General features: G+C 37.7%; 48 protein-coding genes, 1 tRNA gene and 4 pseudogenes. 42 read left to right on the top strand and 11 right to left on the bottom strand.

The features are described 5' to 3' along the window. The first annotated feature begins 124 nt into the window (after window positions 1-124). The 4 genes and pseudogenes from JCM21531_RS24380 to JCM21531_RS07190 all read left to right on the top strand — a co-directional run bounded on the left by JCM21531_RS24380 (window position 125) and on the right by JCM21531_RS07190 (window position 4,162). Window positions 125-389, top strand: a pseudogene (locus tag JCM21531_RS24380) (Veg family protein). A gap of 293 nt (window positions 390-682) precedes the next feature. Further along, window positions 683-2,251: a DUF3794 and LysM peptidoglycan-binding domain-containing protein gene (locus JCM21531_RS07200; RefSeq protein WP_038288671.1), complete on the top strand. Its 1,569-nt coding sequence runs from the start codon at window positions 683-685 to the stop codon at window positions 2,249-2,251. A 296-nt stretch (window positions 2,252-2,547) separates the two neighbouring features. After that, entirely contained in the window at window positions 2,548-3,399 is an 852-nt protein-coding gene (ispE, locus tag JCM21531_RS07195; protein WP_038288669.1) for a 4-(cytidine 5'-diphospho)-2-C-methyl-D-erythritol kinase, read from the top strand. Between the two features lie 71 nt (window positions 3,400-3,470). After that, window positions 3,471-4,162 (top strand): annotated as a pseudogene (locus JCM21531_RS07190) (GntR family transcriptional regulator). Window positions 4,163-4,170: 8 nt separating this feature from the next. Here the strand turns inward: JCM21531_RS07190 and JCM21531_RS07185 are convergent. Next, window positions 4,171-4,377 carry a heavy-metal-associated domain-containing protein gene (locus JCM21531_RS07185; protein ID WP_038288666.1) on the bottom strand — a complete coding sequence of 69 codons (207 nt, stop codon included), beginning with the start codon at window positions 4,375-4,377 and terminating at the stop codon, window positions 4,171-4,173. Between the two features lie 284 nt (window positions 4,378-4,661). On the opposite strand from JCM21531_RS07185, the gene JCM21531_RS21185 reads away from it, so the two are divergent. From JCM21531_RS21185 to JCM21531_RS07140, 13 genes and pseudogenes are all read left to right on the top strand, one after another. Then, the gene (locus JCM21531_RS21185; protein ID WP_243467365.1) at window positions 4,662-4,883 is read left to right on the top strand and encodes a hypothetical protein; all 222 of its coding nucleotides are present in this window, start codon (window positions 4,662-4,664) and stop codon (window positions 4,881-4,883) included. After that, window positions 4,880-5,152 (top strand): chemotaxis protein CheX, encoded by a 273-nt coding sequence (locus JCM21531_RS21180; RefSeq protein ID WP_243467364.1) that lies wholly within the window; start codon window positions 4,880-4,882, stop codon window positions 5,150-5,152. Before JCM21531_RS21185 ends, JCM21531_RS21180 begins: the two co-directional genes overlap by 4 nt. Before the next feature lie 134 nt (window positions 5,153-5,286). Beyond that, entirely contained in the window at window positions 5,287-6,909 is a 1,623-nt protein-coding gene (locus tag JCM21531_RS07175; RefSeq protein WP_038288663.1) for an AAA family ATPase, read from the top strand. A 98-nt stretch (window positions 6,910-7,007) separates the two neighbouring features. Continuing rightward, window positions 7,008-7,735 (top strand): annotated as a pseudogene (locus JCM21531_RS07170) (PspA/IM30 family protein). 60 nt (window positions 7,736-7,795) lie between these two features. Continuing rightward, window positions 7,796-8,581, top strand: a complete 786-nt coding sequence (locus tag JCM21531_RS07165; RefSeq protein WP_038288661.1) for a BAR domain-containing protein — start codon at window positions 7,796-7,798, stop codon at window positions 8,579-8,581. Window positions 8,582-8,832: 251 nt separating this feature from the next. Continuing rightward, window positions 8,833-9,126: a hypothetical protein gene (locus JCM21531_RS24835; RefSeq protein ID WP_243467363.1), complete on the top strand. Its 294-nt coding sequence runs from the start codon at window positions 8,833-8,835 to the stop codon at window positions 9,124-9,126. Then, window positions 9,120-10,334 carry a flagellar assembly protein A gene (locus tag JCM21531_RS07160; RefSeq protein WP_243467362.1) on the top strand — a complete coding sequence of 405 codons (1,215 nt, stop codon included), beginning with the start codon at window positions 9,120-9,122 and terminating at the stop codon, window positions 10,332-10,334. Before JCM21531_RS24835 ends, JCM21531_RS07160 begins: the two co-directional genes overlap by 7 nt. A gap of 94 nt (window positions 10,335-10,428) precedes the next feature. Then, the gene (locus JCM21531_RS07155; RefSeq protein WP_038288658.1) at window positions 10,429-11,574 is read left to right on the top strand and encodes a metallophosphoesterase family protein; all 1,146 of its coding nucleotides are present in this window, start codon (window positions 10,429-10,431) and stop codon (window positions 11,572-11,574) included. A gap of 15 nt (window positions 11,575-11,589) precedes the next feature. Further along, window positions 11,590-12,567, top strand: a complete 978-nt coding sequence (locus tag JCM21531_RS21170) for an ATP-binding protein (protein ID WP_243467361.1) — start codon at window positions 11,590-11,592, stop codon at window positions 12,565-12,567. Window positions 12,568-12,605: 38 nt separating this feature from the next. Then, window positions 12,606-13,550, top strand: coding sequence for a hypothetical protein (locus tag JCM21531_RS21165; protein WP_243467360.1), 945 nt, complete (start codon window positions 12,606-12,608; stop codon window positions 13,548-13,550). Then, window positions 13,550-14,233, top strand: a complete 684-nt coding sequence (locus JCM21531_RS21160) for an ATP-binding protein (RefSeq protein WP_243467359.1) — start codon at window positions 13,550-13,552, stop codon at window positions 14,231-14,233. Before JCM21531_RS21165 ends, JCM21531_RS21160 begins: the two co-directional genes overlap by 1 nt. 55 nt (window positions 14,234-14,288) lie before the next feature. Continuing rightward, window positions 14,289-14,561, top strand: coding sequence for a hypothetical protein (locus JCM21531_RS21155; protein ID WP_038288655.1), 273 nt, complete (start codon window positions 14,289-14,291; stop codon window positions 14,559-14,561). Between the two features lie 11 nt (window positions 14,562-14,572). Further along, on the top strand, window positions 14,573-15,316 hold the full coding sequence (locus JCM21531_RS07140; protein ID WP_243467358.1) for a C40 family peptidase: 744 nt from the start codon (window positions 14,573-14,575) through the stop codon (window positions 15,314-15,316). Here JCM21531_RS07140 and JCM21531_RS07135 read toward each other — a convergent pair. Next, window positions 15,287-16,438 (bottom strand): MGDG synthase family glycosyltransferase, encoded by a 1,152-nt coding sequence (locus JCM21531_RS07135; RefSeq protein ID WP_038288653.1) that lies wholly within the window; start codon window positions 16,436-16,438, stop codon window positions 15,287-15,289. The two genes, JCM21531_RS07140 and JCM21531_RS07135, sit on opposite strands and share 30 nt — an antisense overlap. A gap of 230 nt (window positions 16,439-16,668) precedes the next feature. On the opposite strand from JCM21531_RS07135, the gene sleB reads away from it, so the two are divergent. The 4 genes from sleB to JCM21531_RS21145 all read left to right on the top strand — a co-directional run bounded on the left by sleB (window position 16,669) and on the right by JCM21531_RS21145 (window position 19,953). Next, the gene (gene sleB / locus JCM21531_RS07130; protein WP_038288652.1) at window positions 16,669-17,370 is read left to right on the top strand and encodes a spore cortex-lytic enzyme; all 702 of its coding nucleotides are present in this window, start codon (window positions 16,669-16,671) and stop codon (window positions 17,368-17,370) included. Between the two features lie 32 nt (window positions 17,371-17,402). Continuing rightward, window positions 17,403-18,797 (top strand): germination protein YpeB, encoded by a 1,395-nt coding sequence (ypeB, locus tag JCM21531_RS07125; protein WP_038288650.1) that lies wholly within the window; start codon window positions 17,403-17,405, stop codon window positions 18,795-18,797. 227 nt (window positions 18,798-19,024) lie between these two features. Further along, window positions 19,025-19,516 carry a hypothetical protein gene (locus tag JCM21531_RS21150; RefSeq protein WP_243467357.1) on the top strand — a complete coding sequence of 164 codons (492 nt, stop codon included), beginning with the start codon at window positions 19,025-19,027 and terminating at the stop codon, window positions 19,514-19,516. Beyond that, window positions 19,459-19,953 (top strand): CPBP family glutamic-type intramembrane protease, encoded by a 495-nt coding sequence (locus JCM21531_RS21145; RefSeq protein ID WP_243467356.1) that lies wholly within the window; start codon window positions 19,459-19,461, stop codon window positions 19,951-19,953. Before JCM21531_RS21150 ends, JCM21531_RS21145 begins: the two co-directional genes overlap by 58 nt. 262 nt (window positions 19,954-20,215) lie before the next feature. Here the strand turns inward: JCM21531_RS21145 and JCM21531_RS07115 are convergent, their stop codons facing one another. Both JCM21531_RS07115 and JCM21531_RS07110 read right to left on the bottom strand, forming a co-directional pair. After that, entirely contained in the window at window positions 20,216-21,247 is a 1,032-nt protein-coding gene (locus JCM21531_RS07115; protein WP_038288648.1) for an ATP-binding protein, read from the bottom strand. Window positions 21,248-21,295: 48 nt separating this feature from the next. Then, window positions 21,296-22,273 (bottom strand): DnaD domain-containing protein, encoded by a 978-nt coding sequence (locus tag JCM21531_RS07110; protein ID WP_038288645.1) that lies wholly within the window; start codon window positions 22,271-22,273, stop codon window positions 21,296-21,298. 270 nt (window positions 22,274-22,543) lie between these two features. Here JCM21531_RS07110 and JCM21531_RS07105 point away from each other — a divergent pair. Then, a tRNA-Arg gene (locus tag JCM21531_RS07105) sits at window positions 22,544-22,620 on the top strand. A 227-nt stretch (window positions 22,621-22,847) separates the two neighbouring features. Here JCM21531_RS07105 and JCM21531_RS07100 read toward each other — a convergent pair. From JCM21531_RS07100 to JCM21531_RS17680, 4 genes are all read right to left on the bottom strand, one after another. After that, entirely contained in the window at window positions 22,848-23,924 is a 1,077-nt protein-coding gene (locus tag JCM21531_RS07100) for a DUF5050 domain-containing protein (protein WP_243467355.1), read from the bottom strand. 408 nt (window positions 23,925-24,332) lie between these two features. After that, entirely contained in the window at window positions 24,333-24,779 is a 447-nt protein-coding gene (locus tag JCM21531_RS17685; RefSeq protein WP_054847042.1) for a hypothetical protein, read from the bottom strand. Next, window positions 24,776-26,707: a vWA domain-containing protein gene (locus JCM21531_RS07095; RefSeq protein WP_054847041.1), complete on the bottom strand. Its 1,932-nt coding sequence runs from the start codon at window positions 26,705-26,707 to the stop codon at window positions 24,776-24,778. Before JCM21531_RS07095 ends, JCM21531_RS17685 begins: the two co-directional genes overlap by 4 nt. Window positions 26,708-26,846: 139 nt before the next feature. Further along, entirely contained in the window at window positions 26,847-27,611 is a 765-nt protein-coding gene (locus JCM21531_RS17680; protein ID WP_243467354.1) for a copper amine oxidase N-terminal domain-containing protein, read from the bottom strand. A gap of 394 nt (window positions 27,612-28,005) precedes the next feature. Between JCM21531_RS17680 and JCM21531_RS07085 the strand changes: the two genes are divergently transcribed. The 5 genes from JCM21531_RS07085 (at window position 28,006) to JCM21531_RS21135 (ending at window position 31,777) form a co-directional block, all read left to right on the top strand. Next, complete coding sequence (locus JCM21531_RS07085; RefSeq protein ID WP_038288639.1) at window positions 28,006-28,848, top strand: motility protein A; 843 nt, start codon at window positions 28,006-28,008, stop codon at window positions 28,846-28,848. Between the two features lie 14 nt (window positions 28,849-28,862). Beyond that, window positions 28,863-29,660, top strand: coding sequence for a flagellar motor protein MotB (locus JCM21531_RS07080; protein WP_038288637.1), 798 nt, complete (start codon window positions 28,863-28,865; stop codon window positions 29,658-29,660). A gap of 252 nt (window positions 29,661-29,912) precedes the next feature. After that, on the top strand, window positions 29,913-30,869 hold the full coding sequence (locus JCM21531_RS07075) for a DUF1385 domain-containing protein (protein ID WP_038288633.1): 957 nt from the start codon (window positions 29,913-29,915) through the stop codon (window positions 30,867-30,869). 12 nt (window positions 30,870-30,881) lie between these two features. Continuing rightward, window positions 30,882-31,337, top strand: coding sequence for a N5-glutamine methyltransferase family protein (locus tag JCM21531_RS21140; protein ID WP_243467353.1), 456 nt, complete (start codon window positions 30,882-30,884; stop codon window positions 31,335-31,337). Beyond that, entirely contained in the window at window positions 31,310-31,777 is a 468-nt protein-coding gene (locus tag JCM21531_RS21135) for a N5-glutamine methyltransferase family protein (RefSeq protein WP_243467352.1), read from the top strand. The genes JCM21531_RS21140 and JCM21531_RS21135 overlap by 28 nt, the downstream gene beginning before the upstream one ends. 8 nt (window positions 31,778-31,785) lie before the next feature. On the opposite strand, the gene ytvI is transcribed toward JCM21531_RS21135, so the two are convergent. After that, window positions 31,786-32,841 (bottom strand): sporulation integral membrane protein YtvI, encoded by a 1,056-nt coding sequence (gene ytvI, locus JCM21531_RS07065; protein WP_054847040.1) that lies wholly within the window; start codon window positions 32,839-32,841, stop codon window positions 31,786-31,788. Between the two features lie 573 nt (window positions 32,842-33,414). Here ytvI and rsxC point away from each other — a divergent pair. From rsxC to JCM21531_RS07035, 6 genes and pseudogenes are all read left to right on the top strand, one after another. Next, on the top strand, window positions 33,415-34,734 hold the full coding sequence (gene rsxC / locus JCM21531_RS07060) for an electron transport complex subunit RsxC (RefSeq protein ID WP_038288631.1): 1,320 nt from the start codon (window positions 33,415-33,417) through the stop codon (window positions 34,732-34,734). Between the two features lies 1 nt (window position 34,735). Next, entirely contained in the window at window positions 34,736-35,692 is a 957-nt protein-coding gene (locus JCM21531_RS07055) for an RnfABCDGE type electron transport complex subunit D (RefSeq protein WP_038288629.1), read from the top strand. Continuing rightward, window positions 35,673-36,233, top strand: a pseudogene (locus tag JCM21531_RS07050) (RnfABCDGE type electron transport complex subunit G); the annotation flags it as partial. The gene JCM21531_RS07055 and the pseudogene JCM21531_RS07050, both read left to right, overlap by 20 nt. 45 nt (window positions 36,234-36,278) lie before the next feature. Continuing rightward, on the top strand, window positions 36,279-36,941 hold the full coding sequence (gene rsxE, locus JCM21531_RS07045; RefSeq protein ID WP_038288677.1) for an electron transport complex subunit RsxE: 663 nt from the start codon (window positions 36,279-36,281) through the stop codon (window positions 36,939-36,941). Further along, window positions 36,941-37,528: an electron transport complex subunit RsxA gene (gene rsxA, locus JCM21531_RS07040; protein ID WP_038288626.1), complete on the top strand. Its 588-nt coding sequence runs from the start codon at window positions 36,941-36,943 to the stop codon at window positions 37,526-37,528. Before rsxE ends, rsxA begins: the two co-directional genes overlap by 1 nt. A 38-nt stretch (window positions 37,529-37,566) precedes the next feature. Then, window positions 37,567-38,370: an RnfABCDGE type electron transport complex subunit B gene (locus JCM21531_RS07035; RefSeq protein ID WP_038288623.1), complete on the top strand. Its 804-nt coding sequence runs from the start codon at window positions 37,567-37,569 to the stop codon at window positions 38,368-38,370. Between the two features lie 116 nt (window positions 38,371-38,486). On the opposite strand, the gene JCM21531_RS07030 is transcribed toward JCM21531_RS07035, so the two are convergent. After that, complete coding sequence (locus JCM21531_RS07030) at window positions 38,487-38,726, bottom strand: hypothetical protein (protein WP_038288621.1); 240 nt, start codon at window positions 38,724-38,726, stop codon at window positions 38,487-38,489. A 178-nt stretch (window positions 38,727-38,904) separates the two neighbouring features. Here JCM21531_RS07030 and JCM21531_RS07025 point away from each other — a divergent pair, with 178 nt between their 5' ends. The 9 genes from JCM21531_RS07025 to JCM21531_RS23620 all read left to right on the top strand — a co-directional run bounded on the left by JCM21531_RS07025 (window position 38,905) and on the right by JCM21531_RS23620 (window position 54,436). Next, entirely contained in the window at window positions 38,905-39,414 is a 510-nt protein-coding gene (locus tag JCM21531_RS07025; RefSeq protein WP_038288616.1) for a shikimate kinase, read from the top strand. A 276-nt stretch (window positions 39,415-39,690) separates the two neighbouring features. Continuing rightward, on the top strand, window positions 39,691-40,056 hold the full coding sequence (locus JCM21531_RS19140) for a hypothetical protein (protein WP_162149307.1): 366 nt from the start codon (window positions 39,691-39,693) through the stop codon (window positions 40,054-40,056). A 239-nt stretch (window positions 40,057-40,295) separates the two neighbouring features. After that, complete coding sequence (locus JCM21531_RS07015; protein ID WP_201768054.1) at window positions 40,296-41,036, top strand: class I SAM-dependent methyltransferase; 741 nt, start codon at window positions 40,296-40,298, stop codon at window positions 41,034-41,036. A 70-nt stretch (window positions 41,037-41,106) separates the two neighbouring features. Then, window positions 41,107-41,694 (top strand): hypothetical protein, encoded by a 588-nt coding sequence (locus tag JCM21531_RS17675; RefSeq protein ID WP_054847039.1) that lies wholly within the window; start codon window positions 41,107-41,109, stop codon window positions 41,692-41,694. A 368-nt stretch (window positions 41,695-42,062) separates the two neighbouring features. Then, on the top strand, window positions 42,063-45,506 hold the full coding sequence (locus JCM21531_RS07005; RefSeq protein WP_038288610.1) for a hypothetical protein: 3,444 nt from the start codon (window positions 42,063-42,065) through the stop codon (window positions 45,504-45,506). Continuing rightward, the gene (locus JCM21531_RS07000; RefSeq protein WP_038288608.1) at window positions 45,493-49,740 is read left to right on the top strand and encodes a PKD domain-containing protein; all 4,248 of its coding nucleotides are present in this window, start codon (window positions 45,493-45,495) and stop codon (window positions 49,738-49,740) included. Before JCM21531_RS07005 ends, JCM21531_RS07000 begins: the two co-directional genes overlap by 14 nt. Beyond that, window positions 49,724-54,253 carry an S-layer homology domain-containing protein gene (locus JCM21531_RS17670; RefSeq protein ID WP_054847038.1) on the top strand — a complete coding sequence of 1,510 codons (4,530 nt, stop codon included), beginning with the start codon at window positions 49,724-49,726 and terminating at the stop codon, window positions 54,251-54,253. Before JCM21531_RS07000 ends, JCM21531_RS17670 begins: the two co-directional genes overlap by 17 nt. After that, a complete protein-coding gene (locus tag JCM21531_RS24375) occupies window positions 54,207-54,347 on the top strand; it encodes an S-layer homology domain-containing protein (RefSeq protein ID WP_094184755.1) in 141 nt (46 codons plus the stop codon). The genes JCM21531_RS17670 and JCM21531_RS24375 overlap by 47 nt, the downstream gene beginning before the upstream one ends. Further along, window positions 54,305-54,436 (top strand): hypothetical protein, encoded by a 132-nt coding sequence (locus JCM21531_RS23620; protein WP_279379000.1) that lies wholly within the window; start codon window positions 54,305-54,307, stop codon window positions 54,434-54,436. The genes JCM21531_RS24375 and JCM21531_RS23620 overlap by 43 nt, the downstream gene beginning before the upstream one ends. A gap of 226 nt (window positions 54,437-54,662) precedes the next feature. Here the strand turns inward: JCM21531_RS23620 and JCM21531_RS06990 are convergent, their stop codons facing one another. Beyond that, on the bottom strand, window positions 54,663-54,887 hold the full coding sequence (locus JCM21531_RS06990; RefSeq protein WP_038288607.1) for a hypothetical protein: 225 nt from the start codon (window positions 54,885-54,887) through the stop codon (window positions 54,663-54,665). Window positions 54,888-55,567: the final 680 nt, after the last annotated feature.

Raw genomic sequence — 55,567 nt, 5'->3', positions numbered from 1 at the left:
GTAAGAAATCACCTTTAAAAAAAGCTTGACATGAATATTTTGTCCTTGTTATAATATATATTTTTCTTTGACAAGCTGAGCTTGATATGATATAATGAGGGCAAACAGAAGATGAGGTGATTCAATGATGGAGAAAAGCAGCCTGCTCCAAATAAAGAGAGATATAGAGACCTGTGTTGGCAGAAGATTCAGCTCAAAGCTAATAAGGGAGAAAAAAGGCATTTATTAGAGAAGGAATAGTTGAAAACACCTATCCTAGCATCTTCGTAGTTAAATTTGAAAATGATTATGAAGCAATAAGGAGAGTATCTTACAGTTATACTGACATTCTTACAAAAGCTGTGGAGATAGTTGTTTGTGAGGATAACAGAAAAATACAGGTCAGTTAAGTTTGACAATCAGTTTAAGGTGTTATAATGTATAGAGGATTAAATTTATATTACTTAAAAAGCATAAAAGAACCGGATTACAGAATCCGGTTCTTTTATGCTTTTTTTAAATGCAAGGTTTATTCAATTCGAAGCATAAAAAGATTTTATCATTTATTGTGTTCAAGGGAATATTTTAAAAGCCTTGTCAATATATATTTAGTAGGCAGGTATTTATTTTGGTGTAATCCTGATTACCCTCGGTGATTTAGTGATACAAATCGTTACGGAATAATATTTAAGGAGGATGGAGAATGTCCCTTGAACTTGTTAGAGAATCCACAAATGTGAATTACTCTGTTGGTGAAGATTTCGCACAGACAATTGTTGAACATGATATAATTGTACCTGACGTTAACCCGGACGTTGCAAGAATTCTTCTTCTTGATGCTGAGGTAAGGGAAGGAGATTCTGAAGCTTCACAAGATAGAATACATGTAGATGGCAATATCTTCTACAAGATACTATATGTTTCCGATGACCCGGAACAGTCTGTAAAAAGTATAAATACTTCCAGTGATTTTTCGTATACCGTTGATGTAGCAAATGCCCGGGCAGGAATGAAAACAAAAGTAAAATACGACATAGAGCATATTGATTATGAGATACTAAACGGAAGAAAAATCAACGTCAAAACCATTCTTAAAATTAATGCAAAGGCGATAAATGACGTTGAGCAGGAGTTTGTAAGTGATTTAAGGGGTATAGAAGATATACAGGTTTTAAAAGATAACGTAGATATATACTACTACCTTGGAGAAAATACTGTCAATTGTACTTCAGAAGAAATGCTTGAAGTACCTGCGGGAAAACCGGCTATAAAGGAAATACTGAGAAACGATGTAAAAATTGTGGGCAAAGATTACAGAATTTCAGATGACAAGATTATTGCCAAAGGCGATATAAACATACTTACTTTATACATAGGAGATAATGAGGAAAGAAGTATTCAGTTTATGGAACATGAAATATCCTTTACACAGTTTATAGACCTCCCCGGTATTAGTGAAAACTCTGAATGTGAAGTGGATTATAGGATAAGGAGTGCATCGTTTACTCCCCATGAAGACACCGACGGTGAATTGAGAATTCTGAAGGCAGAGGTAACCGTAGGCCTTGCGGCTGAAGCAACAGACAAGAGAAATGTTGAAATTGTATCCGATGCATACGGCTTAAAGTCGAATATCAATCATGAGAAGCAGGCATTTAAAATCAATAGAGTTGTGTCAAAAAATAGAAGCCAAATAACATTAAAAGAGATAGTGGAGTTTGACGGCAATAGTCCCGATATATCAGAGGTATTCAATATTTTGTGCAAACCAAGTTTGTTTGAATGTAATACCGGGGATGGATATGTCAATGTTGAAGGAGCTGTCAAAAACAGTATTCTGTATGTGGCTAATAATACAGAACAACCGGTGTTTGCCTATAATCATGAAATACCTTTCAGCCAGAGAATTGAAGTTGATGGTTCAAAACCGGGAATGGCCTGTGATGTTGATTTGGGAGTTGAACACTGCAGCTACAGCGTGATTTCGGCAAATGAAGTTGAAGTAAGGGTTGTAGTGGATATTAATGTCCGATTGGTGGAACAGACGGATATATCCCTTATAACAAATGTAAACGAAACTCCTATTGAAGACAGAGATAATGAGAAGTATCCCAGCATAACCATATACTTCTCACAGCCCGGTGATAATCTTTGGAAGATAGCAAAAAAATATCGTACAACTGTAGATGATATCTTGAGGGTAAATGAGCTTAACAGGGATGATGCCATTGGGGTAGGACAGCAAATAATTGTACCGAGAAAAATAGGCTAATCTATTAACTTTGCAATAGAAAATCTCAGAACATCGAATTCCTTCACTTTCGCCTCTTTCATTTCATTCCAAGAGGCTAAATAAAGGTCCGAAATCAAAGATTTCGGACTTTTTTGCGTGAATTTTATATAGTGTTGATTTTGGTTTTTGTAAATGTGTTGGAAGCAGGTTTAGAGATTTTATTGAAAAAGGAATGTATATTGTATATAATATAAAAATATACAAAACCCAATAAGTCTTTGGGTTTATAACTGGGTTTGGAAGTTTGTATATAAAAATTCGAAATCAGGTGGAAAATGAAATCGATTAGTTTAAATGCCCATGCAAAAATTAATTTATCCCTTGATGTAATAAGAAAGAGACAGGATGGTTATCACGATGTCAGAATGATTATGCAGTCTATAGATTTGCATGACGAGGTTGTAGTTGAAACAAGGGATACAGGAATTGAAGTGGAATGTGACAAACCGTGGGTACCGGGAGGAAAAGACAATATTGCCTATAAAGCGGCAAACCTCATGATGGAAAGGTACAAAATTGAAAGCGGTGTTGGCATTAAAATCTATAAGAGAATTCCTGTAGCGGCAGGTCTTGCGGGAGGAAGTGCCGACGCGGCGGCAGTGATTAAAGGAATGAATGAACTTTTTAGTCTAAATCTTAATGAAGCCGAACTTATGAACATCGGAAAGCAGGTAGGTGCGGATGTACCTTTCTGCATTAAGGGAGGGACCATGCTCTCCGAGGGAATTGGGGAGAAACTTACAAAAATCCCTTCTTTCCAAGGAGTGGATATTGTTTTGGTAAAGCCTAAAGTAGGTGTATCGACGGCGTGGGTATACAACAATTTAAAGCTGGATAAAATATCCTCAAGACCGGATACCGATCTTTTAATAAAGGCAATTTCAGAGAAAGATATTGGCTGTTTGGCGCAAAATATGGGAAATGTGCTGGAAACAGTTACAATAGAAAAATACGAAGTAATAAACGATATTAAAAATGAGCTGTTGAGGCTTGGAGCTTTGGGAAGCATGATGAGCGGAAGCGGTCCTTCCGTATTCGGTATATTTGAAAACGGCAAAAAGGCTTGTCTTGCTTATGAAAGCCTTAAAGACGGCGAGTGGGAATGTTTTATGACACAAACAATATAAAATTTTCAGTAAAATATTGTTGGGAAAAAATATCTAGTTATGTAATAACCACTAAGTGAGGAGAGAATTTGATGGCCGGAAAGCTTTCGAAGGTAAATTTGAATGATTATAAGCCCTTAAGAGAGGTAATTTTGATACACTTAGAGAAGCTATTATTGCAGGTGAGTTAAAGCCGGGAGAGAGACTTATGGAAGTCAAACTGGCAGAAAAGATGGGGGTTAGCCGTACCCCTGTAAGAGAAGCAATAAGAAAGCTTGAGCTCGAAGGGCTGGTGGAGATGCTTCCTCGAAAAGGAGCGCATGTGGCTGAGCTTTCAGCAAAAGATATTATGGATGTTTTGGAGGTCAGGGCAACCCTTGACGGTTTGGCAACGGCTCTTGCCGCTGAAAGGATAACCGACGAAGAGATAAAGGAATTGGAGCATATACAATCTCAGTTTTTAGCCTATGCCAATAAAGACAATTTGCAGGGATCGATAAAAAAAGACGTGGAGTTTCATGAATTGATATACCGGGCATCGCGGAACGAAAGGCTTATTCAGATTGCAAACAATTTGAGGGAACAGATCCAGCGTTTTAGGGTAATATACCTTAAGGATTACAGCAATCCTAAGGAGCTTATTAAGGAGCACCAATATATTCTGGAGGCCATTTCAACCCGTGACAAAATAGCGGCCCAGGAGTATGCACAAAAGCATATAAACCATCAGGAGACGGCAATAATAAAAGCAATAAAGAACATGAAGGGAGGTGGAGGAGTATAACCTCCACCTTAAATTATTTCGTAACCCATTTGGGCAATGTGCTTCTTTATTTCCTGAGGACTTATGTCCGAGGGATTGTATTCGACTTTTATCTGCTGGCTTTTCAGGTCGGAATAAACATTTGTTATACCCTTTAGTTCTCTTACGTTTTCCTCAATTTTGCTTGAGCAGGCACTGCATGAAATTGACGGAACATTAAAAGTTGCTGTTTCCATAAATACCTCCTTAAACGGATTGAAATTGTAGTGAATATAGCGATAAAGTTCTTTGTGTATACTTTATAGCATTTCAAAAAAAGAAGAAATTATTTATTAAAGTTTTTTGAACTTAAAGTGTTATAACAGTGGAATGAATCTCTAAATGTTTATCAAACAGTTTATATTATGGTATCATATAAGATAGATGAAAAATACATAGAAAATTTTAAAAAATAATAGCGAAAATATACCTTTCAGGGACTGTTGCAAAAGATGGCGAGCAAAGTAAAAGGAGGGCAGTAATGGCAAGTGATCATTTATATGTTCCGTTTATAGAAAGTGTGAAGAATACTTTCAGAAAGAACGCTGATATTGAAATATGTATAGAAAGGTCCTTTTACACGCAAAATGATGATATTAGATCCCTTGGTGTTGCCTCTATCATTAATTTTTTCGGCAAGGTGAAGGGAAGATTTTTGATTGATATGGAAAAGGAACTGATTTTCGCAGTGGCAAAAAAATGAATGGAGCGGATTTTGATTCTGAAAACGAATATATGGTATTGGAATCTGTTCAGACACTAAGCAAAATTATTGCCGGCAACGCCATAGATGAACTGAACAATTTGTACTTGGCAGAGATAAAGGCAGCACCGCCTATAGTCCTGGAAGGTAAGGATGCTCTTATCACTGTTCCGAAGGTGGAACCTGTATCTATGGACTGTACTACTTCTTGCGGAAGGCTTAAAATCAATATTGCAATAGAAGAGGATAATACAACCGGAGAATATTAATAGTCTGGTGTACTCCAAGATTCTAAATATATTCCAAATTTTTTATTATCGGATAGTGAACTTTTCAAAAAAATATCGTATAATTAACTGTATAAATTGCAAGGCACTATCTTGTAGGAGGATAAAAGCTAAAGATGTGGTTTGACAAATTTTTAAGCATTTATAAAGCAGGTATATCTCATGAATTTATTCTGTATTTCAACATTCGCGATATGGTAGACAACTATAGATATATTGACAGATATATTTATGAGGAGTTTATAAAGCAAAGAGGTTTTTCGATTGTGGCATTCTATGACATTTCAAGGGGTCTTAGTTTTTTAGAGCCGGGAATGGAAAGAGAATTCAACAAGATAACCTCAAATGAGGCCATAGGACTAAAAAGAGTGCTGCCGTCAAAAATATTTCCGTACATTGATGTTGCTCTAAAGAACACAAAAATGGTTCTTTTCATAGAGCATGCGGAGAAAATAATTCCTGCCGGAGATACGGGTTCCATGTCTCTGGAAGAGAGAATGGCGCTTATCTGGCTTTGCGAGTGGTCAAATGACCCGAAAATCTCCACAGTGGGAAGCACAATAATTATGACTGCAAACAACCTAGCCGAAGTGAGCAGCGAGATTTTGAATTCGTCTTACAGGGTGGAGCCGATTCTTGTGGAGTTGCCGGATGAAGAGGAACGCAGAAAATACATAGAATATCTTTTAAAAGATGAAAATATAAAAATGGATATTTCCGTTGACGAGTTTGCCAAGCTGTCGTCTGGTCTTAGCAAAAAGGCCATAAAGGATATAAAGCTGAAAGCTGAAGCTGAAGACGTGCCGGTAAGTTTTGAATTTATAAAGGACAAGAAGCATTCTGTGCTGAAAAAAGAGTATGGAGATGTCTTGGAGTTTATATATCCCGAAATTAGCTTTGAAGACATCGGAGGCATGGAACGGGCCAAGAGCTATCTTCTAAAAAATATTGTGGAGCCGATAAAGAAAGGTGACTTAAGACGCGTGCCGATGGGAATACTTTTATGTGGACCGTCGGGTACCGGTAAGACTTTACTTGTAAATGCGCTGGCAAAGTCAAGCGGATTTAACTGTGTAAAGATTGATATGTCCAGGATACTGGGGCAATATGTAGGAGAAAGTGAGAAAAACTTCAAAAAGTGCCTCTTAGGTGCCCAGTCCCAGCAACCGGTAATCGTATTTGTTGATGAGATAGATACGGCTTTCAGAAGGGGCGAAAGCGGAGATAATGGAGTAAGCAGAAATATTTTTAGTGAATTTTTGCAGTTTACCAGTAATACAAATAATAGGGGTAAGGTTATTTTTATTGCTGCAACAAACAGGCCTGACCTTTTGGATGCTGCTTTAAAAAGAGCCGGAAGGTTTGACAAGAAAATCCCCATACTTCTTCCGGAGGAGGACGAAAGGGCGGACATATTTAGAATAATGATAAAGAAATATGGCTTTGAAACAGATATAGAGGACTTTACACCTTTTGCCGCACAGACGGAAAATTATACCGGTGCAGAAATTGAGACGGTGGTAAGGAAGGCCTATGAAATTGCAAATGAGGATAATATAGAAGGTTGTATTCTTACGGCAGAAATACTCAATGAAGCGATTTCAAGATGCAGGCCCAGTACCCAGCAGGTAGAGTTTATGACAATGCTGGCAATTAAGGAATGCGACGACAAGGACCTCTTGCCGGAAAGATACAGGCATTATCTTGACGAAAGGTCAAAATTTGACGGGGATTTGTAAAGACATTGGTATAAAATTTTATTGATTTACAGTTTACAACAGAGTATATTTATTATAAATTAAAAGATGAACGATTTTATTTACAAGGAGGATTAGCCATGGGTTTTTTTAGCAGACTTGGGAGCTTAATTAGAGGCTTTTTTGGATTGTTTGTCGGAGGACTTGAGGAAAGCAATCCGAATTTGTTGTTCGAAGACATTAAAAATCAGATAAACAAGGCCCGTAAGGAAGCGGAACAGCAAATAATTGAAATTCAGACAAATGCTGAAATGATAAAAATTGAAATGAAAACTGCCGAAAAGAATCTTAATGCGATAAGAGCCAGAATTGAAGCAGCTCAAAGACAGGGAGACAAGGAGCTTTTGGTGGAGCTTCTCGTGCAGGAAGAGGAATATCAGACCGCATATGAAACATACAAGGAGACTCACGATAATGCTTTAAGAGAAGTCGAAAATATACGCGAAAACTATAAAGTGTTTGAAGCGGAAATGACTGCAAAACTCAATGAATTAAAGACCCTGAAGACTCAAGAAAAGATGGCAAGCTCAAGGAAAATATCAACTCGGTGAATGCAAAATACACTTCCAAAAACAACAGGGTTGGAAATATCAACGAAGATATGGAACGTGCAAGGGAAATTGTTAACAAGAAGATTGCAAGAGCCAATGCAGTTGAAAGCCTGAATGATACTAATACTGAACTGAGACTTAAGAAACTTGACATGAATTCTGCTCGTGAAAGGGCAAGAGCAAGGGCTGAGGCTATGCTAAGCGGAGAGCAGGGATTTGAAGTAAAGGAAAAAACAGAGAACAAAGCAAATTCATAAGATAATTGGGATTAAAATACACACTCCGTACAGGGGGTGTGTTTCACTAAGAGGGGATATATGAAACTAAAGCTTTTTTGGAATTCAATTATTCATTATAAAAACATAGGTATGCTTTTGGTTTTAATGGGAATGGGATTAGCAGCTGCGGAATATGCCCAATTCCCCTATACGTATGCTGCTATCCCGGCTGTCGTACTCTATTTTGGACTGGTTCTTAGAAGTTTTACAGATAAAAAATTTCAGGAAAATTTCTTTCATAAAGAGAAGGAAAAGGAAATAAAAAAGATGAACAGAATGTGTCTGCAAATGGCTGCAGATACTAAAAAGTACACTAATTCTGCGTATTATAAAAAGCTCGTTTCTTTGATAAAAGAGAAGGATGATATATTAAAAGAGTATAATAAGGACAAATCCAATCATATCAAGGAGAAGATCGCTGAGTATGCATTAAATCTTACTATCTCCTATTTGAATCTGCTCAAAGATTTTTGCATAAGAAGCAAAGCTGTAGATCGGACAAATATAAATTCTCTGATGGAAAGACTTTCTCAAAACACGAGAAAGCTTAATTTTACCGAAGATCCGAAAGTATATGAAGATATTAAAAGGATTGTAGAGATGGACGAGAAAATAATAAACAGGCTCAAAGAAGAAAAAAGTGACTTAGAACGTTTGGATGTAAAGCTTGACTATATAAAAAGTACCGTTAGCATGCTCAAGCATCAGATTAATTCAGGTTTTGAATCGCAAGAAACCATGGAAAGTATTGAAAGTATTTTAAATGAAGCTGCAGCATTTGAAAGTGTCTTATATGAGAGAAATAAAAACAGACTCAGAAACTAATCAAAATCTGACATATGTCATTATTCATTTATGTTTAAAATAGCGGATGCAATTGTCCGATAATAATCTATGACAGTTCTTTTTAAAATGACTCCATAAAATAGCATAAAAGTAATATATTAGCTATATGAAATCGTTTTTTATAGAAATGGGGATTTTAGTATGGCGCAGGATATTGTTGTGTATTTATCCGATTACATTAGCATAATAAAAAACCTGACGGCTTTTATATAGAGTCCTATAAAAAAGGTATGTCGGTTGATGAATTCAACAAAGTAATAGGCCAGCATCCGGAAATAAAGATTACCAGTTTTATGGCAATAAAAAACGCCATACTTTTTGCACCAAAACCCCCGGTCAAATTTGGTGAAGCTAAGGAAAGAATAAGTATAGAGCTTTCAAGCGATGAGTTAAAAGCATATATTAGGCTCTGTGTGGAAGAATGGGAGTTTTCCGGAGATGCAAAGGTAAAGCTTTTGGAGGAAGTAGAAAAAACCTGGAAAAAGCGGGAGTTGTATTTGGAATTAAACATGACGTATTGTTAGACGAGCTTTGCAATAACAGGCAAATCCTGATAGCCGAGGGCATACCCCCGGAGCATGGCGAAGATTCGGTAATAAAGATGTATGAAATAAAAAAAGCAACGCCTGAGATAAAAGAAGACGGCAAAGTAGACCATTATGAGCTTAATCTCATTAACAAGGTGAAAGTTGGAGATTGGCTGGGAGAAAGGATTGATCCTACTCCGGGAACTATGGGCAAGTCGGTAAAGGGCGAACCGATACCTGCAATACCCGGGAAAAATCATCCCTTGCATTATGACAAGAAATCGGTTCGAGAGGAACATAAAGACGGAGTGACATACCTTTATGCGTTAAAAAGTGGAGCAGTACATTATGAAGGAGATAAGATAAGCGTATCAAACCATTTGGAAATAGACGGAGATGTGGACTTTAAAACAGGGAATATTGATTTTGACGGTTTTGTAAGTATAAAAGGAACAGTTGCAGACGGATTTTCTGTTGTGTCAACCCAGGACATAGAAATACTCGGGGTTTATGGAATAGGCAGTATAAAAGAAGTGGTCAGCAGAAAGGGTAGTGTTTACATCAAAGGCGGAATAGCAGGCAAGAACAAAGCGGTAATAAAGGCTAAAAAGGATATTTATTCGAAGTATATTTCAGATGCTACCGTTACTTGCGAAGGAAGCTTACATGTAGGGCTTTATTGCATCAACAGCAACATTACAGCAAGAGAGATTATAATTGATTCGCCAAAAGGGCAGATATCGGGCGGAAATATACAGTGTGAAGCAAAAGTATTATCTCCTATTTTAGGCTCGCCCAGTGAGAAACGTACGCTTATATCGGTTAAAGGATTTAATAGAAATACTTTGAAGGAAAGACTTGAGGAGGTAATAAAAAGTATTGAAGCTTTAAAGAATGAATTGGTGAAGGTAAAGGTTGAGGCGGAGGCTTATTTTAACAGTGAAGAGCAAATGAAATCAGGGAGTCTGAAAGCAGAAGACATCAAACAGAGGTTTTATAAAATAAAGGAACAATTGAAGGAGCTTGAGGAAGAGAAAAAAACAATTGCTGATGTATTGAGAACGAAAGGTGAAGGAGAAATATCGATATTAAAGAAAGCTTATCCCGGAGTTGTCATTGAAATAAAAAATGTCATTAAGGAAATAGACAGACCGATAATTAATACTACCTTCTATATACAGGATGGTTATATAAAAGATGTGTAGCATTCAATTTAAATATATCATTTTGGCAGAAACTGTGATATGATATTCTATAAGAGACAAGGCAACATGAAGATTTTCGGGGTGGCTAGTAAATATGGATTCATTAAAGTTTCTGCATTTTTCGGATATTCATCTTGACGCGCCTTTCGGCTCATTAGGCTCTAAACATGCGGCAGAGCAAAGAAGGCGGGATCTTATTGATATATTTGACAGAATAATTTACCTTGCGAAAAAGGAAGCTGTAGACATTATACTGATAAGCGGAGACCTTTATGAGCATGAATATGTAAGAAAGTCTACAATCCATTATATAAATAAAAAATTTGGCGAGATTCCCGAAATAAAGGTATTTATTGTGCCGGGAAACCATGATCCCTATATTCCCAATTCCTATTACCGAAACTTTGAGTGGAGCAAAAATGTCTATATTTTGTCCGAGGACAGGCAAAAAGTTTTCCTCAAAGAGCATAATGCCTGCGTGTATGGCGTGGGTTTTGCAAATTTCCATGAAGAAAAAAGTCTCATAAACACAATAGAGCCGGCGGACCCAAAGCATATTAATATTTTGCTGGTTCACGGAACTGTGGATTTGAATTTCAAAAAGAGCCGGTATAATCCCATGGCAAGCAGCGAACTTGCGCTTTTAGGCATGGATTACATTGCTTTGGGACATTTTCATAATTCCCTTAGGGGTATTGGAAAGGGCGGAAATATATACAATCCGGGGAGTCCTGAGCCTCTTGGATTTGACGAGGAAGGAGAACATGGTGTCTTTATCGGCAAAATAGACTTTGTGTCGGAAAGAGAAAGAAAGCTTGATGTAAGGTTTGAGAAAACTTACAAAAGACAGTATAAATCCTTGGAAATAAAATCCGACTGTTTTGAAAGCGACAACCAAATTATAGATATGATTTTCCGGGAAGCTCGAGAAGATCAAAACCGGGAGAACCTCATGCATATAATCTTAAGAGGTTATACTGTGCCGGGATATCGTATTAATGCTGCGGATATAGCCGATGCTATTGGGAACAGCTTTTTTTATGTGGTTATAAGTGATGAAACCGTAAATCAATATAATTATGATGAGCTTGTGAATGAACCGGGGATAAAAGGCTTGTTTGTGAGGAAAATGTTTTCTCTTATAAATAAGGCCGAAAGCGAGAAAGAAAGGCATCTTCTTATGAAGTCCATGCAATACGGCATTGAGGCATTAGAACAGGGCAAAGTTGAAGTACTGTAAATTCAAGGAGCGGATATGAAAATCGAAAAGCTTGATATAAAGGGATTTGGAAAGCTTCACAATTTAATAATTGAGTTTTCAAAGGGCTTTAATTTGGTCTACGGTGGAAACGAGGCAGGAAAAACAACGGTCCAATGGTTTATCCGGGGCATGTTGTATTCTTTAAAGAGAGGGAAAATTACGAAAAGCGGAAATATTCCTCCTTTAAAAAGGTACAGTCCGTGGCAGGGAAATTTCTACGGGGGAAGCATTGTTTATACTCTTGACAGAGGAGCTTTATTTACTGTGGAAAGAGATTTTAATAATAATACAGTGAAGGTGTATGATTCTTTTTTCAATGACATAAGCGACAGCTTTAAAAAAAGCAAAGACAGCGGGCCTTTGTTTGCATTGGAGCATCTTGGCATAAATGAGGCATGCTTTGAAAGAACCGTGTTTATAAGCCAGATGGATACAAGAATTGATGCTGCGGGAAGCCGGGAACTTGTGGACAAGCTTACGAATATCAGAGAGACAGGTTCGGAGGAAATTTCCCTTAAAAGAGCAAGAGAGGCCTTGAAGGATTCTCTCATAAACTATGTGGGGACCGAAAGGAGCACGACGAGGCCTTTAGATATTGTAAACTTAAAGTTGAATGAGCTTTGGCAAAAGAAGAAGTACCTTATAGAGGAAAAAGAAAAAATATTTGATATAGAAGAAAAAGTTAGGAGGCTTTACGAAAAAAAGAGGCAATGTGAGAAAAAAAGAGAGGCCATTACTTGGGCAAGAAAGGTTATTGAACTTAGAAGAAATATTGAAAAAATGAAGAAGCAGAAAAGGGACATTGCCTTAATTATAAAAGAGGCAAACAGATATGAACAGGAAAGAGATATTTTAAATCAAGAGCTGGAACTTTACAATAGGATGAAAGAGCAGTATGAACCCTATTCTAAGTATGCGGGTGATGACCCGGCACTCATTAATATTTTATACAATAGCTCGAAGATGCGCTAAGGGAAAAGGAGCGGCTTTACAAAAAGCTAGAGGAATTGATGCAGGAAATTGAAGAGGCTAAAGGGGTACTGGAAGAATATAAAGCCTTTGACAGTTTTGATGAAGGTATAGAAAACAGGATGCAAAACCTTGCCGACAGTATAAAAAGCCTTGAGCAAAAGAAAGAAGATATAAAAAGTGAAGCATTGAATGAGAATTCGAAAGCTTCTTATAAGCTTGGGCTTATAACGGCGGGAATTGTTACCTCAATAATTTTGACACTTTTATCCGGGCTTTTTGCGGTAATTTTTCCCCAAAAGGCTGTTTTTACGGCACTGACCTTTGTTTTTGCTCTGTTAATGCTGATATTTATTTTTATGGGGAAAGTTATTAAGAACAATCTCCAAAGGCATGATGACAGTAGAAATATGCTTCTTTCAAGAATTCAGGAAATAGACAGCGAGCTTTCCTCAAAACAAGAAGAAATCCAACGTATTTTTTCCATGGTGGGTGCGGAAAATACGGGGGATTTTATTAAGAAGAAAGCCTTGTACGAAAATAAGATTCTTAATCTTGACAAATTAAACAGCAGCATGGAAGAGCTTGAGAGAGAAATGGAAGAGAATCGGGCATATATCAAGAAGATTAAGACTTTAATGCTTGACAGGTTTAGAACGTGCGCTATAATTGCTTTAGAAGAAAAGGAAATAAAACCGGAGCATATAGAGACTTTTAGGCTAGGGCTTGCAAAATATGCAGAAGCTCTTGAAAATATTAAAAGGCTGCAAGAAAAGAAGGAAGATATTCAAAGGTACTTGCAATCCCTTTATGAGAGGGCGTCTTCATTGTTTGGAGAAAGCTTTGCACAAAAGGAGGATTTGCCGGGTGCCCTTGGCAATATAGACAGAAAAGTGAATGACCTTTACGAAAAAATTGATGAATACTCTGTAAAAATTCAGGATACATATGCTTTGCCGATGCTTCGCCGGAATATCATGAGTTGATGGAGAAAATTTATGATGAAGAGTTTCAAAATGCAGAAAGCTACATAGAAGATTTACTTTCCGGGATAACTGATGAGATTGATAAAATAGTGCTTCAGATAAGTAGGGATCAGGCTTTGGCAGAAAGAGGGCCTATAATAGAAGATGAAATTCAAGAAATTGAAGCAAAACTTACAGAACTTGAAGGAGAAAAAGAACGTCTACAGGGTATAGGATTTAGCTTAAAGACTGCTTTGGATATCCTTGAAGAGGCGGCAATTGAAATAAAAAGGGAATTTGCACCTTCATTAAACCGTGAGCTGGGAAGCATAGCCGGCCTTATAACACAAGACAAATACAGTGAAGTAAGGGCCGATGACAGCCTTATATTAAAAACATTAGAACCGGATACAGGACGGATTGTGGAAGCACCCTCTTTAAGCGGCGGTACTGTTGAACAGCTATATCTTGCATTAAGACTTGCTCTTGCCAAGACTATTGAGGATAGCGGAGAAGTTCTGCCTCTTATTATGGATGAGGTATTTGCGCACTATGACGATCAAAGGGTTCTAAGTACTCTAAAGATGCTTTTCGAGCTGTCAAAAGAGCGCCAGATTATATTCTTTACATGTAAGGATAGAGAAATGGAGGCAGCCTTAGAAATTTTCGGCAAAGACTTAAATATTATTAAATTGGGCGCCTAGATAGAAGTTTTATAAAATATTACAGTTCTTTATATCGATAATTGGGGGGCTTTCGATGAAAAGAATGTTTGTGAATAATGCAGAGATGAAGAAAATAATATTATTTTTTGTGATTATGGGGATATATGGTATATTTGTTTGCGGTTGCGGACAGTTTGCGCAAGAAGCAAACACCGGACTACCTTATAGTGGCGACAAGGAAACGAATGAGGTTACGAATCCGGGAAGCAGTGATGAAAATAAAGAGGCTTTTGATATAGAGAAAAAATACGAGGGCAAGGCAGTTGTATTAGAGACAGTGTTGATATTTTCCGGGAGCCGGATATAAATTCGGAAAGGGTGACCCAAGCTATTTTTAACCAGCCTGTTGAAGTTATTGAGGAAAAGGCCACCTGGACTAAGGTAAAAGTTGTGGACGGATATGTCGGGTGGCTCAGGTCAAAATTTATTGACAGAGATTGCACAAGTATTATGGAGGAAAAGTATACTGACAGAGCTGTAATTACAGGAAAGACTAAGAAGGTTTATTCTTCGGCAGGTGGTGGAGTTACGCTGAAGGATGTGGTAATGGGAACGGAGCTTTTTATAAAAGGGAAAAAAGACCGCTATTACGAGGTTGCTTTGCCGGGGGGACTTACGGGATGGATTGATACAAAAGACACAATAAAAGTTCCGTCCGGAAGCCTGATACCGGCAACATCCGCACAGGATTTTCTGGCGACTGTGGGTAAGTTCATCGGTACACCGTATCTTTGGGGAGGAGTGAGCAGCTGGGAAGGTGTTGATTGCTCAGGGCTTGTGTATATTTGCAGCAGAATAAACGGAGTGGATTTGCCCAGAGATGCAGATATGCAATTTGAATTTATAAAAACTGGAGTTGGGAGCATGGAAGAATTAAAAGTTGGAGATTTGCTCTTTTTCAGTTCCAATAATGAGCTAAAAGATATATCCCATGTAGGGGTTTATGCCGGAGAGGGTAAGTTTGTACAAGCTGCAAAATCGAAAGGAATGGTTGTAGAATCCGACCTTAATACGGAATATTACATTAAAAGATTAAAGGGCATTAAACGAATATTTGAATAGACCTTTTTCATTGTCATTTATAAGTTTTTCAATGAGATTGACAATATTGTGGCCGGAGTCGGGTTTTGCAAGGGCTCCGGCTATTTCTTTCATTTGCTTGTATCTTAATTTATTGTCATAAATTTGGCACAGAATGCTGTCAATGCTTGCATTTTTATAAATCCGCACTGCGGCACCGCTGTTTATAAGAAACTGCTCATTTCTTTCCTCCTGTCCGGGAATTGGAGAGATTATAAGGGCAGGAAGCTTTTTGGCCAGAGCTTCGGATATAGTCATTCCTCCCGGCTTGGTAACGATAAAGTCTGATGCATCCATAATCTTGGGAATATTATTTGTATATCCAAATATTTTAACCGGCAAGGGGAAGGAAGCTGACAGATTGTTAAGTCTTTTTTCAAGGGTACTGTTTTTGCCGGCAACAGCAATAATTTGAATATCCCTTTTGCATTTTGCAAAGGATTTGAAGGCCCTCTCAATATCCCCTATTCCAAGGCTTCCACCCATAATAAGCACTGTCAAAGTGTTTTCCAAGGATAGTTCTTTTCTTGCTTGCACTTTGGGTGTGTTTTTCAAAAACTCCGGTGCTATGGGAATCCCGTAAGTAAATATTCGGTTTTCGGGAATTTTACATTCAATCATATCTCTTTTAATGTAGTCATGAGCGACAATATAGGCCTCTATATTTTCTTGAAACCAGAAAGGGTGATTTACAAAGTCGGTGACAATTGCTATTGACGGCACATCAAGGTTATAATATTTTTTCAGGTATGCAATCATTTGTAGCGGAAAAGGATGAGTGCACACAATTATTGAGGGTTTGAAACTTTGTATCAGCTTATGGATTTTAGGAGCCATAAGATTACTTAAAACCCTGCTTATCTTGTTTATGTCTTTCCTGTGTTCGGACATTCTATAAAGCCCCCCGTAAATTTGGGGTGCGTATTTGACAATATTAAGGTATCCGTCTACGACGGCCGTATGAATCAAAGGGTTTATGTATTTAAAAGTATCTACTATCAAGGTACGGGCTGTAGGGTACTTTAGCGTAATAAAATTGCGCAAAGCTTCAGCTGCCTTAATATGCCCCGACCCCAATGAAATTGACAAGAACAGAACATTCATTTGTTCACCTCATAAAATAAAATTATTTTGCAAAACACATATTGTGTTTTTTGTAATTCTTTTCATAGAGTTATTATCTGGGGATTTGAGCGATGTTATACATAATTTTAGTGAATTTACGAATATTTTTCGCACCAGAACAAAAAATATCTTTGAAGTATAGCAATGTCTTATATAGTGTTATACTCTTTTACAGTTTTGAGCCAGTGTTTTAGCTAAAGGAGGAGTGAATGCTTTTGAGGACGTTAAAGAGAATACTTATTCTTGTTGTAATATTTTCTATTGGCATACCGTTGTATTTAAATAGTGAGGTGTTTATTGCACCAATTACCGACAGACTTGCGCCGGACATGGAAAGCGAAGATGTCATGAAGTTGCAGCAAAGACTTAAGAACTGGGAGTATTATGACGGCAAAATAACCGGGGTGTATGACTTTAAAACATATTTAGCTGTAATGGACTTTCAAAAGACATATAATTTACCTGTAACCGGTATAGCGGAAGAAAAAACTCTATCTGCAATGGGACTTACTACTCTTTCCCGATGGAGTGAAGTCTATGCACAGTCAAGCCGGGTAAGTGATGAACAGCTTCTTGCAAGAGCGATCAATGGGGAAGCCAGGGGAGAACCCTATGAGGGTCAAGTAGCGGTAGGCGCAGTTATTTTGAACAGGACAAGGGACCCCAAATTCCCCAAAACCATCGCAGGGGTAATATACCAGCCGGGGGCATTTACAGCGGTTTCCGACGGCCAGATAAATGTACCTATTGACCCGAATTCAACTGTTGTAAAAGCTGCAAGAGATGCTTTAAGCGGGTGGGATCCTACCAACGGATGCTTGTACTACTGGAACCCGGCAACTGCAACCAGCAAATGGATATGGAGCAGAAAAATAGTTACAAAAATCGGAAAACATAATTTCGGAATTTAGTTTTTAGTATACAAACAGGAGGTGCATCCTTTTTGAGTATCAGAGAGAAACTACTGGATTTTAAAAGAAGATTAGCCGACAGGAAAATGTATAGTATTGTAATTGTGGCAATTGCTGCTGTGGCAATGTGGGGATTCTACCAATACAAGCATGCGGCAGATTTGAGACAGGAGCTTGATAACCAATACAACCGTGCTTTTTATGAAATGGTTGGTTATGTGAACAATGTTGAGGTACTACTGTTAAAATCTCTTATCAGCAACAGTCCGGAAAAGACGGCACAGACTATGCAGGAAGCATGGAGACAGTCAAACCTTGCCCAAAGCAACTTAGGACAGCTGCCCATTACTCCGAATGTATTGGCCAATACATCGAAATTTCTGACACAGGTGGGTGATTTGGCATATTCTATAAACAACCAGAATATGGCAGGAAAGGGTTTGACTGAGGAACAGTACAAACTTATAGAGCAGCTCCATGGTTTTTCCGTATCATTGGAACAAAGCTTGAATGACCTTCAAAATCAGCTTTCAGCCGGAAGAATAAAATGGGGAGAACTTGCAAATAAAGGAACTCCGTTGTTTCAGAAAACATCTCAGAATATGCCGATGGAGCAGTTTGAGAACATAGACAAGACTTTTCAGGATTATCCTACGTTAATTTATGACGGTCCTTTTTCAGACCACATGACTATGAGCGAGCCAAAGGGACTTACGGGAAATGAAATGAACCCAGAAGAGGCAAAGCAGAGAGTCATAGATTTCTTTGGAAAAGATAAAGTGAGTGCGGTGGAGGATACAGGGAGAAATGATGCGACAGCCATAAAAACTTATAGCTACAGGGTTAAGTTTAATAATGTTCCCGAGGATCAGACTGCAACCGTGGATGTGACCCAAAAGGGAGGACATGTATTATGGATGCTTTACAATAGACCTATTGGGGCGGAAGAAACCATAAACATTGATCAGGCCAAAGAATTGGGGAAGAAGTTTTTGGAAGAGCGTGGATATAAGAATATGGTCGATACCTACTACTTGAAAGAGGACAATACAGCGGTTATTAACTATGCCTACAAGCAAGGGGATGTTGTTGTATATCCTGATCTTATAAAAGTAAAAATTGCATTGGATGACGGTGAAGTAATAGGTTTTGAAAGCAAGGGTTATCTTTCCAATCACGTAGAAAGAAATATTCCGGCTCCGAAACTTACTGCGGAAGAGGCTCGCACCAAGATTTCATCGAGGATGCAGGTTTTAAGTTCCGGCCTTGCGATAATACCTACAGACTACAAAACGGAGATATACACTTATGAGTTTAAAGGGAAGCTTAATGATAAGGATTTTCTTGTCTACATCAACGCCGAAACCGGTAAAGAGGAAAATATCCTTATGATAATTGACACACCTAATGGAGTATTGACAATGTAAAGCTTCTGTATATAGTTATTCTTTTGATTTTGACAATCGGGTATGAAAAATTGCCCGATTGTTTATTATTTAGTCTCTTTTAATGAAATGAAAGAGGCTAAAATGAAGGGACTTGTCGTTCCGGGATTCAACAAGGATTGGTAATCTTTAATAATTATTTTAAATAGTCTATAATAGATACATGGTGATTTTTAAGCTTTGTACTAATTATGAAGGGGGAAATAGTCATGGAAGAGTTTTCAATGGAGCAAAACAATTTGGAAGTACAGGAAGAAGAAAGTCAGATTGAAAATGTTAAAATGCCGGGTATAATTCAAGTGGGAACCCTTTATTCCATAGCTGTAATACTTATGGTGTTTGTGTCTACAAGATTGCAAACAACCTTAGGTTTCAACCTTGGGGGAGCTCTTTCGGAGATTCTTCTTATAATGTTGCCCCCTTTGGTTTTCTTGATATTGTTCCGGTTTGACGTAAAAAGGGTACTGAGGATGAATAAAACCGGCTTTATGAATTTCTTTTTGGTATTTTGGATTATGTTCTTTTCCATACCTGTGGTAGGACTTTTTAATATTTTGAACATGCTTTTAGTGAAACTTTTGTTTGGTACTGTGGAGATTGCCCAGATTCCTGTTGGAAGTGATGCCTTAGCTTTCTTGCCAGCGTGTTGGTTATTGGCGTTTCTGCAGGAATATGTGAGGAACTTTTGTTTAGAGGGGTAATCCAGAGAGGATTGGAGAGACTTGGTGCAGTTAAATCCATACTGATAACGGCATTTCTCTTTGGACTTATTCATTTTGATTTTCAAAAGCTGTTCGGAACTTTTCTTTTAGGGGCGTTAATCGGTTTTCTGGTATACAGGAGTAATTCTATATTTGTAGGGATATTTGCTCATTTTACCAATAATTCTATTGCTGTAGTTGCACTTTTCTTGTCAATGAAGATGAGTGAGTATATGAAGAAAATGGGTATGACCAATATGTCTGAAATGAACACATCGGGTGTGGGGGATGCGCTAAGTGAACTTCAAAAGCTCTCCGGTATCCAGCTTGCCATAGTAATAGTCTTCTATTTAATGGTGTTTATTATTACGGCAGTAATTTTGGTGTTCTCCTTTATGCTTTTATTAAGAATACGTCAAAGGATGTCAAAGAAATAAAGGAGGATAAATCCGGGATTAGAGCAGTAGATTTTGCTTCATTTATACCGGGTATTCTGATGGTAATTTTGATTTATGTCTGCAACGGACTGCTTTTGGGAGGAACTATTGATGCTGAGGCTATGAGGAGCTTTTTAAAAGCCATAGGAATAGCTGATAAGTACTAAGAAGGACATAACCTTTTTTAGGATATGTCCTTTATTCTAATACTTAAGTGAAAAATTTTTTAGATTTATTATCTGTTGTCTTGTTATAACTTACCTTAGCCTTGTTGGACAGTCTTTTTGAATACCCTGATGTCATTTCCCGCAAACCTGAACAGATCGAATCCGCCTATAATTCTCGATACTATTCTCTCATCATAGTATTCATTAAGCAGATTGATACCAAGATTTGTAGCTATAATGGTCTTGCAAGGGACGGACAAATTTTTCTCATGCCTAATGTTTAAAATATTCAAAAGTTCTGCGTATCTTGTTGCCGTTGGGGATTCGGTTCCAAGATCATCTATAATAAGGAGCTCAACATTGAAGATATCGGAGTAGGCGGTATCTTCAAATTCATCGTCCTTCAGAGCTGTCAGCCTGTAATCATTGATAACTTTGAACAGGGACTGGGCTGTCTGATACAATACGGTTCTGCCTCTTTTTAAAAGCTCCGAGGCTATGCAGTTTACCATAAAGGTTTTGCCGACACCTGTGGGCCCGCTGAAAAAAAGGTTTTTGTCCTGTGGGTTGTCTATATTCTCGATAAATGCTTGAGCCCGCTGCCGTATTTTTAAAATATTCTTCCTTGGAGAAATTTTGATTCCGTACTTTTTTTCATTAATTTCATCGGGATAAAAGTTTTCGTTGAAAGTGGAAAAGTTCTCCACATCCAGAACCTTTATATTTGACTGCTTAAAAAGGTGATTGATATATTGCTGGCGGTAGCAGGAGCATTTTTCCGTACCGGCCGGAGTTTCTACAAAGCCGGTGTCATTGCATTGCTTGCATTGGAATTCAAGGTCAAGATAGTCCTCGGGATAGGAGAACTTCACCAACAATTCTTTTTTTTCCCTCTTAAGGCGGTCGATTTTGTCTAAAAGCTCGCCTATCGCTCTATCCGATGGTTCGGTACCTAAAAGTATGGCTTTATTGTATTTTACCCCTGTAAGCCGTATTTGATTATCTATTTCGGCAATTCGAGGTATCTTCTTATAGACCTCTTCTATTTTCAATAATTGCCTATAAGAGGCTGCTTGCTGTCTGGATTCATATTCATTTATTATTATGCGGTGAATATCCCTGCTCATGCTGCCTCCTTTTTCCGTTACTTATTGGAATTCCCATTACTATTAGGTTTAAGCGTTTTCGTAAAGGCTGTTCAAATACTCATCTTCGTATTTTCTTTGCTCAAAGTTGCCTTTTTGGGGCACAACGACAGATGCCACAGAGTTGCCGGTTTTAGTGTTTTTCTTTCTTCGTGCGGTCTCATAAACGGCAATATCCTCTTTGGTTTTGAGGTTGTTTTTGTGCCAGTCGGTAATTATGCTGTCCAGATAATTGAAATTCGGGTTGGTTTTGGATGTTGTCTTCTTTAAGGCAAGTTCAATGGTGTCAATGTCGTATCCATAGTCCATTACCCATTTTTCAACATATTCCTCTTCAAACTCGGTAAGGTTTCGGCCGAGTTTCAGCTTTTTGACAATGGCACTGCGGACATCCTTGAACTTTTTGTACTCGATAGAGTAATTGTCAAGGTCAAAGGAATTTCTGATATTTCTGTTTTTCCAGTTCTCAGCCACTTTTTCTATGTAAGGTTTAATAAGCCCTTTATGGTCAAAGCAATATTGAAACAATGCCAACATGACATCTTCATCAAATTTGTAACGGTCAAACCAGGCATCGATATCGGTATACCATGAAGGAGACATAATACCTTGGAAGAATGTGTTGTTAATTGTGTAAATTATTTCGTTGCGCTTCTTGTTCTTTTCGGAGTTGGACACAGCTTCTTCCGGTGTCGAGGTGGTTTTTAAGCGGTACATCTTCTTGATTTCTTTTTCTTTCAGGTCATGAAGCACAAGACCGTCTTCTTTCCAAGAAAGTACCCCGAAGTTTTCAAGCTGGGCGAGGCATTCCTTTACCTTTGAGACTTCAAGCCCCATATTTTTGGCAAACTCTTCTGTAGATGCATTTTTGTTGTGTTTGCTTAAAAAAAGGCAGTATAAATACACCTTTACACTGTCTGAACTGAGTAAAGGCATATACTCGGTAATAAAAATATCCGGAACCAGGGTATCCGAATACAAAATGGATTTGTAAGACTCAAAAAACATTAAATCATCCCTCATTGTAATGGGAAAATATTCTCATTCAAATATTTCTATTATATCATATAAAATTGACATGTTACAGGAATAATAAACCTTATATAATGTATTCAAGGAAAATAAACTTGTTTTAAACTTGTTTTTGAAGTGTTTTGGCAATCTGACAGGAGTTTTGGAATTTTATTTTTGCTGTTATTTTTTAAAAAAGAAAATAATGTTGTTGATTTTTTTTTGAATTTATATTATCATATAATGTGTTCGTTGGAATTTAGTTATGCGCCCATAGCTCAATTGGATAGAGCGTTTGACTACGGATCAAAAGGTTAGGGGTTCGACTCCTCTTGGGCGCGCCAAAGAGCACGATATCAAGCAGTTCTGAAAAGGGCTGCTTGATATTTTTTAACTGAAATAAAAGACGGAAGCTCCCAATAAAAGCTCGGGACATCGAGTCCCTTCGCTTTTGCCTCTTTCATTTCATTCCAAGAGGCCAAATAAAAAAGCAGAAGTTGAAAAATACTTTTCAACTTCTGTTTAATTTAATTTACAAGAAGGAGCTAAGTTATAAGCTTTTTAATTTTTTCTAAAAATCCTCAGATTCAAATATGGTGTCTATAACGGTTATTGAGTTGTTGCTTAAATCCAGTTTGCACAGTTCAAGTTTTTCCCCAAAGGAAGATCCATCTTTGGGTTTTTTTCTTGATGATAGTATATAGTAGAGACTATTGTCGTTTTCATTGTAGCAAAAACCTGTAAGGCTGTTTTCAATAGTAGAATTATTTTCTGTAACAACATAATATTCGGTAATAAGGTTTAGCTTGCTGTCTTTTTTGGAGATGCTAAATATAGCAGAATCTCTTGGTTCCTTCATGCGTCTTGCTTCAAAGTACATTGTATCTCCGATGGTATATTTTGAGCTTTTTACAGAAAAATTCTCATAATCTGTACGAAGGTATTGGTCAAGCTCTGTTTGGTTGAAAGGATAATAGAGGCTCATTACAGAGTTGTATTGCTCTTCGGATATATCGCCTTTTTGCTCGTAATTGTCAATGGCTATGGCACTGTATTTGCTGACAAGCTTGCCTGTTTGTTCACCCGAGTTATTTTTACCGCCATCGGCCTCAAATATAATGAGTTTATATATTATAAGGTCATTGGCTACCAACATTGAGCCTACTCTCTGGCAGTTTACGCTGGTAATTTCGGTTTTTTCAGAACCGTCAAAAGACTGCTTGATAATATTATGTGTATAGTTGGTATTTTGGATAGTTTTGTCTTCGGAAATTCTCTTAGTATAATATAAGTAATTATTATGTATATTGATGTTTAAGATTTCTCCAACTTCCAATTCGAGTTTGTTTGAGCCGTCTTTATTGATTCTGTAAAGACCTTCGGTGTTTGAATAGAAAATATATTCGTCAGTTACAGCAAGAGAACCGCATGTTAAAGCGTTTTTTACATATGTATCAAGGGTTATTGGTGCGTTTATTTTTTCTTTTATGAACTCAGGTTGCGAAAGTTGTGAAGTATCCGAAGATTGCGAAGGCGAATTCGAACCAAGCCTCGATACAAGAACCACAAACACCAGAATAAGAATTACGGCTGAAGAAATCAACATTATTTTCGAGTTACTTTTGCTGTTTTGCTCATTGTTCATCATTTAACCCCCTGTCAAATTACTTGTAAAGTTTTAGTGTAATTAATGTTTTAAAATTTGTACATAAAGCATAATATCATATAAAATAGCATGTACGAACATATTATAACATATAACTTCACAATATTACATAGCAATTATTTGACATCCTCATTTTTTGAGTCATATAAGAAGAAAAGGATATATAGGAAACGATATAGATATAAGGTTAGAAATACCATTTGGAATTATTGGGAGGAGAATACATAAAGCCTTTTAGGAATAATCACAAAGAGGATTCTTTAGTGTAAATAAAAGCTCGGGACATCGAGTCCCTTCGCTTTTGCCTCTTTCATTTCATTCCAAGAGGCCAAATAAAAGCTCTGGGAACTTAGCCCAGAGCTTTTTGTAAGGATTAATTTTTTTATTTGCTTAGTTGATATCCTTTTTGTATTCTACATTAAACTTTATATTGTCGAAAGGTACTGTAATTTCAAATTCATCTTCGTCCCCAGATTTTGTACCGTTCATATCTTTATCTTCATATAGTGTATATGTTATAACAGGTCCGGCAGTATCAACAGTACCCTTAATGGCTAGAGTAGTCTCGTCAAAAACCTCGGAATAGTTGACAATCAGTGTTAAGTATAGTTCATTGCTTTCTAAGCCGTAGCTCAAACCGCCGTCAATACTTGTGAGTGTCGCCAGTGCATTACCGCTGAAGGTGTAACTGATATTGTACTTGCCATCACTGGATGGCGCAAGTCCTGATAAGTTGGCAATTGATTCTTTTGTACCATCTGTTTTCTTGAAGAACAGTTCAACAGGTTTGAGGTAGTCTGGCACTGAAAGTTCAAATTTTGCCGAACTGATTTTCAAGTTTTTAACAGCAAGTTAGGTGGCATATTGTTTGAAAATTGCGCCAATTTATTAATGAAACTGGATGATAAATGATAATTTTTCATTTCTTCTTTGGATGGCCTGTAGTAATACACGGAGTCGGAAGTATCGATATTTAAATTCTCTGCCAAATCATAAAGAGGATCTATTATTTCTTCATTATCATTTGCTTCTTGACGGAATAATGACAAATCAATAAATATTTTATAAATTTTTCCGCCGTCAGTACTGCTATTATATTCATCAATCATGGAACAAAGTTCTTCGACATACATATTTCCTTTGTTTCCTGATTCATCGGAAACCTGATCTTCGTTGATGTCTTTGTAAAGATCAAGTTCAAAATTATCTGTACCACTAACGATGGTGTATGCATTTGGGTCAAGACTTGTAAATACAATTAAGAATTTCTCTGCATCAGGATCGCAAATGTCAGACTTAAATATTCCCAGTGCTTTTCTTATTGCGTCTCCAAGGTTACTTCTCTTTGTGGTTACATCAGCTTTTAAAGTTGAGATGTAACTTCTTAAGTCATCTATTTCAGTGGAAACATCGTAAAGCTTCCAGTTTGTTGTCTCCGGATCATCTTCATCAATACCGATTATATCAAGTTCATTGACGTCGGCATAATCGGAATAAGTTATTACTCCTGCTCTTGTATAAGAATCGAAAAGGTTTGGAAGATAGGATATTGCTTCTTTTACAGCATCGAATCCTTTTGTTTCTTTAATAAATCGTTTAAAAGGATCTGTCATATCCTCTGTAGGTCTATTAAAAATAACGTTTGAAGGAGGTATAATTAATTCTTTTCCAATAAAACTACCGGTGATTTCGCAGTTTTGTCCATTTAATCTAATAGAACCGTTTGGTGCTATGGCAAATCCTTTAAAGTCTGATGTACCGGTTTCAATTGAAATATTTCCGTTTCCTGAAATAAGGTAAAGATTTTCTATAGCTCTTCCGTTAAGCTGCCCACCTTGTAGAGTTATATTTCCTTCTGCATAAATGAATTTTGGAGTATCATTTAATTCGGAGAAAATACCTCCTTGTACGGAAATGATAAGATCTCCCTCAAAGTACATATTGGATTTAATTTTGAAAATTCCGCTTCCTAGAATCATATATTCAATGTTTTTATAGGATAATTCACTATAAGGAGCACCAGGATTCTTGTTAGTATACTGTATATAGATATCGTTACCGTTTTTAATGTCTTCTTCAGATTTGTAAGGCCAAGAATATAGATGCTTGTTTTCTTCCTTAAACTGTATTTGGGCACCGTATTTGTTGACATCAATTTCATCTTCTATGGCTGATGTCAATACATTAATCATATTAGTTATTTCGCCATCTTCTTCAAACAAGTAGTCATAGTACTTACGGTCATTTTTGCTTAATTCCTCTCTTGGTTTAGCTTCATCAACAAGTTTAATTTCGGAGGTTCCTATAGTTCCTTTCCAACTTCCTTCACGCTCATAATATTTATTTTTACCTTCCACATTTACAGATGCAGTATCAACCATAATTTTATCTCGAGTAAAAACATCACCGTTTATTGTGATATTTTGACCTTGATATGTTGCGATACTTCTTGAAAACAAGGCATGTTCAAATATCCCTAAAAATGGAATTGGTGTTTCGGTAGATTCATAAGATGAATCAAATAAAACAATAGCTTCTTTTTTAGACGGAACAGAACTTACTTCAATTGAGCCATCGTGGGAAAATTTAATTTCGGATGGTTCAAAGAGTCCCATAGGATTTTTTAATGGTGTAACACTATTGGTGTAATAAAAATCCATCAAATCATCCGCCCATACGTTGTTAACCTGTAAAAAAGCCAGATTAAGAAAAACGCCAATTGCTATTAAAATAGCAAAAGATTTTTTCAAGGCTCTCTTTTTCATTGTACATTACCTCCCTTATTTAGTTGGTGATTAAAAGTTAATAAGTCTAAAATTGTCCAGCTACAATAATACCGAGGGTTATATTGTCAAAACTTATACTGTGCAATTTCAATATATTTTCCATCTTGATTTTGGTACATTACAACCATATACTTAGGAACAAATGTTTTTGACATATAAAGTGATGCCCAGAAATCATAAGGTTCCGATTCGGATGGCTGAGCATAGGCTTTTGTTTTTTGGAATTACCGTAATTATCGAACACCTCAAGCAGCAAAGTAGCGTTTTTCAAGTTGGTTTTGCCCATAATTGCAATTCTATTGTTGTTAGTTCCTTCTACTTCTTTAATGACAACTTCATCGAAAGAAAATGTCAGGTCTTCATATGTAGTCTCTTCACCTAGGCTTTTTCTTTCCGGTTCTCCTGAGGAGGACGGTACATTTTCGGGCAATGTTATGTACACAGACTTTGTGCTGTCATCCCAAGCAACCTCTGCTCCACAGTTTTCACTGACAAATCTTAAAGGAACGAAAGTTCTGCCGTCGGTTATTTCAGCGGCTACGTCAAGTTCCTTTTCCTGTCCGTTTACAATGGCGATTTTATTACCAATGTAAAGCGTCATTTCAATGTCGTTGCCTTTAGCTGTGACCATACGAAGAGCAGGGTCCCAGCCGACATCCATGCCCAAAGCTTCAAATATCCTACGGAATGGAATAAGTGTTCTTCCTTCCTTAATATAAGGAGGCGGGTCATTGGAGTTGGTACCGAATTCCATTAGTTTACCATTAAAATATACTTTAACGTTGGTGGACGCGATGCTTTGAAGGGCGGTTGATAGAAACAGCATACATAGCAAAGTAGTGTAGACAACAAAGCGAAAAGCAAGAGATTTTAACTTTTTCATTATGATTCCTCCCCAAAATTTCTTATCTTTGTTAATCTCTCTTATTTATATGTTTTTTACTTATGGTTGTGAACGATAAGTAAAAACGAAGCTGGTTTTATCACTCCTCTTTTGCATGTGATTACATGAGTGAAACTACAGATGTTTATTAAAAGGAAAAATATACTTTTTTCCATTATCATTATATCGCAAATGGGTTAAAAAATAAAGGCATTTTTGCCATCAGTACAAGAAAAATATGTTTTTTAAGGACACGGATGCAATGATTAAAAAGGATTAAGTATGTAAACGGAATAAAAATCAAAAAAATTTAGGAAATTATAATTTTATTACTTAAATATTCCGATATATAGATAGCAGGTTCAAAAAAAATAAGGATAGAAGGCGAGAAGTTATGGATATAGCTACTCTTGTAGGAATAATTTTAGGTATTATATGTGTAATATGGGCTATTACGCTTGACGGAAACTTATTGTCCTTCTTGGATATTGCGTCGGTAATTATTGTTCTTGGAGGAGGACTGTGCTCCACTCTTATCTCTTGTAAAATCACCGAGTTTGCAAAAATTATGAAGGTGGTTGTAAAGGTACTGGCAGGAAAAGAATCAAGGCCTCAGGATACCATCAGGATGCTTGTCGAGCTTTCGCTTAAGGCAAGAAGAGAAGGTTTGCTTTCTTTAGAGTCGGAACAGGAAAATATCGATAATGACTTCTTAAAGCAATCTCTCCAGCTCGTTGTTGATGGTGTAGAACCGGAAGTTATAGTTGACACAATGGATCTTGAGTTGGAGAACATGAAAGCCCGACATGATAAAGGTGCAGGATTATTTAGAACTATGGCTTCCCAGTTTCCTGCATGGGGAATGATAGGTACCCTTATAGGTCTGATAAAGCTGTTGGAAGCATTGGATGATCCATCGACAATAGGAGCTGCCATGGCGGTGGCATTGGTTACAACCTTTTATGGAAGTGTTCTTGCAAATCTAGTATGTAATCCTATTGCAAGTAAGCTTGCTCAAAAGAGTAAAGAAGAAATACAGGAGAAAAAGATGATTATAGAAGGGGTTTTATCTATACAGGCAGGAGAAAACCCAAGGATATTGGAGCATAAACTGAAAACCTTCCTTTCGCCAAAGCAAAAGCTTGAATATGACAGGATGACAGGACAGGCTTCGGAAGAAAGCAAAAGAAATGAGAGAAGCGAGAGAAGTGAAAAAGGCAGAGAGGCTGCTGTGTAAGTGAGGTGTAATTTATGAAAAAATTAAGAAGGCAGTTGATGGAAGATGAACCGCCACAAGGTGCACCCGAATGGATGACGACTTACAGCGATATGGTTACGCTGCTGCTCACCTTTTTTGTACTCTTGTTCTCTATGTCAAGTATTGACAGTGAAAAATTTCGAGAGATTACCAATTCGCTGAGTGCAGCCTTTATGGGAAGCGGCAGCGGAGGTATATATGGTTATAATGACGGAACAGTAGTATACAAAATAAAGGAAAACAATGTAACCGGTGATATACTGGAGGAAGGTGAAGAAGCTTTTAATGAAGGAAAAAGTGCTGAAGTCGGGGCGTTTACAGGAGGAAATGCGGAAGCCGAAGCTCAAAAAATCGAAAATTTTATTGATGAGGTACAAAATATTGTTGAAGAGATGGACTTGGACGAATATGTAAAGGTGATTGAAGGAGATAAAAATTTGACAGTCAGAATAGATTCTGTCATACTTTTTGACCTTGGCAAAGCAGACATAAAGGAAACCGGAAGAGAAACGCTAAAAAAGATTGGAGAGCTAATAAAAGAGTTGGGTAAAGGTGCTACTGTACAGGGACATACGGATAATCTTCCGATTAACACTATGCTTTTTCCCACAAACTGGGAGTTGTCAACAAAGAGAGCAACCAATGTTGTGTTATTTCTCATTGATGAAAGCGGTGTAAATCCTGAAAAGTTAACTGCTACTGGTAATGGTGAATTTAGGCCTATAGCACCTAACGATACGGAAGAGAACAGGCAAAAAAATAGGAGAATTGATATCGTAATAGATAAATAGTGGATAATCAAAACTTTGATAATAAAGGCTTTATGGCAAAGTAGGACCATAAAGTCTTTTTTCGTTATAAAAATCATATATTGCGATGGAAATATCAAGCTCGAATGTTACAAAGGGGCAGGAAAAATGTTTGAGGGCTTCAAATGAGTGGGACTATTAATACTGGGTGAAATTGCTGTCCTAGAGTTTTTATTGAGTTTATATGTTGAATAATGTATAATGAATTTAATAAAATTATAAGTGAGGTCTAGAATGAAACAGGATATTTTTAAAAAACCCATGCATATGACCAGCATAGGGGGACAGGCACTGATTGAAGGACTAATGATGATAGGCCCTAAGAATGCTGCAATTGCGATAAGAAAACCGGACGGAGAAATCATCGTGGAAAAGAGACCTGTTCCAAAAAAAGGCAGACTAGCCAAGCTTCCGATAATTCGAGGATTTGTAGGTATTTTCAAGCAGATGGTTCTTGGAATCAAGGCATTGATGTATTCGGCAGAGTTTGTAGACTTGGAAGAGGATGGGGATAAAGAGCCGTCTAAAGTGGATAAGTTCCTTGACCGGGTTTTAGGTGACAAGCTTCAAGATGTATTGATTTATATATCTGTTGTTCTTTCGCTCATTTTCAGTGTATTTTTATTTATGGTGCTTCCAAACTTGGTGGCCTCGTTTTTGCCCATTGACAAATCCACAGGTGTGGGTTCGATAATATATAATGTTGTTGAGGGTGTTGTAAGAGTCGGACTTTTTATAACTTACATGGCTCTGACATCACTGATGAAGGACATTAAGAGGGTTTGGCAATATCACGGTGCCGAGCACAAGACTATACACTGCTACGAGAATGAAGAGGAGCTTACTGTCGAGAATGTAAAAAAATATTCAACAAGACATCCCCGCTGCGGGACATCCTTTTTGTTTACGGTTATGATAGTAAGTATACTGGTGTTTTCCCTGGTAGGACAGCATGGCTTGTGGATAAACATACTTTTAAGAATTGTTTTGATTCCTTTGGTAGCCGGTATTTCCTATGAGGTCATAAAAATAAGCGGAAGAAGCCAATCAAAAATAGCAAGAATTATCAACTCACCGGGTTTGATGTTTCAGGCATTTACTACAAGAGAGCCGGATGACAGTCAGATAGAGGTAGCTATTGAGGCTATGAAGAATGTAATGGTGGAAAATAAGGAAGAAGATAAATGGTGACAGGGTGATAGTGTGGTACTAAAAGATGCACTTTTGATGGGGACAAAACTTCTTAAGTCAGCGGATATTGATACCCCGGCATTGGAGGCCGGGGTACTTTTGTGCCATGTATTGAATGCGGACAGAAGTTTTCTGTATTCTCACGATGATTATAAAATGACCGATGAAGAGTATGAAAAATTTGTCTTATTTGTTGAAGAGAGAGTCAAGGGAAAACCTCTTCAATACATAACCGGATATCAAGAATTTATGTCTCTTGATTTTATCGTAACACCTGATGTGCTGATACCGAGACAGGACACTGAAACCCTCGTTGAGGCTGTATTAAAGCATGTGAAGGATACCGGGCTTAAGAATGCAAGAATACTCGACATAGGTACCGGTTCGGGATGCATAGCTGTAAGTCTAGCCCATTATGTAAAGGACAGCAGGTTCTTGCTTTGGATATTTCGGAGGGGGCGCTGCTAATAGCCGAAACAAATGCAAAAAGATGCGGTGTTAAGGACCGTGTGTTCTTTATTAAAGGTGATATATTGGGTGGACTTACTGATATTATAACCCAAAGTTCCTTTATAAAAGACACTAAGCACAATGATAAAGGAGCTTTTGACATTATTGTTTCCAATCCCCCTTATATACCTGCGGAAGAAATAAAAACTCTCCATAGGCAGGTAAGAGATTATGAGCCTCGAGCGGCGCTAGATGGGGGTGAGGACGGCCTTGACTTTTACAGGGTAATAACCTGTGAAGCTGCAAAGCTTTTAAGTCCGGGTTCGCTGTTGGCTTTCGAAGTAGGCTATGGTCAAGCGGAGAGTGTTTTTGGCCTCATGGAAAAAGACTTCTGTACTATTAAAATCGTAAAGGATTTGGCCGGAATTGACCGGGTGGTTATGGGCTGCAGAAAGTAGCCGGAGAATCAATCGTTCCATACGTTTATAAGGCCGGACTTGTGGAGACTTTTTAAAATTGTTACAAACATAGGACCTATGAAAAGTCCCGGAAATCCAAAGATCATCATTCCAAAATACATGGATACAAGAGTTGCAAAGGGATGAATTCCTGTCTGGCTTGAAACTATTTTCGGTTCGACTACTTGCCTTAAAATTACACCTAAAAGGTATACTGCCGTTATGCCTAAAGCCATTCGAATGTTCTTTGTAAATATATTCCAAATTATTAGAGGAAACAGAACAATGCCTGTTCCTACAATGGGCAGTACATCTGCTATTGCGGCGATGAAGCCGATTAGTACTGCGTATTCGGATCTTATGGCAATAAGTCCTAAAGTAGTTTCGATAAAGGTAATGCACATGAGAATGAGTTGGGCCTTTATGTATCCGGCTATGGTTGAAAAGGCATCACTCTTGATGCCGATAAAATTTTGTTTGAAATTTGCAGGAAGCTGCCTGTATATAAAGTTTCTAATCTTTTTTCGGTCACTGCTTATAAAATAAGAAGATAAAAGAGTGACGGTAGTGAATACCGCAGCTTTGGGTATTGAAGCAATACTATTAATAATCGATTCTGCTATCCGGCCGATTATAATCTCGATCTTGGGCAGCAATGATTTAAGGTTGCTCTCGAAGATACCGGACAGACTCTTCGGAAGATAATAATAAAAAACACTGACACGGTTGTAGCAAGCCGATGCGGTGGCGGAAAAGGATTCCATATAGCGGGGAAGATTGGCATTAAGTTTTACCAGCTCATAATATACTTTAAATACGCATAAGGATATGAAAACTATAACTATGCTTACCGTTATAGCAAGAGATATAGCCGAGGCGATTCTTCTATTTAACCTAAGCTTCGTTTCCATATAATTAATAACAGGTTCATTGACAGAGGATATAATTATGGCAATTAAAAAAGGCAGAATAAGAGCTAAGAAATATTTCATGAATATATAGATCATAAACAGCAATACAAATACTAGCGACAAGTTTAATATTGTTTTTTTTGCTTTTTCCATATAGAGTTCATACCTTTGTTTCTCCATAACTTTTATGTAATAATATGTGATAAAATGCACGGTCATGCTTAAAGCAAAATTCTATATAATAAAATATATGACGATAAATTTATAAAAAAACGATATATATGAATAATAGGATAGTGCTGTTTATTCGGAAAATAGAATACGAACAGTTATTAAAATCTATTGTAATTTGGCAATTTCTTATTTGACTTATTTGTGAGTTGCAAATATAATATTCAGTGAAAAAAAAATACCCTACCGAAAAAGTAAAAAGGCCTGTCAATGGGGATAGGTTTATAGCTCTACTCGAATATCTTATTACAGAAATTGCTCATTTTTAGTTTTTGTCGCGGGACATTCTATGTTGTATACAAAATACCTACAAAGATAACGAAAATCCACTAATTTCGCATGATAGTAAGGATTGCCTGAATTACACAAATCAGAATATTTTATTAAAATTGACGGTATGTTATTATAAAAAAGTGAGCATTTAAAATACACATACTTGTGGTATATAAAAATTTGATTTAGTATATAAAAATTATTTAAAATGGGGTCATACAAATGTTGGTAAAAAACTTCTTTAAAGGAGGAGCGAAAGTTCCTCACTTCAAAAATACTGCTGAATGTGAAACGGTCAAAATGGAGGTACCTGAAAAGGTAAGAATTCCTATGCTTCAGCATATTGGAGCACCGTGCGAACCCTGTGTAAAAAAGGGGGACACTGTCCGGGTGGGACAGATAATTGGAAATTCCGATAAGTATATATCTTCACCCATTCATTCAAGCGTATCGGGAACAGTAACCGATGTGGCTCCGATGCTTTATGCCGGAGGAATTTACGTTACCACGGTGGAAATTAAAACTGACGGAAATCAGGAGCTTTATGAAGGTATCAAGCCCCCGAGTTTTTCCAATAGCAACGAATTTGTTTCAGCCATTCGGGAATCGGGCTTGGTAGGACTTGGCGGTGCGGGATTTCCGGCTCATGTCAAGCTTTCACCACCTTCGGGCAAAAAGATAGACACATTGATAATCAATGCTGCTGAGTGTGAGCCATATATAACTTCCGATTACCGGGAGATTATTGAGAACTCTTGGAATGTAATCAGCGGAATCAACATAATCATGGAAGTTCTGGAAATCGATAATGTCCTGATAGGTATTGAGGATAACAAACCGGAAGCCATAAAAGAGATGACTCGTGTTGCGGAAACCGACGATAAAATAAATGTAGTCAAGCTAAAATCCCGGTATCCTCAAGGTGCGGAAAAGATGCTAATTTATGCAACAACCGGAAGGAAGGTTCCGCCCGGAAAGCTTCCTGCGGATGTTGGAGTAATTGTAATGAATGTAAACAGTGTGTCGTTTATATCGGAGTATACCAAAACCGGAATGCCTCTTATAAAGAAAAGGATTACGGTGGATGGACCTTCGGTTAAGAGACCTGCCAATGTGGAAGCATTGATAGGGACGCCGATATCGGAAGTTTTCAATTTCTGCGGCGGCTTTGGCATCGTTCCTAAGAAGATACTAATGGGTGGACCGATGATGGGAATAGCGCAGTTTACGTTGGATACACCGGTGCTTAAGCATACAAATGCCCTGCTGGCTTTTGATGAAACGAAAGCCGTATTGCCCAAAGAGCAAGCTTGCATAAGGTGCGGAAGGTGTGTTAAAGCGTGTCCGATGAACCTGCTTCCCCTCCAACTGAACAATAATACCATAAAGGAAAATATTGAAGAACTCAATAAATACCATGTAATGGATTGTATAGAATGCGGCAGCTGTGCTTATGTATGTCCGGCAAAGATAAATCTTGTACAGTCAATAAGGCTTGGCAAGGCACAGGTAAAACAGGCGGCAGCGAAAGGGGGTAAATAATTTGGAGAAAAGTTTTATAGTGTCGTCATCGCCTCATATAAGGGATAATGCAAGTACAAGGCAGATAATGCTCGACGTAATTATTGCCCTTATTCCGGCATCGTTGGCGGGAGTCTACTTCTTTGGCCCCAGAACGCTGATGGTGATTCTGGTAAGTGTCTTGGCCTGTGTGTTATCAGAATATGCTTCAAGAAAGCTGATGAAGAGAAGTAATACAATTTTAGACTTGAGTGCAGTGGTTACAGGCCTTTTGCTGGCATTAAACCTTCCGCCCACAGCACCTCTTTGGATGGTTGTGATAGGAGCAGTTGTGGCAGTAGTTGTCATAAAGCAATTGTTTGGTGGCTTGGGGCAGAATTTTATCAATCCTGCATTGGGAGCAAGAGTGTTTTTGTTTATATCCTATGCAGGTCACATGACCAATTGGGTAATACCAGGCGCTGATGGAGTCTCTTCGGCAACTCCCCTGGGATTGCTGAAGGCTGAAGAAGCTGCAGAAATTGTTTTTCCATCCTATAAAGACCTTTTCTTGGGCAATATAGGAGGATGCATAGGTGAGGTTTCTGCTGCTGCTCTTTTGATAGGCGGGGTATACCTTGTGGCAAAAAAGGTTATAGGCCCGGAAATACCTTTGGCATATATCGGAACCTTGGGATTGTTTACATGGATATTTGGAGGTCCGACGTTCTTTGCCGGAGACTTTCTATACCATATACTTTCCGGAGGTCTGATGCTGGGCGCAATTTATATGGCTACGGATTATGCAACTTCGCCTATGACCACTAAGGGACGGATAATTATGGGGATAGGATGCGGACTTCTTACAGGAATTATACGCTTGTATACCAATTACCCGGAAGGTGTATCCTTTGCAATTCTTTTAATGAATATTGCGGTTCCATTGATTGACAGATATACCGTTCCAAAAAGTTTTGGAGGTGGAAAAGCCGTTGAATGATATAGTAAAACCAACAATAGTGTTATTATTAATATGTTCTTTTGTTACTTTGGCTTTGGCGTTTACCAATATGCAGACAAAGGATAGAATAGCCGAGGCGGCAAGAATAGAGGAGGACAATGCCAAAAAAGAAGTATTGTCTTCGGCCGAAATCTTTGAAGAGATTCCGGATCTTGAGTCAATAATAAACCGAAATGAGGCTTTTGCTCCCGTAAAGAAGGCATTTGTGGGATTGAAAGGTGAAGAAGTGGTTGGAAAAGTATTCATTACGGAAGCAAAAGGTTATGGGGGCACGATAAAAATAACGGTGGGTATAGACAGCGAAGGGGCTATAACCAGAGTAAAGATTGGAGACAACAATGAAACACCGGGGCTGGGGGCCAAAGCGAAAGATAGGCCATTTATATCCCAGTTTGAGGGTATTGTTCCGAAAGAGCCGCTGGCTGTGGTGAAAAATGCAAAAACTAAGGATGAAGAGATTGATGCAATAAACGGTGCGACAATAACTTCAAAGGCTGTAACTAAAGCAGTTCAGGCAGCTCTTGATGTTAACAAGGAGATTAATGAAACAGAGGGGGGTCATAAAATGAGCGGTTTTAAGACTATAACGAAAGGAATAATAAAGGAAAATCCGGTATTCAGGCTTGTTCTCGGTACTTGCCCCACTCTGGCCGTAACAACATCAGCCGAAAATGCCATAGGAATGGGTGCTGCTGTTATATTTGTGTTGATGGGGTCAAATGCAGTAATCTCCCTTTTGAGAAAAGTAATACCGGACAAAGTCAGAATTCCTGCATATATTACGATTATTTCGGGATTTGTGACAATTGTGCAGATGCTTATAAAGGCATATCTTCCCGCTATCGATAAACAGCTCGGTATATTTATACCTCTTATAGTTGTAAACTGCATAATACTTGCCAGGGCAGAGATGTATGCAAGTAAGAATAATCCGTTCATGTCAATCCTTGATGGCCTTGGCATGGGAATAGGCTTTACTCTGTCGCTTCTTGTTATGGGAAGTATCAGAGAGATACTTGGGAATGGCACATGGTTTGGAATGAATATTACCGGCGGAATTTATGAGCCGGCAATAATTATGATACTTCCTCCCGGCGGATTTTTGGCATTTGGATTTATAATGGCAGCTATAAATAAACTTTCAGCGGAAAAGATTGAGCACACGGGCTGTGCATCATGTCCTATGCCTTGCGGGGTTTCAAATAATGGCGAGGAGGCTCAAGCGTAATGAATGATGCTAGTTTGATAATTATAATTATATCCGCTTTACTGGTAAAGAATTTTGTGCTTTCGCAGTTTCTGGGGATTTGCCCGTTTCTTGGAGTCTCCACGAAGCTTTCTACAGCCCTGGGAATGGGTTGTGCAGTAACTTTTGTTATGACGATTGCGTCCTTTGTTACAAGATTGTTGTATGGTAGCTTTCTTGTTACTTTTAAACTTGAGTACTTGCAAACTATAATGTTTATCCTGGTCATAGCGGCTCTTGTGCAGCTTGTGGAGATTATTTTGAAGAAGTTGGTACCTCCGCTTTACAGGGCGCTGGGTATCTATCTTCCTCTTATTACTACCAATTGTGCTGTACTGGGGGTTGCATTGCTGAATATTAACGAGGGATTTGACGTTTTAAGGTCTACGGTTTATGGTTTTGCTGCAGGGCTTGGATTTACTTTGGCATTGATTCTGTTTGCCGGAGTAAGAGAAAAATTGGAGTACAGTAATATACCCGAATCTTTTAAAGGACTTCCGATAGCGCTGATCTCAGCAGCTTTTGTTTCCCTGGCATTCTTTGGCTTCCAAGGACTTCTGGGTATATAAGAGTGTTTTCCAGATTATTAAGAGGGGTTGTTTAAAATATGGTTTTAGATTTGGTGATACCAACTGCTATTATTGGAGGTATAGGCCTTTTGTCAGGGCTCGGTCTTTCCATTGCTTCAAAGAAATTTGAGGTAAAGGTGGACGAGAGGGTTGGCATGGTAAGGGAGGTTTTGCCGGGTGCCAATTGCGGAGCCTGCGGACAGACGGGTTGTGACGCATTTGCAGAGGCCGTTGTTGAGGGAAAATGCAAGTCAAACGCATGTCCCGTAGGTGGACAGGAGGTTGCCGATAAAATTGGTGAGATTCTCGGAATAAAGGCTGAAGCATCTGTTGCGAAAGTTGCCAGGGTTATGTGCTCGGGAACTTATGAATCATGCAAGCAAAAGTACGAGTATAAGGGAATTGAAGATTGTGCAGCAGCATCAACCCTTTTTGGCGGTCCTTCGGCATGTACTTACGGTTGTGTGGGTCTTGGTAATTGTGTAAGGGCTTGCCCCTTTAATGCCATTGTGCTGATAGACGGCTTGGCGAGAGTTATAGAGTCAAGGTGTAAGGCATGTGAAATGTGTGTGGCTTCTTGCCCTAAAAAAATAATTAGAATGATTCCAAAGTCTAATGAGTATACGGTAGCATGCTCCAGCCTAGATAAGGGTGCAGTGGTAAGGAAAAACTGCAATGTGGGCTGCATAGGCTGCGGAAAATGCTCTAAAGTATGCCAGTATAGCGCCATAGAGGTTCAAGGTACACTGGCGAAGATAAATGCGGAAGCCTGTGTCAATTGCGGTGAATGTATGAAAGTTTGCCCTACCAAAGCAATTAAAAAATATAAATGCGAATTATAAGATATTTTGATAAATTAAGCTCAGCAAAAGCTGAGCTTAATTTATATTTGGCCTCTTGGAATGAAATGAAAGAGGCAAAAGCGAAGGGACTCGATGTCCCGGGCTTTGATTGATTATTACTGGCTCCGTTGCTTTTTGGTAACCAGTATTTGATTTCTGCCGTTTTTAAAGGACTTCTTCACATCGTATCCTCTCATCACTAATGTGTCGTATATGGTGTCGGTTTGTTCAAAATAGTTGTTTCCTACATCCAAAATCAAAGTCTCGTCGGGCCTTAGCTCACTTGACAGCTTTTCCAACGTGGCATCAATGTTCAGATTTTCTGCATTTATTATTTTATCATTGTCTTGATTCATTCTATTTTCCTCCTGCATTTTGGATAAAATAAGTGATAAATGATTTAAGCTGAACCGAAAAATGTTTGAAAGCACAACTTAATGCGTATATATTCTGTATATAGTATAGACATATGAGTGGTATTATATAAGAAAACTGTTGTTATGCTATAAAAAATTTCTTGTTTGGGAGTAGATTATGAAGAAAACGAATATTGTACTTATAGGTATGCCGGGGGCCGGCAAAAGTACTATAGGAGTACTTCTGGCAAAGGCGATGAAAATGCCTTTTATCGATATTGATTTGCTCATACAGCAAAAGTATAACAAATATCTTCAGGAGATAATTGATGATGTTGGTGTTAAAGAGTTTCTTTCTATTGAGGAGAAGGCAGCTCTTGAGCTAAATGTCAAAAACCATGTTATTGCAACGGGGGGCAGTATGATCTACAACAATTCGGCATTGAACCATCTTAAAAAGGATGGAGTGCTTGTTTATCTACAGCTAAGGTACGATGAGATTGAAAGCAGGATAGCCAATATATCCAGCAGAGGAATTGCTATGGAGAAAGGCCAGACTTTGATTGGATTGTATAGTGAGAGAGTACCTTTGTATGAAAAGCATGCGGACATTACAGTAAATTGCTCCGGTAAAGACATGGAAGTTATTGTGACTGAAATAAAAAACATATTTAGAAATGGAGAATAAGTTTTTTTAAAAAAATTTTATAAAGTTTGTATAAAAAGACCGAATATGGGTCAATACTATAATTGACCTCACAAAATACATTTTGACCCCCTTTACATGGGTTAGTCTTTCAAGGACTAACCTCTTTTTTTTACTGTTTAAAGTATTATTTAAGTTTATAGTTATTGGATGTAAAATAACAATGTAAATAAAGATTCTTGTGTATAGTGGTAATTATTTGATACAATAGTTTTATATAATTACTTAGGCAGATACTGTAGTAGGGGGGGAATGGTGATGAAGCACTCATATATTTTTGAAGAAGGAAATTGGAAAGCGGAAGGTCTTTATTTTGACCATGAGAATAATGGGGTTGGAGTTTATGGAGAAACAACAATCAAACATTTGAAAGATGAGTGGGTTTTGGATGGATTTATGGAGCTGAAAATAGAAAAGCCGGTAAGGTTTTTTAATATATATTCAATAAAACCGATATCAGATAAAAAAGATTATACAGAATGGACATCGGAGAATCCGGCATTAGGAAAACTTATAGGGAAATTTATGATTATAGGAGACACTATTTTGTCATCTTATATTTCCGAAAACGGTATATATTCCGGTACCGAATGCTTATATAAATCGATGAAAGCAAATATCTAAACAGGGGCTTTGCTTTTAACGGAGAAAACAAGCTTTCATCGTGGGAAGTCACATTAGAGCGTCTTTAGCCTTCTTGAATAAGGAATAAGGCAGCCATTGGAGCTGCTACGGAATAATGTTGATAATTTATATTCTATTTGGGTGGTTTTATGCACATCAAACATGGAAGATTAATGAAGAAAATTATAAAAAAATTGGGAAATAGGCATGAATAGGCATGACAAGGACTAAAAAATTAGTTGAGAAGAGCTGAGATGAGACGAGAAACTGAATTTAAAGGATTGGATTTGCCGGAGATTGTATTCATTGGAAGGACTTATGATGAATACAAGGCTATGTTTGATTTGACGGATGATGTTGTTAAGAATAATGCAATTCTAGATGTGCCTGCCGGTTCTTGCTCCTTTGCCGCAATTTCAAATTCCATGGGTGGGAAAGTAACTGTCGCAGATGTTGCCTATTACCATCCTGCCGAAAAACTGTACGAGAAGGGACTAACGGATATTTCGCAAATAGTTTCAAGTTTGTCAAAAGTCAAGGAACAGTATGTATGGAATTATTTTAAGGATGAGGATTCCCTTGAAAAGGCACGGCGCCAGACACTATATGATTGTGTGACTGATATGAAATCAAATCCGCATGTTTATGTTCCGTGTATTTTGCCAAAACTTCCTTTTGAGGATGAACAGTTTGATATCACGTTGTCTGCACATTTTCTCTTTACCTATTCGGACCGGTTAAGCCTTTCTTTTCATAAAGAAACCATTAAAGAGCTGTTACGTGTGACGAAAAAGGAAGTTCGCATTTTTCCATTGATAGATTTAAAGAGCAAGCGATATAGTGAGATGGATGCAATACTTGAGTTTATACAAAGCTGCGGTTGGCAGGCGGAAGAACGAGCAGTTCATTATGAATTTCAAAGGAACGCAAATTCAATGCTGAGGATCTATAAGGTATGTTATGGTAATATGGTTATATAGTGAGAACTATTATTTTGATTATACATTAAGAAGAAGTATAAAATGGAATGGTGAAAGGTATTGAAAATGTATGAGTGAGTTCAGTTTTAGCTATCATTTGAGGACAAATGATCCTCAAGAAGTTGTTAATCTGCTTAAAAGTTGCGGATTAAAGGGATATGTTTTTCCGAGTGTTAATAATTGGACGACATTTGTCTGTGAGGAAGAAGATGTTGAGGAAAATGCCAAACTTATAAATGCCAATACCGGATTATTGGTTTATTATAGTTTTGCAGAAGACTTCGGTTGGGGATTTTCTATTTTTAAAGGTAATGAGAAAGTCTGCAGCTATAATTGCTTATGGAGCGGACCTGTATTTGACGAAGACGGTGAACTTATTGTTGATGAAGATGGTGAATTGATAGAACTGGAAGATATAAGTATAGATGATTCCAACCTAAAAATTGATGAGTTATTGGCATTGGTTGAAAACGATGCTTCCAAAGTCAATAAGATAAAAGAAATTTTATATCCGAAGGATATAGACGAAACAATCGAAAGTAATCCGCAATATACATTTATGGAATTATTAGGTATTGAGAATTTTGAATGGGTATCCTATGGAATTGCATCAAGGCATACGGATGATTTTGAAGGCGTTATACAGGTGGATATATAAGTAAAGAGAGGTTAAATAGGATAGTTAACAATGGAGCAAGGAATATTATACGGGAGAAGAATTAATGGGCATTATTGACAAACTTAAAAGTAAAAAAATTAAAGTAACTGAAACAGACAAATGTCAAAACCCATGAAACAGGGTGGTGCGGGCCTTACTTTTGTCGAAGGTAAGGATTTATACTATAGGTACGATAGAAAGAACCGACACTGCACTGATTTACCGGATAAATAACATCTTCAGTAATCAAACCTTCATTAGTAAAAATAATTTTTCACAATAAAGCTAAAAACAATATGTATTATGTCAAATGCATGTTATAATAAATTTATATATATTTTTTATTTTTTATTGGGGGGTAAAACATAATGCCAAGGAAAATAGCCAATAGGCTGGTGCTATTGGTTGTGATGACGCTATTGGCAAATATGCTGATGAACGGCATATTGGTTTTTGCAAATAGCGGTGTCATACAGCCGCCAATTGAGTCTTCCGGTACTGATCAAAACATTATCGGAAACAACGAAAGCAATCAGCGATTTTCGGAAAGCTTTGATGGTGATGAAAAAAATATTGTGTTGCCATTAATAGAACAAGGAAATCAAAATGACGATTCGCAACTTTTAAAGGAACCTGTCACAGTAACAACTCAAGTCTTTGACAAATCTTTTCAATTAAGTGATGAGGTAGCATCTAATTCATTTTCATTAATGTCCATTCCTTTAGGTGCAATTCCTGTTAATGAAGGTGAAATAAAAATTCTGAATGATGAAGATAGCGAAGATAAATTATCAAGCTACACATTTGTATTTACACCTTCAACTACCGGCTGCTATAAAATAACAGCAGCGAGTCCGGAAATTCCCTACATATACATTTATGACAGTGAGTACAACAGCTTGGGATGGAACCGTACATATCCAAAAATGAATGATTCTGTAGCGGCAAAGTTAATTAAGGATCAACAGTATATAATAAACTTATATAGTGTAAGTTTTAATTATGCCACAGAGTTGTCAATAAACAAATACGAGTCAGCAGCAGATAATATTACATATACCTTTGTTGACAATACATACACTGCGGATGAAAACGCTTCTGTAATAGTTACAGTTCCATATATTGGAGCGGATATTTTGTACGGAGTATTGGGCAGAAATATATTTATCGAAGCAAGACTCTTAAAAGACGGAGTATTAATTGACTCAATAAATGAAATTCCCTCCGATTGCATAAAGGGAGCAAGAGGAACTCCCGACGACAATATATTGCAATTTGCATGTGAATTCGAAAAAAAGGTTGAACATGGAGAATACACTATTGAAATAACCTGTAGAGATATTGCTGGAAACATTGTTATAGATACCTGTGAAAGTGCAATAACAATAGGCAATCCGGTATCGGTTTACATGCCATCTAACAGTGTTGTATATACCGCAGATTCTTATACTGGTCAAAGAGTATATTTTAAAGATATAAATTCCGACAGAGGTAAATTCTTAGTGTTTGACGGTGATAAAATAATCGGTACAAGTAATTCTGTATATATTTATAGTACGAGAATTAGTTATGATGACTTTTTTTCTACTTACAGTATTATAGACGGTAGCTACGACTCTAATAAGTTTGAAAAAACTTTATACTATTCCAATATACCTAGCATAAATCTCAACGAAGTTTCAAAAAAAGGCAATAGTTATGATGTTAAACTTGTTACCGGAGTTTCGGAATTTGATACCACAGCAAAATTAATACCTACCGATGCTTTAATCCTCAATTATGCTTCCGGTGGCGGACTTTACGATTCGGTTAATAATTTTAAAGTATATACGCAATTTTACAATATAAAAAACATAAACATGGATGATATAAACGTTGAATTGATAGACTTGTACGGAAATGTTGTGGCCAGAAAGACTGACTATATCTGCTACAGTGCAATAAACAATGAACATCAGGCATATTTTCAATTTAATTTGTTTATTGAAAAGCCTTTAGAAGCCTACAAAAATTATAGTTTAAAAATAAGTTATCCAAAAGAGTTTTATACAAATGTAAAAAGCTCATACATAACAGCTTATTCCGGAAGCGATTATTTAGGTATTAGGACTCCGGAAGTTTTAGATATAGATAAAACAATTATAAGTGTATCGACATATAACGTAAATTCCTGGCAGGAATATGACGTGGTTTTAAATAGGATAAATGACGATTTGGAATTTCCTATTGCAGAGCTATCGAAAGTAAAGCCCGATGGATACGGTACCTTTGTATTGGATTTTTCAAAGGATGCGAAAAGTTCTCTTCTGATTCCCGGAGAAGAATACAGCATTGTATTTTCATATAAATCCTCTTATGACAATTACACTCAATATGAAAGAGAAAGTTTTAAAGTACCGGCGAAGGATTATACTTCGGTTGGTGACAAAAGCGTTATATTTAATCCTCCGGTAATTCCAGAAACAATCACAAAAACCGAATTTACAATTAGCGGATATGAGATTGAAAACGGAATTATAGGTGCTAGCAATGAAAACATAAATATTGAATTGGTGGCAGATAACGAGGTTTATGGAGCTATTAAAAAAGATTCAATTAATAAAAGCGCATCGGTTTATAATGCAAATCCCAATTACAGCATGAGCCAGGTGACCATTACCGGTATAATGGAAGTAACTAAAGAATTAAAAGATAATACACAGTACTACATAAGAATTAACGGAACGGATTATGAGTATTTTTATAATTCGCAAGAGAAGATTATATACGGAGACTTTAAAATAGATCACTATTGCTCCGATGCTGAATTTAAAGACGGTTCAAACTCAATTGTACATGAGATTTCCGAAAGAGAACCCCTTAAACTTAGTTGTACCTTTGTTAAAAACACTTCCGATGATTTAAAACTTATCATGAAAAATAAAGTTTCAGGAGAAGAAATAGAAGCAGGGAAATGGGATACAACTAAAAGTCATTTCAACGGGGAGTATAAGGATATTTCAATAACAGTTGATATGTCCGGCTTTGACATAAATGAAATATATGACTTGTATATAAAGGACGGCGAAGAAGAGTACTATTTAAATAAGCATATAAAAGTAGTGGAGCCAATTAAAGCTTACGGATTTACAGTACAGGAAGCAGTATACGGAAGCAGCAAAATAACAGTTTCAATACCTTCCTGTAACATAATAGACGGATATTCCTTTGATATCAAGGACTCTATGGATAATATCATCGATGCCGAAATCATTACTGATAGCATTAGACATGGCTCAAACAATTCTATATATGTAGATATAGAAACAGATAGAGCTTTATCCTATGGAGTATATTCCGTTCGTATGTTCAATGACAATAACAAATTGATATATATTCAGCAATACACCGTTACGGTTGAAAATTCAAGCCCGAATGTAGAATACATTCAGGATGGGATTCCGTACCTAATTTTCGGAAAGAATCTACCGGATAATGGAAATTACACAGCCGATATTATGGATGTAAACAATATCAGAATGTTAAAACGCGGTATTTCTCTTGTAAAGAGAGAAGGCGAAAATGTTTTGGAACTTACTGAAAATAAAATCGGCAGTTTACCCATTGGAACTTATAATGTTTCGGTAAATCTAAACGGAAGATTAATTGGAACTGCGTACTTAAATTATTCCGGACCTCTTCAATTAAAGCCTTTAGTAATTGCAAAGGAATGGACTGAGCCCAAAAGTAAAAATACGATAATAACAAGCAATACTGTTGAACTATTGATAAAGACCATGTATTATACAAAGTTACGATATGCTGAAAGTTGAAGAACTTCAAAACAAGGAATATCAAACATTGACCAATACTATTTCTTATGAATTCGAGACAATGGAAAAGCAAAAGATTCTTTACTTCCAGTTTGTTGATGACAACAGTCAAGAAAGTGAAATAATCACTTTCAAAGCTTATTATCCCGGAGAGCCAAATGAAATTACAATTGTTTCTCCGGTTATAGATGAACCTATTGTTGACAATTTCCTTATAAGAGCTGAGGTTTTAGGAAATCCTTACTCCGTATGGGCGGCGATTAATCTTCCGGAACCAGTTATTACGGTAATGTCTGTTTCCCAAGTATATAAAAGCGGCGATGATAGTTGGATGATTCCTCTTAGCCGTGAAGAGGGTAGCGATTATTATTCCTATAGGATATCACAGGGCGATATATGGTATTTTGACAGAATTGATATCTATGCGGTGGATGAGTATGGAAATATAACGGGTTCTAAGTCTTTGATACTAAACGAGCCCGAAACACCGCCGATAACAGAACCAAATATTGAAATTTCAAACCTTCAGTCCTACTATAACAAAAGAAATATAACTGTTTCGGGAACTAATGCTTATCCCGACAGCACTGTAACAATATATGCCTATGAGGTTGATGACTATGGTAGAATTATTGGATCATCCTACACTATAACAGTTGTTGCCAATGAATCAGGCAAATTTGAGGGAATGCTGAATTTATCAAAGGATGGACGCTGGCGTATTTCTGCAACGGATTCTAAAAAAAGAACAAGCTACAACTATTATACAAGAATTGACACGGTGGCTCCTGTGCTAAAGAACTATTCTACAGTAGCCCAAGGGGTTAACAGTGTCAGAATTTCCTGGGATGTAAACGACACTAGTTCCTGTACATATACTTTATGGAGAGACGGCAGGCTTATAGAATCTCAATACAATGAAAAGCAGTATATTGCCACAGGCCTTTCAAAAGGAAAGACCTATGTATTCAAAGTAATGGCAACCGATTCTTCAGGAAATAATTCCGAACCGGTTGAAATAACTGTGACTGTTGGAGATGAAGAAGCACCGGGAATCCCCCAAAACTTACATGTAATCTCCCATGCCGGAAAAAGTATAACCCTTTCATGGGATATTCCTATCGACAACAGTTATGTAGCAGGTTATGACATTTACAGGGACGGTAAAAAGATAGGTACGACATATACCACAACCTTCACAGACAAGGGATTAACAACAGGAACAGAGTATAGTTATAAAATAAAGGCTTTTGACCCGTCCATGAACTATTCGGACTTTAGCGAAACTATTGTACATTCTCCTGAAGCTCCGGTGATACATGATGCATATGACGGAAGCTATAATGTAGTATCCATAACAGCTAAAACGCTGACCCTTAAGGCTTTAACCGGAGATATATTAAACAATGACAAAACTTCCGTAACTTTTGATTATTCAAAGGACGGAGGAGAGAGTTGGTTTAGAATAAGCAGTAATGTAACCAACTATACTACAACGCCTTCCGGTCTTCTGTTTACTACAACATGGAGAATCGAAAGTTATGAGAGCGGAGATTATGTTGTAAGGTATACAGTTACAGACCGTGACGGGTTTACCGATGAAGACTTTTCACAAATTATACGCATTCAAAAAACCGATGACTTTATAAGTCCAAAAATTACATCCATTTTGCCTCATCCGTCATGCTTTAAAGATTCAATTCCTCTAACAATTATGGCAGAGGACAACGTGGCCTTAAGAAGAATAACTTTGCAAGGCTCCTTTGACGGCGTGCTATGGGAGGACATAATTTCGGCTTCTATACCCGGTTCAAATAAAGTTTACAGCTGGTATTATAATCTGGATGTTTCCGGAATAAAAGAGGGAGCTTATTATATACGTGCCATTGCGGAAGACACCAGCGGAAACTTTAGCAACAGTACTGAAACAGCATCATATAACCAGTACATAATTGACAGAACTGCACCGGAAAAGATGGAAGATGTAACGGCAGTAAGCGATATAGGACTTATTGAAGTTAGGTGGGGATTAAATTCCGAACCTTATATAAAGAGTTTTACAGTTGAGCGTTCTGTAAATATAGATGGGCCGTACCAGACTATAGCCGCAGAAGTAAAATCATTAAACTACTTTGATACGGATGTAAGACCGGGTGTGATGTATTACTACAGGGTTATCTGTAATGATGTTGCAGGTAACTCAAGTCTGCCCAGCGATCCTGTAGCAGCAAAATCACTTAATATTGACGATATAGAAGATGATGTTCCGCCGGTGATTAGTAGTTTGACACCTTACAACAACTCCACTGTCGGTGGTAATTTCACCATAGGGGTGACTGCTGAGGATAATGTCAAGCTATCAGCGATATATGTTCAATACAGCACAGACAATACTGTTTGGCATGATTTGCATATACACAAGACTTCAAATTCCTTTGACGGTTTTAGTAAAAATATGGATACAACCATGTTGGATACGGGAACAGTTCTGAAAGTTAGAGCCTATGCCGTTGATGCTAAAGGCAATGTGGGAGACTATGAGTATAGGGATTATATAATCCATAATACACCGCCTGCAAAACCTGTAGTTAGTGCAATAGCCAAAAACAGAGGCATTGAGGTTTCATGGTCCTGTGATGATGAAAATATTCAAGTCTTCAAGGTTTATAGAAAAACTACTGTTTCGGATTTCTTAACCGTTGTAGGGGAATATTCAAAATCTACCTTTGAAATTTTGGATAGGAACTTAGATCCTTCATACCGCTATATATATAAGGTAGTTGCAGTGGATGCTTACGGCAATACATCATCTTCCGAGAGCATTCCAGTTTCGCCTTTGGATATAGATGATATAGCACCCTTTGCAGATATCAACTGCGTTTCATCCGCAGAAACGGGAACTAATATTGACTTTGATGCAAGCGGTTCGCAAGATAATATAGGCATTGTGAAATACGAATGGGATTTAGGAGACGGCATAAAGAAGACAGGCGTAAAAGTCAGCCACTCTTACAGCAAAGAAGGAGTATATAAGGTTGTGCTTACTGTTACCGACCCTTCAGGAAACACAAACTCCACTTCAAGGAACATAGCAATTGTGAAGAAGGGGATGACAGGTACGATAAATGTTACCGTATTAGACGGTGACGGCAAAGGTCTGGCATATACAAATATATATGTCAATTTAGGCGAGAATAATATCTTCAAGAAGACCACTGATAATAAAGGGGAGATTTCCCTTCAATTGGAGCCGGGAGCCTATAAAATAGGTGCCTACAGGGACGGATACGCTCCGCAGCAGCAGGATGTACTGATTGAGCAAGGAAAAGCAAACAATTTAACATTAGTGTTAAGGCAGTCACAATTGGTGGTGGGCAGTCTTACCGCTACAAAAATGACTCTTCAGGAAATAAGGAATGCAGGCATTGATGTAACGGCACCGGGTAACCAAAATGCTTTTCAATACAGTATTAATCTTGTATACGAAAACAAGCCGTATAATATTGTTCATATAGCAACAGATAATTCGCAAACTACCTTTGGCGGAAATCATATTGTGGGCGACAGAATTGTTCGTGTAGCAACAATAGGAAATACGGGTAGCAATAACAGGGCACCGGTGGTGGTAATTCTTGATATCCCGGGTTCTGTAAGGTGGCTCAAGGATTTCTTTGATGTAAAATTGCATTTAGTCAATACAATGGGAGACTATGACATAAACAACTGCGTGGTAAATTTAAATATTCCTGCGGGTGTTTCCATAGTCGGAGGCAGTAAAGCAATTGAAAACATTGGCACCCTTCCAGCTAGCGGAAGTAAGACTTTGAACTGGATAGTTCGTGGTGAAAAGGCCGGAAGCTACAACTTGTCTGCTGACTTTAACGGTATGCTTGAGTCATTTAATGAAGTTATATCTGCGACTTTTGTTACGGATTCTCCTATTGTTGTGGAAGACAGCTCAAGACTCAAGCTTATAATTGAAGTGGAAGACAGAAAATATATTGGAGATAAGTTGTTGTACAGGGTAGGGTTTAAAAATGAAAGGAGCTCGGATTTAAACCGTCCCAGTATAACAATGCAGGATTCCGAATTTATTAGAAGCTATAAGACAACAGAAAGCATGCAACTTGTAAAAACATCTTCCCAAGTTTTAAAGCCCGGAGAAATATTGTGGAACGAATACTCTGTGGATCCAGAGTTATTTAGCGGTAAAAACAGTGCTATACTTACTTAAAGAATATGCAGCAAAGGCTTTAGGCGGGATGAGAATACCGATAGAAATAAGACCAGTTGAATATGGTACTTTTGGAAGGGTAAAACCCAGCATATATGTTATTGACCCTGTTACGGGGAATGAGACAAAGGTAGATCCCCTTGTACTCATAAAATATCGTTCAAAAGAAAATGATATAATGCCCGACTTAAAAATAAAGACAGGAAGAGGCATATCCAAAGATGTTATTGTAACTGAAGCGTGTGATCTGACTATTACAGATTCACTCTTTAAAGTAACAAATAAAATAACCACTGATAACAATGGCGAGTACCTTTACAAAGGCGGAAGCATTGACGATGTATTTGTACTTCCGGGCACGGGATATATCGACTATATTATTAAAGTTACATCCGACACAAATATTTCCGATAGGTTAATGGTGCGGGTAATTGATCAAAACCTTATATCTAAAGAGGACTTCGGAACTATAACGGGATGGGTCTACAATGAGGATGAGAAAAAGAGTATTGAAGGAGCAACGGTAATTGTTGGATCTAACACTACCGTTACAGATAATCTCGGTAGATTCCGATTTGAAGATATCATGCTCGATGAAGACAAGATAACGGTAAAAGCATCCGGCTTCCCGGAAAAAGTCTTTTATGAAAGATTAAGGGATGGAAGACACATTATAATCAAATTGAGTAAACAACCTGAAATTACCGAAGTCTCGTCATCGTATTCGAGCAGCAAAAATAACAGGAGTTCTATAATTCCTTTAAATCTTTTGGAAAACTCGGTTACATTTAAGTTAACTGCAGATTTAAAAGGTGCTGGAGAAGTTATCGCTTACCTCTATAGAGTGGTTGACAAAAACGGAAATACAAAGTCCGAACAAGCTTTCCACACTAGCACTATTACTATACATAATATAAAATCCAAAATGACTGTGGGAGACAGAATCCAGTTTGCGGTTAAGACCAGTGGAGATTACGGTGAGTTTACATCCGATTTTGTTGATGCAAAAATGACTATAGCACCTGAACTGAGAATATTAAATCAGTTTACTTGGAGAAACGCGCCATGGGATGAACCGGTAGAAACTTCATCAACTCCTTTTAATCCGGAAATATCAAGTATAAATGATATGGTGGAATTTTTCACCGGATCGGATAAAGAACTTCCGTTCCCTGATGATTGCGGATTGTTTAAATCAACAAAACTTGTGCCGATAACGCCAAGTATGAGTCTTAAAGTCGAATATGATCTTTTGGACGGTAGAGTTTCTATTTCCAATATGAACGGTGCCGAAGGCGAGATATTGGGTGACTTGTTAGAATGGGATTACGGCGATTTGGGAGAAGAGAGCCGCGAGTTGAGATTTGGCGGAAACTTAAAGGCAACCTTTGACGCAGAAATTGTATATAACGACCGTTCCATGAAGTGGGAATTTGAATCTTTGGAAATGGAATGGAGTGCCGGTGCAAACATAAACATTGAATTTAAGTATAGAGTACCTTTGGATGCTTACTTCGGGGGAGCCTTACTTTCGGGGTATGTGTCTGTGAAATTTGAAGGGGGAGCAGAAGTAGTTTTAAATGTAGCTGTCCCGGATGTTTCGCGATTTAACAGTCTGTCTGACTTGGTAGTACAAATACAGCTTAACATATATCTTGCAATAAGGGCATCATTAGGTCTGGAAGTTGGATACGGTTTGCTTTCGGGAGAAGTATTTGTTCAGGGACAAATTGATGTCAATCTTCCTTCATTAAGAACTGAACTGACTTTAACTGTAGGAGTTGGATATGGCTACCTGTGGTTTTTCTCGGAAGAAAATATTTTGGGAGAATATACATGGACATTGTATGCCGGACGTTCTCCAAGAAATTTAATGATGATTGCAAATAATGCCTTCGATAGTGAGGGTATGAAATTTGTTAGTGCTACTCGTGAGTACCTGGAAAAACTGGAGTGGATCGGAGAAGATGAAATCGTAAGGTATGCTTATCCCGATTCAAAAGCACAGATAAAAGCTGTTGACAAAGAAATTGGCGATTTGATGATGGTGTTTATTGGCGATGACAGCGACAGAAGCGATAACAACAGGACAGCCGTCTATTCATCAATATATAAGGACGGAAAATGGTCAAATCCAATACAAATTGAAAATGACGGTACCGGAGATGCTTTTCCTGCCCTTGCAGCCGACGGAAAGAATGTATATTCTGTATGGCTTGATATGTCGGAAAAAATGGGAGCAACCTCAATCATGACAGAGGATGATATAACCAGAAATGTACTCGGTAAAATGGAAGTATCGATAGCTAAGTTTGACAGCGGCAAAAATACTTGGAACAATGTACTGACCAACAGAACCGAAGGGGTTAACAAGCTTCCTAAAATAGCGGCTGCAAACGGTAAAGTTATTGCTACATGGGTAAACAATACCGGTATGAAAATGACCGGAGACAGTGAGAACCCGGATAGCGTATACTTTGTGTACAATGACGGTACAGGCTGGACAGAACCGCAAGCATTTGTAACAAATGTAGCCAATGTTTCCGAAAGTGAATTGTACATGTATGGAAATAAAGCCTATTATGTTTTTGTTACAAACGAGTATTCGGAAGAAGGCATATACAAGGTTTACTTCACAAGTTTTGACGGCAGAAGCTGGACCAAACCTATAGAACTTCTTGACAATATGTATGAGGACAGCCACCCGGCAATAGCCGTAGAAGGCGGGGAACCGGTTGCATTTTGGCACAATGACGGAAAGATATACAAGGTATCCTTGGAAAGACCTTTTGGTGCTGAGATAATAATAAACTCAAGCCAGGCTGAAGACCTCTTAGAGCTTAGTGCAACCAATACAGAACAGGGAATTGCACTGGCTTGGACAAATGCAGTAGGGGGAGAACAAAGACTTTATATAAGCACTTATGAAGAGGAGAGCTCTACATGGACCGAAGGAATTGAAGTGAATTTCAATTCCATGGAAGTACCGCGTGATGTGACCATTGCCGGTTTTAAAGACACAATTATGGCGGTATACAATAAGACAGTATACAAGCTTGATGAAGATAAAAACACTTATTTCAAAGACGGTACGCAACTTACTTCAACCAGTTATGTGAGGAAAACCGATCTGGCTGTTTTAGAGGACGGGTTGTATTTTGAAGGTGATATTCCGCTGCCCGGAGAGGAAACAACCGTTGTGGTAAAAGTAAAGAATGTGGGCGATTTAACGGCAAAAGGCCTCAAGGTATCGTTGTATGAAGGTGAAAACCTGATTGCTGAAAAAGACATGGCAGATGTTCGTCTAAGCCATGGAGATACTATACTGGCAAGCTTTGATTGGCAGGTTCCTGATAATTGCTCTGCCTTTGAGTTGAGGGCGGTTTTGGAATCCGGTAACGATAATAATTCTTCCAACAATGAAGCATCATTGAAGGTGCTATACACCGACGTCGAAATAACCGGGGTTTACAACGAGCTTTATACCGACAGCATCGGAGCAGTTTATGTAGATGTAAGAAACTCCGGCTACAGCACTATAGAGAGCGCCACAGTACAGATTTCAACCGATAAAGAGTTTAAAAATATAATCGGTTCGAAAGAAATTAAAGGCCTGAAACCTTATGAAGAAAAGGCAGTTGTATTTGAACTTACAGTAAATGAGGAGATGATATCCGAAAGAGCAAGAATATATGCAAGAATTGAAGCAGACAAAGATGAGATTACTTATTTGAACAATACAGATTTTACGATTATTAGGGGGTTGGATTTCTATTCAGCAGTGATTCCGATGCCGGAACCAACACCGGAGCCAACGCCGACTCCGACGCAAGAGCCGTCACCGGACCCAACGACAGAACCGACACCAACTCCAACACAGGAGCCGACATCCGAACCAACATCGGTGCCGACACCGAGTCCAACACCAACTTCGACACCGGAAACAAGTCCGACGCCGAGTGCAACGCCGGACCCAGGTTCAGTAAGCGGTGGGGGAGGCGGCAATGGTGGTGCTTCCGGAGGCGGTAATAGCAATGTGCCTGAGACTCCGGTAACAGTTGAGCCCACACCTTCACCTGCAGAAATTCCAATGCCTACACCTTCGGATATTCCGTCATCCGGAAAGAGCGGTAAATTTAAAGCATATATGAGAGGATACGAAGATAATACTTTCAGACCGGAGAATAGTCTAACCCGGGCTGAGATGGCTGTGATTCTTGCCAATCTGGACGGAGCTGAGAAAGGTGAAACTGTAAATATAAATTATAATGATGTTTCAAAAGACCATTGGGCAGCATGGGCGATATCTTATGTGTCTGAAAAAGGGTATTTCCGCGGATATGAAAATAATGAATTCAGACCGGACAGATATATTACCAGAGCAGAGCTTTCTGCGGTACTTTGTAAATACCTTAATCTTGAGACTATAGATGTAAGCGGCAATAGGTTTGCAGACATAGAAGGACATTGCTCAAGGCTTTATAGAAAGGCTTGTTTCGGAGGGATATATTAAAGGATATCCGGACAATACATTTAAGCCGGACAACAATGTAAAGCGTTCCGAATGTGTCTCACTGATAAACAGAATACTGAGGCTGAGCCTTTAAACGATGTTGAAACACGATTTACGGATGTAGACAAAGGTTACTGGGCCTTTGGAGATATCATGACAGCGGTATTGGGAACAGAAAAGTAAGTTAATTATAAAAAGAAAGCGTCACGTTGCATGATAGCCGGACGCTTTCTTTTTTAGCCTTTAATCTCACTATTTGCTTTTAGAATATCCACATCCACAAATACTTACATAACTGGAGTTTATTTTTCCGCAACCCTGGCAACGCCATTGGTCTTCCTTTAGATTTTTTTTCGTTATTCTTTGATAATATTTTCAAATTGCTGCCAGAGAGTTTAAAAAGAATAGCTTACTCATTATCAATTGCTGTATGTAATGAGCATAAAATTGCATACAAAACAATTATGCAGAAAAGTGTAACAATGATAGTTGCAAAATTAACCGGATAATGATAATAACCGAAGTATCCTAAATCCACCATCATTTTGTTTTTGTTATATGCAAGTAATATTGTCCAAATAATGCCAAGCGCCAACTCGGCTTTGCACATGATTTTAAGAAAATCTTTTATCATAATTAAACCTCCCCCAAAAAAATAAATGATAATTAAATTATATTTATCTTATCGAGGGAAATCAAATGTTTAAAAACTATGGTATTAATCTTTAATTATGGATAACATACGCTTATACTTCTTTAGCTTTTAAAGATAGAGTTATTGATTGTTATGCTTCTAAAAGTATATTTTTAAGCAATGATAAGTATGAGCTAGAATGTCAAAAGAATGGAGGATGAGAAATGGTAGATATGAGTAACATTTTAATGTGGGCACTAGAAAATTTGACAGGTTAATTGCCAACGCCCTTTTGAAAGATTGAAAAAAGAGCTAGAGTTCAAACAGCTCTACAGACATTTTGGAAAGAAAAGTTTCACATGGCTGTATGACGGAATCAATCATTTCTTTTTTCTTCAAATATTTTCTTCTCTATCGTTTCCTGGGTAATGAGTTTCGTTGCCTCGACAATGTCCTTTTGTCCTATTCTGTTGAAAATACTCGAATTACAGTATTATAAACATGTAAATATTTGTTGAAATATATACAAAATATAACTAGTGTTTACAAGAGAATCAAAAAAGTTTTATTATGATATGGAAATAATAATATAATATTACTTTCTATCTAGGGAAAGGTGAATATAATGAATTTTAACTATAATGTAAATTTTAAAAAGTCAGTAAAAATAATTAAAGGGA

The organism is Acetivibrio straminisolvens JCM 21531, from assembly GCF_000521465.1.
Taxonomy (GTDB): domain Bacteria; phylum Bacillota; class Clostridia; order Acetivibrionales; family Acetivibrionaceae; genus Hungateiclostridium; species Hungateiclostridium straminisolvens.
This window is presented reverse-complemented; position numbering and strand designations above follow the sequence as displayed.

Coding starts and splice junctions, on each gene's coding strand:
- JCM21531_RS07185 (WP_038288666.1), bottom strand. CDS start 4,377: ATGGAAACAGCAACTTTTAATGTTCCGTCAATTTCATGCAGTGCCTGC.
- JCM21531_RS24835 (WP_243467363.1), top strand. CDS start 8,833: ATGTCGGTTGATGAATTCAACAAAGTAATAGGCCAGCATCCGGAAATA.
- JCM21531_RS07080 (WP_038288637.1), top strand. CDS start 28,863: ATGAAAAAATTAAGAAGGCAGTTGATGGAAGATGAACCGCCACAAGGT.
- JCM21531_RS07035 (WP_038288623.1), top strand. CDS start 37,567: ATGGTTTTAGATTTGGTGATACCAACTGCTATTATTGGAGGTATAGGC.
- JCM21531_RS07165 (WP_038288661.1), top strand. CDS start 7,796: ATGAAACTAAAGCTTTTTTGGAATTCAATTATTCATTATAAAAACATA.
- JCM21531_RS07085 (WP_038288639.1), top strand. CDS start 28,006: ATGGATATAGCTACTCTTGTAGGAATAATTTTAGGTATTATATGTGTA.
- JCM21531_RS21150 (WP_243467357.1), top strand. CDS start 19,025: ATGGAAGAGTTTTCAATGGAGCAAAACAATTTGGAAGTACAGGAAGAA.
- JCM21531_RS21165 (WP_243467360.1), top strand. CDS start 12,606: ATGCAGGAAATTGAAGAGGCTAAAGGGGTACTGGAAGAATATAAAGCC.
- rsxC (WP_038288631.1), top strand. CDS start 33,415: ATGTTGGTAAAAAACTTCTTTAAAGGAGGAGCGAAAGTTCCTCACTTC.
- JCM21531_RS21185 (WP_243467365.1), top strand. CDS start 4,662: ATGGCAAGTGATCATTTATATGTTCCGTTTATAGAAAGTGTGAAGAAT.
- JCM21531_RS07095 (WP_054847041.1), bottom strand. CDS start 26,707: ATGAAAAAGAGAGCCTTGAAAAAATCTTTTGCTATTTTAATAGCAATT.
- JCM21531_RS17680 (WP_243467354.1), bottom strand. CDS start 27,611: ATGAAAAAGTTAAAATCTCTTGCTTTTCGCTTTGTTGTCTACACTACT.
- JCM21531_RS07110 (WP_038288645.1), bottom strand. CDS start 22,273: ATGTTTTTTGAGTCTTACAAATCCATTTTGTATTCGGATACCCTGGTT.
- sleB (WP_038288652.1), top strand. CDS start 16,669: ATGCTTTTGAGGACGTTAAAGAGAATACTTATTCTTGTTGTAATATTT.
- JCM21531_RS07025 (WP_038288616.1), top strand. CDS start 38,905: ATGAAGAAAACGAATATTGTACTTATAGGTATGCCGGGGGCCGGCAAA.
- JCM21531_RS07075 (WP_038288633.1), top strand. CDS start 29,913: ATGAAACAGGATATTTTTAAAAAACCCATGCATATGACCAGCATAGGG.
- JCM21531_RS07175 (WP_038288663.1), top strand. CDS start 5,287: ATGTGGTTTGACAAATTTTTAAGCATTTATAAAGCAGGTATATCTCAT.
- JCM21531_RS23620 (WP_279379000.1), top strand. CDS start 54,305: ATGTGTCTCACTGATAAACAGAATACTGAGGCTGAGCCTTTAAACGAT.
- JCM21531_RS07115 (WP_038288648.1), bottom strand. CDS start 21,247: ATGAGCAGGGATATTCACCGCATAATAATAAATGAATATGAATCCAGA.
- JCM21531_RS21170 (WP_243467361.1), top strand. CDS start 11,590: ATGAAAATCGAAAAGCTTGATATAAAGGGATTTGGAAAGCTTCACAAT.
- ispE (WP_038288669.1), top strand. CDS start 2,548: ATGAAATCGATTAGTTTAAATGCCCATGCAAAAATTAATTTATCCCTT.
- JCM21531_RS07135 (WP_038288653.1), bottom strand. CDS start 16,438: ATGAATGTTCTGTTCTTGTCAATTTCATTGGGGTCGGGGCATATTAAG.
- JCM21531_RS07200 (WP_038288671.1), top strand. CDS start 683: ATGTCCCTTGAACTTGTTAGAGAATCCACAAATGTGAATTACTCTGTT.
- JCM21531_RS07100 (WP_243467355.1), bottom strand. CDS start 23,924: ATGATGAACAATGAGCAAAACAGCAAAAGTAACTCGAAAATAATGTTG.
- ytvI (WP_054847040.1), bottom strand. CDS start 32,841: ATGGAAAAAGCAAAAAAAACAATATTAAACTTGTCGCTAGTATTTGTA.
- JCM21531_RS06990 (WP_038288607.1), bottom strand. CDS start 54,887: ATGATAAAAGATTTTCTTAAAATCATGTGCAAAGCCGAGTTGGCGCTT.
- JCM21531_RS07030 (WP_038288621.1), bottom strand. CDS start 38,726: ATGAATCAAGACAATGATAAAATAATAAATGCAGAAAATCTGAACATT.
- JCM21531_RS07155 (WP_038288658.1), top strand. CDS start 10,429: ATGGATTCATTAAAGTTTCTGCATTTTTCGGATATTCATCTTGACGCG.
- JCM21531_RS21160 (WP_243467359.1), top strand. CDS start 13,550: ATGGAGAAAATTTATGATGAAGAGTTTCAAAATGCAGAAAGCTACATA.
- JCM21531_RS07005 (WP_038288610.1), top strand. CDS start 42,063: ATGCCAAGGAAAATAGCCAATAGGCTGGTGCTATTGGTTGTGATGACG.
- JCM21531_RS19140 (WP_162149307.1), top strand. CDS start 39,691: ATGAAGCACTCATATATTTTTGAAGAAGGAAATTGGAAAGCGGAAGGT.
- JCM21531_RS21180 (WP_243467364.1), top strand. CDS start 4,880: ATGAATGGAGCGGATTTTGATTCTGAAAACGAATATATGGTATTGGAA.
- rsxA (WP_038288626.1), top strand. CDS start 36,941: ATGAATGATGCTAGTTTGATAATTATAATTATATCCGCTTTACTGGTA.
- JCM21531_RS21155 (WP_038288655.1), top strand. CDS start 14,289: ATGAAAAGAATGTTTGTGAATAATGCAGAGATGAAGAAAATAATATTA.
- JCM21531_RS17675 (WP_054847039.1), top strand. CDS start 41,107: ATGAGTGAGTTCAGTTTTAGCTATCATTTGAGGACAAATGATCCTCAA.
- rsxE (WP_038288677.1), top strand. CDS start 36,279: ATGAGCGGTTTTAAGACTATAACGAAAGGAATAATAAAGGAAAATCCG.
- JCM21531_RS07000 (WP_038288608.1), top strand. CDS start 45,493: ATGCTGAAAGTTGAAGAACTTCAAAACAAGGAATATCAAACATTGACC.